The following is a 56,905-nucleotide window of genomic DNA, read 5'->3' as shown; positions in this document are numbered from 1 at the left end:
GGACCAGCACCGTGGCGCGGCCGATGGCGCCGAAGCGCAATTGCTGCTCGACCAGGTCCAGCTGTTTCTGCTGCGCGTCGAGTATTTCGCCGGTGGCCTGCAGCTGGGCGCGCAGCGACGCTTCGCGGATGGCCGCCGTCACGAGGTTGGCCGTCAGGGCCAGGTACGCCGCTTCGAGCTGATATTGCCGATAGTCGACCAGCGCCTGCAAGCCTTCCAGCTGGCGCTTGTTGCCGCCAAATACATCCAGCGCATACGACACATTCACCGAGGCATTGTACAAATTGAGGATGCCGCCCTTGCTTTCCAGGCTGCTGTTTTTTTCGCGGCTGACGCCCAGCCTGGCGCCCACCTCGGGGTACAGCAGGCTGCCGGACAGGGCGCGGTAGTTTTCATCGGCCTGGCGCAGGGCCGCCTGGGCCGACGCCAGGCCGGGACTGCGCGCCAGGGCGTCGCGCACGAGCTGGTCCAGCGCCGGCGACTGGAACAGCGACCACCATTGCGCGGGGATATCCTGGCCCGGCACGAAGCGCTGCGCCTGGCCGGCGGGACCTGGCGCGGCCACGGTTTGCGCCGGCAACGGCGTCGGCGTGTAGCGGTCGCCGCCGGGAGCGGCGGGAGGCCGGAAGTCCGGCCCGACGGCGCAGGCGGCCAGCAGGCATGCCATGAGGATGCCGAGACTGGAGTGCCGGAGGCTGGAGAACATGGTACTGGTCCGTTACGTTGCCGTGACACATTGCCGTTGAAAAATATCGAAAAAGTATCCCGATACCAGGCTGGCGATCCTGCCCACCCATCCTACGATTGTAGAGCACCGGACGTAAAAAGAGCCTTCCGAAGAAGGCTCTTTGACCTGGCACAAGGATTGCGCAGCCGAGGCTGCCTGACTTACTTTTGCAGGCTGACCGACGCCGCTTTCGGCGTGCGGCGTCCCATCAGGAACAGCACGGCCTTCTTCAGCATGCGGTAGACGAAGCGCACCAGCAGCAAGGTCAGCACGCACTCGATCAGGGTCAGGATCAGGGCGAAAGCCACAGGCATGCGCGCGGCGCGGCGGTGGAACTTGGCCACGGCGCCATCGCGGGCGATTTCGATGCTGTCATAGAAGGTCGGCACGACCAGCAGGGTCAGAATCGTCGAGGTGATGGTGCCGCCGATGATGGCGATCGCCAGTGGACGGTAGAACTCGCCACCCTCGCCCAGGCCCAGCGCCACGGGGAACATGCCGGCGATCAGCGCGAACGTCGTCATCAGGATGGGGCGCAGACGCATGCGGCCCGCATACATCAGCGCATCTTCGCGGCCATGGCCTTCTTCCTCGCGCTTGCGCGCCGCGTCGAGCAGCAGGATGGCGTTCTTGGCGACCAGCCCCATCAGCATGATGATGCCGATAAAGCTCATCAGGTTGAGGGTATTGTTCGTGATCACCAGCGCCACCACCACGCCGATCAAACTGAGCGGCAAGGACATCATCACCGCCACCGGCGCGGTAAATGAACCGAACTGCATGACCAGGATCAAATACATCAGGCCGATACCCATCACCAGCGCGATCAGCATTTCCGTGAACAGCTCCTGCTGGTCCTGGCCGGCGCCGCCCAGCGCCAGGCCGTAGCCGGGCGGGAAGTCGATGGAGTTGGCCAGCTTCATGGCGTCGCTCGTCACTTCGCCATTCGAGCGGCCCTGCGCATTGGCCGACACGGTGATCGTGCGCTTGCCATTCTTGTGCTCGATGCCGGACGGGCCCTTGCCCATGGTAATGGTGGCAATCTGGTCGAGCGGCACCATCTGCGAGGTGCCCGTCACGCTGATCGGCAGGCGCTCGATGTTTTCCGATGCCACGCGGTCGTCGGGATGCAGGCGCACGGCCACGTCGCGCGTCTCGCCCGTCGGATCGACCCAGTCACCCACTTCCACGCCGGCAAATGCCACGCGCAACGATTGCGCCGCGTCATTGACGGAAATGCCCATCGAGTTGGCCAGGCCACGGTTGAGCTCGATCTGCAGCTCGTTCTTCGGGTCCTGCTCGGACAGGCCCACGTCGACGGCGCCGGGAATGGCGCGCAGCTTGTCCATGTAGGCATTCGTGATTTCCATGAGCTTGCGCGAATCCGGGCCCGTGAATTCCACCTGGATCGGCTTTTGCGAACCGTTGCTCAAGTCATCCTGCACCACGTATTCGGCGCCCACCAGGCGCGACATCTTCTCGCGCAGCTCGACGGCGATTTCCTTGGCCGAACGCTTGCGGGTGTTGCGCTTGCCGATGTCGACATACACGCGGCCGCCGCCCGCGTTGATGGAGCTGTTGGTATCCTTGGTTTCAGGCAAGGTGCGCGCCAGCACGGCCGCCGCTTCCAGTTTCAAGCGCGAATACTCGATGCTGCTCGACGACGGCGTGCGCACATTGATCATCAGATTGCCCGAATCGGATGCCGGCAGGAAACTCGTGCCGCCATGCGTAGCGTGCAGGACGATGGCGCCCACCAGGCTGCCGAAGGCGATGACGGCCATCCAGCGGCGGTGATGCAGGGCCCAGGCGATCACGCGGCCGTAACGGTCGGCCTGGTGGTCGAACCAGTGATTGAATTTTTCCAGCACGCGGCCGATGCCTTTTTTCGGCGCCGAATGTTCCTCGACGGGGTCGCCCCAGTAGGCCGACAGCATCGGGTCGAGCGTAAACGAGATGCCCAGGCTGACGAGCACCGAGCACGTCACCGTCAAGGCAAACGGACGGAACCATTCGCCGGAGATCCCGGGCATGAAGGCCACGGGAATGAAGACGGCGATAATCGAGAAGGTCGTGGCGGCCACGGCCATGCCGATCTCGGCCGTGCCTTCCAGCGCGGCCGTGCGGCGGTCCTTGCCCATTTGCATGTGGCGCACGATGTTTTCACGCACGACGATGGCGTCATCGATCAGCACGCCGATGGCCAGCGACAGGCCCAGCAGGGTCATGAAGTTCAGGGTAAAGCCGCACAGCCACACGGCGATGAAGGCGGCAATCACGGACGTGGGCAGGCTCAGCGCCGTGATCAGGGTCGAACGCCACGAGTTCAGGAAGGCGTAGACGACAAAAATCGTCAGCACGGCGCCCAGCACCAGCGATTCGATCACATTGTTCAAGCTATGCTGGGCGTTTTCGCCGCCGTCGCGCGTCACTTGCAACAAGGTGCCTTTCGGCAAGGTCTTGTTGATGTCCGCCACCATGTCGCGGATCTTGTTGGCCACGCTGACGGTGGAAGCATCGCGCACGCGGGTGATCGAAATGCCCACGTTGGGCTTGCCGCTGCGCATGCTCAGGCTGTTGACTTCGGCAAAGCCGTCTTCGATGGTGGCCACTTGCGCCAGGCGCACGATTTCCTCGCCGCGGCGCTTGATCACCACCTTCTCGAAGTCGGCTGGTGATTCGATGCGGCCCACGAGGCGGATGCTTTTCTCATCCAGGGTGCCGCGCACCTTGCCCACAGGGGCATTCGTGTTCTGGTTGCGCAGGGCGGTGACGACGTCGCTGACGGAAACATTATATTCACGCAATTTTTCCGCCCGCAGCAGCACGGACAGTTCGCGCTTGAGCGAACCGCCCACGTTGACCAGCGCCACGCCATCGACGGTGCGGAAGCGGTCCGACAGCACGTCCTCGGCCAGGCGCGAAATTTCCGCATGGCTTTGCGAATTCGACGACAGCGCCAGCTGCATGATGGGCTCGGCGGCCGGGTCGATGCGCTGCAGGATAGGCTCGCGCATTTCCGTCGGCAACTTGTAGCGCACGGCGGCAATCGCATTGCGGATATTGTCGGACGCCTCGATCAGATTGGTATTGAAGGAAAACTTCAGGAAGATGCTGGCCGAACCTTCATTCGAGTCGCTGTTGACTTCGGTCACGCCGGAAATGCTCTGCAAGGACTTTTCCAGGCGGTTTACCACTTCGCGCTCGACCGTATCGGGCGATGCGCCAGGGTAGGGAATGCTGACGACGATGAACGGCACTTCGACGTCCGGGTTCTGGTTGACGCGCAGTTTCTTGAGCGCCAGCAAGCCGACGCACATCATGGCCAGGATCAGGACGATGGTGGCGGTGGGCCGCTTGATACTGAAATCGGAAAGGAACATGGCTTAGTTTCCTTTACCGGCAACGGCGGTGCTGCTGCTGGCCACGGCGGCGGCGGGCACGGCCTTGGCGGCCGTCAGCTCCACTTTCTGCCCATCCTTGAAGGTCGAGCCCGGCGTGCGCAGAACGGTATCGCCGCTGGCCAGGCCGCTTTGCACTTCCCACTGGCCCGTGCGCACGTCGCGCGCGCCGATGCGCAAGTTAACTTTATGCAAGGCCTTGTCCTTGACTTTCCACGTGTACGTGACGTCGCCGGCCTTGACCAGGGCCGAGTCGGGGATCATCAGCGCGCTGACGGTTTCCGTCTCGATGCGCCCTTCCGCGTACAGGCCCGCCACGCGCGGCTGTTGCTTGTCATTGAAATCGACCAGCACGGCCACCTGGCGCGTGACGGCGTTGGCGGCAGGATCGACGCGGCGCACCTTGCCCGCGAAATCCTGGCCAGGATAGCCATTGATGCGGAACAGCACGGGCTGACCCACCTTGACGACGCCGATCTTGTCGGCCGACACCAGGCCTTCGAGGCGCATGCTGGTCGGATCGATGACCTTGATCAATTCCTTGCCGATTTGCGCCGTATCGCCATTCGATACCTTGCGCTCGCTCACGATGCCGTCGAACGGGGCGCGCACGAGGGTGCGCTGCAACTGCTGGCGCGCCTGGGCGGCGCGGCTTTTCGCGGCGGACAGATCGCTTTGCGCATTGTTGCGGCGGATTTCCGCGTCTTCCAGCGCCTGCGTCGACGTCATGCCCGAGGCGCGCAGGGTTTTCATGCGCTGGAACATGCGTTCGGATTGCTCCAGCACCTGGCTCGAGGCGCGGCTGGCTTCCTCGGCCGAATTGAGGCTGTCGCGGATGGCCGTTTCGTCCAGGCGCACGAGCACGTCGCCCCGTTTGACGATCTCGCCGTTTTCCTTCAGTACCTGGATCACCACGGCCGACACTTCGGCGCGCAAGTCCGCGTTGCGTTCGGGCTGCACGGAACCGGTGATGACAGGGCCCGACGCCAGCGCATTGCTCTGGATGGTCAGCAAGTCTTCCGGGGACACCAGCAGATTAACGCTAGCGCCCGCCTGTTCCTTGCCATCCTTGCCGCCCTTGCCGGGATCTTTGGACTCTTTGCCGCAGGCGGCCAGGGCAGAAGCGATTGCCAGAACAAACAGGGTTTTGCGCAACATGGGTAATTCTCCGGATAGATAGCGCCACGGCCGTCCCGGCGGCCCGGATAGGACTGCAGGCGATGGCAGGCATATATTTTTATTAAAACCACAAGCGCCAAAGTATCCATGAGCGCATCCGGGCATGTCAATCGGCCGTTTCCTGTAATGCTTTAATCAGTGGATGAAACGTAGTTTTTGCGCCCTGAAACGCAAAACCCCGCCTTCAGGCGGGGTTTGTACGGGAGGAAACGAGTGCTTAGCGGGCAAACACGGTATGGATCAGGAAACCGATGGCCACGCCCGTGCACAGGCCGCCGGCGATTTCCACCAAGGTATGGCCCATGCGCTCGCGCAAGGTCTTGTGTGCGGCGCTGGCCGATTCCCCCGCCAGGCGGTTGATGGCGGCCGCCTGCTTGCCCACGTGCTGGCGCAGGCTGTTGGCGTCGATGATGACGATGAAGGCCAAGGTCACGGCCACGCCGAAGGCGGGATGGCCTATGCCTTCGCGCAAGGCGATCAGGGTGGCCATGCTGGACACGACGGCGCTATGGTTGCTGGGAAAGCCGCCATTGCCGACCAGGCCGAACGCCCATTGCCGTGTGCGGACACTGTTGATCAGGAATTTGATCGGTCCGACCAGGATCCAGGTGATCAGGGGCGTGACGAGGTAAGCGATATCCACGGGGTATTCCTTCTTATATGTGTCTGTAAAGTGTGTGAGGGACTGCGGCAGCCGGATGGGCGCGCCGCAATTATCGCAGATCGCCCGCGCCAGCAGAACTGTCTGTCGTCCGTCTATAAAACGCCGCCCCGGACGGCAACTAATATAAAATCATGGCATATACAACAATTGACGTATATCAACACTGAGCGCGGCGCGCACGGCGGCGCGGATAATCAAACGTCTTTCATACTTGCAACGGGGTACTCATGCGGCATTTCAGAATTTCCTTTTTAGTCACCTTTATCCTGATGGCGGTGTCGGGCTGGTGGGGTTACAGCCATGGCGGCATGCCCGGCCTGATCAATGCCCTGTGGATCACGGGCGTGCTGGGCGTCATGGAAGTGTCGCTGTCGTTCGACAATGCCGTGGTGAATGCCTCCGTCTTGCGCCACTGGAATGAATTCTGGCAAAAACTGTTCCTCACGGTCGGTATCCTCGTGGCCGTTTTCGGCATGCGGCTGCTATTCCCGCTCGTCATCGTTTCCGTCGCCACGGGCCTGGGCCTGGTCGACGTGTGGACCATGGCCACCACCACGCCGGACGTGTACGCCAAGCACCTGACGGACAACCATGCGCAAGTGGCGGCCTTCGGCGGCGCCTTTTTGCTGCTGGTGTTCCTCAACTTCCTGTTCGACGACGAGAAGGAATTGCACTGGCTGGGCTGGGCCGAGGAAAAAGTCAACGCGCTGGGCACGGAAAGCCTGGCCGTCCTGATCACCATGGGCGCCGTGGCCGCCTGCGTGGCCATGGGCCCGGCGGAAGCCAAATACAGCGTGCTCGCGTCGGGCATCGTCGGCATCGCCGTCTACATCGGCGTGAACTGGATCAGCGGCTTGCTGGAAGAAGGCGAGCCGGACTTGCAGGATGACGCCGAGGAAGGCGCCGCGCCAGCCAGGAACGGCAATGGCGACCTGGTGAAAACCGTGGCGCGCGGCAGTATCGGCGGCTTCCTGTACCTGGAAGTGCTGGACGCCTCGTTCAGCTTTGACGGCGTGATCGGCGCCTTTGCCATTACCAACGACGTCGTCATCATCATGCTGGGCCTGGCCATCGGCGCCATGTTCGTGCGCTCGATGACGGTGTACCTCGTGCACAAGGGCACGCTGGACGAGTTCGTCTACCTCGAGCACGGCGCCCACTATGCGATCGGCATCCTTGCCTTGATCATGCTGGCGTCCGTCAAGTACCATATTCCGGAGTGGTTCACGGGCCTGTCGGGCGTGGCCTTCATCCTGGTCTCGCTATGGTCGTCCCTGCGCTATCGCAAACGGCACGCGGCACAAGCTTGAAATCGGGGGTTCCGCCCCCAATTGAGAGAGTGATGGCACGAGCGCCTTGCGCTCATCCCATGCAGGCATGATCAAGTTTACTTATTTAAGGAGCACCACATGGCAATCAGTTTGCAAAAAGGCGGCAACGTCAACCTGAGCAAGGAAGCACCGAACCTGAAGAAGATCATCGTCGGCCTCGGCTGGGATCCTCGTTCGACGGACGGCGCCACCTTCGACCTTGACGGCAGCGCTTTCCTCCTGAAAAACGACGGTAAAGTCCGTGGCGACTCTGACTTTATCTTCTACAACAACCTGAAGTCGACCGACGGTTCCGTCGTGCACACGGGCGACAACACCACGGGCGAAGGCGAAGGCGACGATGAGCGCATCGAAATCGACCTGACCCGCGTGCCAGCCGACATCGACCGCATCAGCATCACCGTCACCATCCACGACGCCGACGCGCGCCGCCAGAACTTCGGCATGGTCTCGAAAGCCTTCATCCGCTGCCTGAACGCGGAAGGCGAAAAAGAAATCGCCCGCTACGACCTGTCCGAAGACAGCTCGACGGAAACGGCGATGATCTTTGGCGAAATCTACCGCTACAACGGCGAATGGAAGTTCAAGGCCATCGGCCAGGGCTTCAACGGCGGCCTCGGCCCCCTCGCCCGTTCTTTCGGCGTGAACGCTTAAATTCACACGCGTTAAACCTGCTGCGCCGCGCATGGAGCGTGCGCGCGGCGGTTTTCCAAGGTGAATTGCACTTTTGTCATATCATTACTGCCGCCTGCACAAATCAGGCGGCTTTTTTTTGGAGATTTATCATGCCAGTATTTAGTGTCACGGGCGACGTCGATCCCTTCCTCCACGTCAGCATGAAACAGGGCGAAACCATCTATTGCGAATCGGATGCGATGGTGATGATGGAAACGGCGCTGGATTTGAAGGGCAAGATGACGGGCGGCCTGGGCAGCGCCATCATGCGCCGCTTCGCCAACGGCGAATCGTTCTTCCAGCAGCATATCGAAGCGGTGCGCGGCAGCGGCGACTGCCTGCTCTCGCCCACCCTGCCGGGCGCCATCGAAGTGGTCGACGTGGGCGCGCGCCAGTACCTGCTCAACGACGGCGCCTTTGTCGCCGCCACCTCGGGCACGGAAATGAAGGTGCGCACGCAAAGCATCGGCAACGCCTTGTTCGCCCAGTCGGGCGGCTTCTTCGTCATGGAGACTGCCGGCACGGGGCAAGTGGTGGTGTCGGGCTTCGGCTCCATGTTCCAGCTCGACGTCGAGCCAGGCAAGGATGTCGTGATCGACAATTCCCACGTGGTGTGCTGGGACAACAGCCTGAAATACGAGATTTCCGTGACCACAGGCGGCGGCTCGGGCGGCGGCGGCATCGGCGGCTTCCTCGGCAATATCGTCAACAGCGTGACCAGCGGCGAAGGCATCGTGCTGCGCTTTTCCGGCTCGGGCAAGGTGTTCATCTGCTCGCGCAACCGCGACGCCTTCCTCAAATGGACGGCGTCCGGCAAAGCCGGCTGATTCCCCCTCCTCTATAAGGCCAGGTTAAGTCTGGCCACTTAGAATCCCCGCGCGCGCACCTGCGCGCGGCTTTCCCTATTTCCACCCGGTCCCCGTACATGCAAAGAGTCTGGTTCAACAAAACATTTTCCTCGGTCGGCACGGCGATGCGCCTGATCCGCGAAGCCGATATGGCCGCGACCAGTGGCGCGCCCCGCTATCACATCGTGTGCAGCAATACGAACGCGCATGCGGCGGCCTTCCTGTCGGCCCACGAGTATGCGGTCGAACCGTCGGGCCTGACGGGCCACAACTATGTCGAGTGGTGCCTGGAATTTTGCCGCGACCGGGGTATCACGATTTTCTGGCCCGGCAAGGAAGCTGGCCTGATCGGCAGCGCCAGCGCGCGCTTCGCCGCCATCGGCACGCGCGTGCTCAGCGTGGCCAGCGAAGACACCCTGGCCCTGATGCACGACAAGGCGCGCTTCTGCGAGGGCCTCGACCTGCCCATGGCGCGCCCGGCCGACTACCGCGCCGTGACCACCATTGCACAATACGACGCCGCCTACGCCGAGCTGCGCCCTCGCTACCCCAAGCTGTGCATCAAGCCGTCCGAATCCGTGTATGCCCTGGGCTTTGCCATACTCGATGAAGAGCGCAGCACCGCCCAGCTGCTGCTGGCCGGCGCCGCCTACCAGGTCAATGCGCAAGAGCTGCGCAACGGCCTGGCGCAGATGGAAACGTTCAAGACCCTGCTGCTGATGGAATACCTCGACGGTCACGAATACAGCGCCGACTGCGTCGCCGACCAGGGCCAGCTCATTTGCGCCGTGCCGCGCAAGAAGCTGCATGGGGGCGGCAGCGGACAGCTGATCGAACTGCGCGCCGACCTGCTGGCGGCCTGCGACAAACTGGCGCGCGACTACCGCCTGAATGGCGTCTTCAACATCCAGTTCCGTGAAGGCGCGAACGGCCTGGCACTGCTGGAGATCAACCCGCGCATGTCGGGCGGCATCGGCATGGCTTGCGCGGCCGGTCCCAACCTGCCCTACCTGGCGCTGGCCGGCTTCGACCAGGGCTTTGACAAGCTCACCGTGCCCGCCATGCGCGATGGCATGCGCGTGGGGGAAGCCGCCTGCGCCGTGGAGCTGCCATGAACCTCGTCAAGCAGCAGATGCCCACGGGCGAACTGACCCTGAAAGTGGACGAGGCGCGCTTTCCGCTGGACTGGCTGATCGGCTTTGCCGCGCGCGCCAACGCCAAGCGCGGCTTTTTGTTCCTCTCGAAGGTGCTGGGCAAGCACTGGCCCGTCACGCCGCGCGCCATGCAAACCATCCACGACGACCTGGCCGCGCAGATCCCCCCCAGCCTGCCCGGTCCCGTGGTCTTCATCGCCATGGCGGAAACGGCCGTCGGCCTCGGCCAGGGCGTGTTCGAGGCGTGGCTGCGCGCCAATCCGAATGGCAAGGCGCTGTTCCTACACAGTTCGCGCTACCGCGTAGGCACGGTGCCCTTCTTCGAATTCGAGGAATCGCACAGCCACGCGCCGCGCCAGTTCCTGCACCTGTCGGACGCGGCCAGCGCCCTGTTTTCCACGGCGCGCAGCCTGGTGCTGATCGACGATGAAGCATCGACCGGCAACACCTTCGCCAATCTGGTGCAAGTGTGCCGCGCGCGCTATCCGCAGCTGGAAAAACTGCACCTGGGCGTGATCACCAATTTCATGGGCCAGGCCGCCAACGCGGGCTTGAGTGAGCGTTTCGGCCTGCCCACGACCATCGGCGCGGCGCTGTCCGGCCAGTACGCCTTCCAGGCCGGCGACGCGCCGGCTCCCGTGGCGGCCAGCGCGCAGCGCTTCGAGGCGAATGCGGAACGTGGCGCCAGCCCCGCGTTCGGGCGCATCGGCGTGGGCCGCGCCCTGGCGCCGCCGCAAGGCCTGGCGGTGCAGCTGGCGCAGGAAATCGGCGCCGGCGACTCCGTGCTGGTGCTGGGCACGGGCGAATTCATGCACCCGTCGTTCCTGCTGGCGCGCGAACTCGAAGCGCTGGGCAAGAACGTCGTGGTGCAGTCGACCACGCGCTCGCCGATTTTGTCGTGGGGCTCCGTCGGCCATATCGTCCGCTGCGACGACAATTACGGCGAAGGCATCGCCAACTACCTGTACAACGTGGCGCCTGGCCAGTACCAGCACGTTTTCATCTGCCATGAAACCCCGGCCAGCCCCGCCCTCATGCAACTCGCCGGCCAGTTGAACGGCCGCCTGTTCCACTTTCAGTCAGAGACCAAAATTGAAGAAATTCCTGTTTGTTGATCTGGACGACACACTGTTCCAGACCCCGAAAAAATGCCTTGGCGAGACCGACCTGCAGCCGGCCGCCTATCTGAAAAATGGCGACGCCTGCTCGTTTACGACGGCGCGCCAGCGCGCCTTCTTTGAATTCGCGCAAAGCGGCATGACCCTGATTCCCGCCACGGCGAGAAACGGCGACGCCTTCCGCAGGGTCGACCTGCCGTTTACCAGCTATAGCGTGCTCGATTACGGCGGCATCGTGCTGCAGCCGGGCGGCGCGCTCGACGCTGGCTGGCTGGCCCTGATGCAGGACGACATGCAGACGGCCCTGCCCGGCCTGCGGGACGCCATGCGCATCATCGACGATTTCCAGATCAAAACAGGCATGCCCTCGCGCGCGCGCCTGATCGAAGACTACAACACGCCGTTCTACATCGTCGTCAAGGACCATGAAGCGCGCGGCGAGCGCCTGGCCGACATAGAAGAACAGGTGCTGCAACAGTGGATCGCCACCGAAGGCGCCGACTACTTCATCCACCGCAACGGCAACAACCTGGCCGTGCTGCCCAAGACCCTGAACAAGGCGCGCGCCGTGGCCTACCTGCGCGCGGAACTGGAAGCCGAACACGGCCCCATCGTCAGCTTCGGCATGGGCGACAGCCGTTCGGACGCCCGCTTCATGGCCGCCTGCGACTACGCCATCATCCCCAACGGCACCCAGCTGGCGGCACTCACGGTGGCGGCGCTATGACCGACAGCACGCAGCATTTCAGCGGCAGCTACCGGCAGGAAGACGTCCAATTTCTTCTCACGCCGATGGCGCTCGAACCCATCCTCGACCTGGCCGAAAAAGAGCGGCTGATCCAGTCTGGCCAGCGCCACTACAGCGAAATGCTGTCGCCGGAATCCCTGCCCTCGCCCGCCTACCTGGCCCTGTTCCGGAGCGCGTTCGCGGCCAACCGCCTGCAGATGGCGCGCGACTGCCTGCGCCTGGCGGCCCTGATCGCGGCGCGCCGCACGGGGCCCGTCACGCTGGTGTCGCTGGCGCGCGCCGGCACGCCCGTGGGCGTCATTCTGGGCCATTTGCTGCGCCAGGTGTTCCAGCGCGAGTGCAGCCATTATTCCGTTTCCATCATCCGCGACCGCGGCATCGATGCGAACGCCTTGAAGCACATCCTGGCGCAGGGCCATGCTGCCGAATCCATCGTCTTCGTCGACGGCTGGACGGGCAAGGGCGTGATCTCGCGCGAGCTGCGCCAGACGGTGAACGATTTCAACGCGGCGCATGGCACGGCGATCGACGGCGGCCTGTTCGTGCTGTCCGACCTGGCAGGCACGGCCGCCTGCGCCGCCTCGTCGGGCGACTACCTGATTCCGTCGAGCATCCTGAACGCCACCGTGTCGGGCCTCGTCAGCCGCTCCGTGTTGAATGATGCCATCGGTCCGGACGACTTCCACGGCTGCGTGTACTACGCGCAGTTCGAGCAGCACGACCAGTCGCGCGCCTTCGCCGACGGCCTGGTGGCCGACGCCATGGCGATTGCCGCCAGCAGCGGCATCCCGCTGGCCGAAGCGAGCGATGCGCCAGCCATGGCGGCCCGCTCGCAAGCCTACATGGCCGCGGCGCAGCAGCAATACGGCATCAGCGACATCAACCTGATCAAGCCGGGCATCGGCGAAGCGACGCGCGTGCTGCTGCGCCGCGTGCCCGAACGCCTGATCGTGCGCGACACGAATGCGCCGGACGTGGCACATTTGCTGCTTCTGGCGCAGGAAAAAGCCATACCCGTCACAGTAGAACCGGCGCTGCCTTACCAGGCGGTCGCCCTTATCAGGAGCGCAGTCGATGGATAACAACTCCCTACACCCGCAAAGCGAACATAAAGCGGCGCTGGGCGCCTCCATGTATGTGCCGACCACGCACAAGGACTTGCTGGCGATCGCCAATGGCGACAAATTCAGCCATTTGCGCTCGGTCATCCTTTGCACCGAAGACGCCATCGCCGAACGCGACCTCAGTTACGCGCTGTTCAACCTGTCGCTGGCGCTGCAAAACATGGCCGACGAATCGGACACCTTGCGCTTCGTGCGCGTGCGTAATCTCGAGGTGCTGGCGCGCGTGCTGGCCATGCCGGGCGCCGACAAATTGAGCGGCTTCGTGCTGCCGAAATCCACGCGCCACAACTTCGCCGCGTATTTCGAGCTGGTGCGCCACACGCATCACCTCTTGATGCCGACCCTGGAAACGGCGGAAGTATTCGACGACGAGGAAATGAAGCAGTTCCGCATCATCCTGTCCGCGCCGGAAGTGCGCCGCCGCATCCTGGCCCTGCGCATCGGCGGCAACGATTTATTAGCCCTGCTGGGCTTGCGCCGCCCCACCAGCGGCACGATTTATTCAACGCCGCTGGGCCAGGTCATCGGCCGCCTGGTCACCATCTTCAAGCCGCACGGCTTCCAGCTGACGGCGCCCGTCTTCGAGCACCTGTCGCAGGGCAGCTGGCTGGACGCCGAAGTGGCGCAGGACATGGCGCATGGCATGATCGCCAAGACGGCCATCCACCCCGACCAGGTGCCGCAGATCGAGCGCCACTACCAGGTGGCGCAGTCGGACATCGAACTGGCGCTGCGCATCATCGACCCGGACAGCCCGGCCGTGTTCCGCATGCAGGAATCGATGTGCGAAGTGGCCACGCACAGCAGCTGGGCCCTGCGCATCATCGAGCAGGCGCGCCTGTTCGGCATCCGCCATGCGCCCGACAACGCCGCCGCACACCATTCGAATACCTCATTGACTCAACTCTCAAGCGACGAAGGGATTGCACGACCATGACCAATTTCACACGCGGACAAAAAGGCAAACTGGCAGACCTGGGCTTGAACGGCCCGTTTGCCGTCACGCTCGATATCGTATCGGGTTCGATGGAAGTGGACGTCAGCTGCTTCGGCGTCGATGCGGCCGGCAAGCTGTCGGACGACCGCTACATGGTGTTCTACAACCAGAAAAGCGCGCCGGACAACGCCGTCACGGTAGAGCTGAACGGCCCCCGCTCCGTCTTCCAGGTGGACCTTTCCCGCCTGCCCGCCTCGATCGACAAGCTGGTCTTCACGGCGGCGACGGAACAGGGCAGCATGCGCGCGCTGGGCAACTCCAGCATGGCGCTGGGCCAGGCGGCCACGTTCGCCTTCACGGGCAATGACTTCCAGGATGAAAAAGCCGTCATCATCGGCGAACTGTATCGCCGCGACGGCAGCTGGCGCTTCGGCGCCGTGGGCCAGGGTTTCGCGGGCGGCCTTGCGGCGCTGCTGAAGCACTTCGGCGGCAGCGAGGCGGCGCAATCGGCCCCGGCGCCAGCACCCACGCCGGCGGCCCCGCCGGCGGCGAATAAAATCTCGCTGTCGAAGATTCGCCTGGAAAAACGCGGCGACAAGATCTCGCTCGACAAGCGCGACAGCGGCGGCTACGGCCGCATCCGCGTCAACCTGAACTGGAACCAGAACGCGTCGCAAGGCCAGGCGCCCGCCTCCAAGCTCGACACGGGCTTCCTGGGCAAGCTGTTCAACAAGCCGGCCGGCCGCGCGGGCGGCATCGACCTCGACATCGGCTGCCTGTTCGAGATGAGCAATGGCAGCAAGAGCGCCGTGCAGGCGCTGGGCAACAGCTGGGGCGCCTACGACCGTCCGCCGTACATCCACCTGGAAGGCGACGACCGCACGGGCAGCGTCAGCAGCGGCGAAAACATCTTCATCAACGGCACCCATTTCGACCAGATCAAGCGCGTGCTCGTGTACGCCTTCATCTACGAAGGCGTGCCGAACTGGGCCGCCACGGATGGCGTCGTGACGATCGAGATTCCCGGCCAGCCGACGGTGGAAGTGCGCCTCGACAGCGACAGCCAGCACGCCATGTGCGCCATCGCCATGCTGGAAAACCACGGCGGCAACCTGCAAGTGACAAAATTGGTGGAATACTTCGGCGGCCAAGGTAAAATCACGGCGCACCAGGCCATGGACGAACGCTACAATTTCGGCTTGAACTGGAAAGCCGGACGGAAAGACTAACTCTTTCTCCACCTAAACAATTCACCCCTTAACATGACCCCTACGACCAAAAAAGTCACCTTCGCCTTCGTCATCTTCCTCGTGGCCGGCTTCCTGCTGCTGGCCGCCTATACGTGGATGGCCCTCAGCTTCTCGTACTCGGAAGGCGAACGGGCGGGTTACCTGCAAAAGTTTTCCAAGCGAGGCTGGATCTGCAAGACCTGGGAAGGTGAATTGCTGCTGACGGCGCTGCCGGGCACCATCCCGGAAAAATTCCAGTTCAGCGTGCGCGACGAGGAAGTGGCGAAGCAGCTGACGGCCGCCGCCGGCAAGCGCATCCTCGTCACCTACAGCCAGCACAAGGGCGTGCCCACGCAATGCTTCGGCGAGACGGAATATTTTGCCGATAAAGTGGTGTTGAGCCAGTAATAGAGACAGTAATAGGACCGCAAGTCCAGCAATCCCGCGCCGGCCAGCCATACTCGTGCCGGCGCCCTCCGTCCTCCGCTCCCGCCGCCGGCCCGCTTCAGCAAGCAATGCATGGCGCGCCTCACACATTCTCACTTTCTTATACACTCGCAATTAGTTCTGACTGGAACTTTTCATTGCTGTAGTAAAAATGCACGATGCTTGCGCTAACGCAGCACATCCAGCCAGCCCACCATTAGCGTGTATCACCACTATCGGAAATACCATGCGCATATGCCCCGCCGCCCTGGCCTTGCTGGCCGCCTCGCTCGCCCTGTCCGCCCATGCACAGGATATTTCCGGCATGGCCGGCGCCCTGAAGGTCAACACGACCAATGAGCGTACCTTTGTCGCCGCCATCAGCTACACGCAGCCGGTGGGCGACTACAGCGCCGTCAGCCTGTCGTACATCAACGAGGGACACCCGGAAGACCACCACCGCGACGGCATGGCGGGCCAGGTCTGGCTGCGCACGAAAAAAGTGGAGCAAGGCCTGATGCTGGGCGCCGGCGCGGGCCGCTATTTTTTCTTCGATACGGCCAGGACCGACGACGGCCTGCACAATTTCGACAATGACCATGGCTGGGGTTCCATCGTCAGCCTGCAGGCGCGCTGGCAGTTCGACAACCGCTGGTATGCGCAAGCGCAGCTCAACCGCATCAAGCCGGACGGCAAGGACAACACCACGCACCTGCTGATCGGCGCAGGCTATCGCTACGATGGCGTGCCCGGCGCCAAGCTGCACTTGCAGAACTGGGCCCACGACGATACCTTGACCCTGTCGACGGGCCATACCATCGTCAACAGCTTGCGCTCGGAGTCCTCGCGCCCGTTCACGCTGGAATACCGGCGCGCGGCGGGAAAATACGTGGACTGGACGGTCACCGCCCTCGACGAGGGCGACACGGACCTGGCGCACCGGCGCGGCGTGGCCGCCCAGCTGTGGCTGATCCGCTCGCTCAATGAAAAGGTGGAATTCGGCATGGGCGGCGGCCCCTACCTGGCGTGGGACGGCCGCGACACCCAGGGCCACAGCACGCGCCTGACCGGCTTGCTGTCAGCCGTGGCCCGCTACCACGTCAACCGCCGCTGGGTGGCGCACGTGGCGTGGAACCGGGTGGTGACGGATTACCACCGCGATGCGGATGTCTTGCTGGTGGGGGTGGGCAGGAAGTTTTAAACGTTCCTGCCTAGCGCGAACGCCAGACGGCGCCGGCCGACTCATTCGGCTGCGTCAGGCGCTCGATCACTTCGCGCGTCAAGCTGGCCGAGCTGACCTGTCCGGCTTTCGCGCGGGCGGCGGTCAAGGAGCTGGAAAACGCGCTTTGCGGCTGCTCCAGGCTGGCGCGCAGGGCGGCCAGTTCGCGCTCCTGCTGCTGGGCGCGGGCCGTGTCCCGTTCCAGCAGCAGCTGTTTGGCCTCGGCCATCGCGCGCGTGGTCTCGGCCGCCTTGCGCTGCAGGGCGGCGTGGGCCTGGGCGCTGGCCAGCAAGGCTTGCTGCGCATCGAGTTTTTCGCTGGCTGCCTGCTGCGCGGCCAGTTCCAGCTGCTCGCGCTGGCGCATGGCGTCGAGCGCCTGCTGTTCCACGGCGGCGCGCGCCTCGGCTGCCGCCGTCGCCTGTTTTTCCGCTTCAAGGCGGCCGGCGATGGCTTGCGAGGCACGCTCTTCGGCGCTGCTGGTCTGGCGCTGCTGCACCAGTTTTTGCGCGATCAGGGCCAGCGATTCGCGTTCGGCCGCGACGAAATCGCGTTCGGACGCCAGCAGCGCTTCGGCGGCTTGCGCCTTGTCTTCTTCCACGCGGGCGCGCTCGCTATGCACTTGTCCCAGTTCCACGGCCAGGCGCGCCTGCGCCTGCACGGCTTGGGCGGCAGCGGCTTTTTGCTCGCCTTCGACCAGGGCCTGGTCCATCAGGATGCGGATGGCGTCCGCTTCCTTCTGCGCCGCTTCCTGCAAGGCCAGTTCGGCAGCATGCTGGCGGCGCAGCAGTTCCGCTTGCGCGCCTTCGGCAGCGACGCGTTCCTGCGCCGCGTTGCACGCCAGCGCTTCCGCTGCCAGTTTTTCTTTCAAGGCGACGATGGCGGCTTGTTCGGCGGCCAGGCGCTCCTGCTCCGCCTGCAGCAGCTGCTCGGCCTGCAAGGCTTTTTCCTGCGCCAGTTGCGCTGCCTGTTCCTGCGCGGCTAAAGTTGCTTTTCCGGCATCGACCTCGGCCTGCTCGGCGTCGTTCTGGCTGGCGGCCAGTTCCGCCGCCTGGCGCGCCAGCTCGGCCCGTTCCTGCGCCAGGCTGGCGGCGCGCTGCTGCTCTTCCAGTTCGCGGGCGGCCGCCACGGCGGCCGCCTGCTCGGCCGCTTCGCGTGCCCTGGTTTCTTCGAGAGCCGCCGTTTCCGCTTCCAGCTTGGCATGGCCGGCGATTTCCGCATCCTGTTCCGCGGTGACGCGGGCCAGCGCCACGGCGCGCAGCTGGCGGTCCACCTCGATGCGCGCCTCGGTGGCGGCCAGGATGCGCACGTCGGCGTCGCGGCGTGCCTGCGCGCTGGCTACGGCGACCATTTCCAGGCGCTCGCGGTGGATGGCCGCGTCGCGTAATTCCTTTTCCGTCTGCAGGCGCAAACGCAGGGATTGCGCCGCATGGCGCTCCGATTCCGCCTGCGCCAGCGCGATGGCTTCGCGTTCCTGTTCCAGGTGCGCCAGCGCGCGCGCCTCTTCCAGCGCGCGCACTTCGGCGGCGGCGCGGTTGAAGGCCGATTCCAGCGCGATCTGGTCGGCGCGCTCGCGCTGCACCGTCAAATCCAGCGCTTCGCTTTCCGCTTCGGCCAGCATCTGCGCCGTCTGGCGCGCGCCGTGGGCATGGCGCTCGCGTTCGCGCGCCAGCACGGCGACGCGGGCATCGGCCGAGGCGATGCCCACCATTTCTTCCTTGGCCGCCTGCACGGCGGCGACGCGCTCGACGGCTTGCAGGCGCGCCTGCTCCGTCTGCACCTGCAATTCCTCGGCGGCGCGGGCGGCCTGCTCGGCCAGTTCCGATTGCACGGCCACCTGCTCGCTGGCGCGCAGCCGGCTTTCCTGCTCGGCGCGCGCGCGCTGCTCGGCGGCCAGGCGGATGGCATTGTCGGACTCCACGCGGGCGCGCAGTTCGGCCGTCTCCTGCTTGACGGCTTCCAGGCGGGCCACGCTCGCTTGCGCGGCGGCGCGCATGGTGTCGAGACGTTCGCGGTTGGCGGCAATCGCCTCTTCGGCAGCCTGCGCATTTTGCTGTGCGGCGGCGGCGGCGGCCGCGTCGATGGCGGCGCGGTCCTCGGCCAGCGAGCGCACGCGCGCCTCGGCCAAGGCCCGGCTTTCGGCGGCGCAGGTGGCTTTCGCTTCCGCTTCCACGCGGGCGATCGCCTCGTGGATGGCTTTCAATTCCATTTTCTGACGTTCGGCGGCGGGCGCCTTGGCGTCGGTTTCCGCTGCCGGTTCGGCTTGCGGTTCGGGCATCGCGGCGACGGGAGCGGCAGGGACAGGCACTGGCGCAGGTACGTCAGCCTTGCGCTCCAGGTCCTTGAAATCATGCAGCGAAACGATGCTGTCCTGGTCGAACTCGTCGTCGGCGGAATACGCGACGGTGAGGGAGGCGGCCTGGCGCTGATTTTGCTGTGCTTGCATGATTTCTCGCTTATTCGGGTGAATTCCGTTGCTTATGGGAATTTATTAGCACCATTATCGAGTAAGCACATGCAAATCAGCACTGCAAGAAGAGCGACTTTTACCACGCTTTTCGGGCGTTTAGGTCAAATGGGCCAGAGCGGCGCCTCATCCATCAGGGCAACCTGCTCCCTGAGTTCCAGGATACGGTCCTGCCAGTAGCGCTGCGTGTTAAACCACGGGAAGGCGACGGGGAAGGCGGGGTCGTCCCAGCGACGCGCCAGCCAGGCGGAATAATGGATCAGGCGCAGGGTGCGCAGCGCTTCGACCAGGTACAGCTGGCGCGGGTCGAAATCGCAGAAATCCTCGTAGCCGGCCAGGATGTCGCTCATCTGGCGCACCTGGTCGCCGCGTTCGCCCGACAGCATCATCCACAGATCCTGGATGGCCGGGCCCATGCGGCTATCGTCGAAATCGACGAAATGGGGGCCGGCGTCCGTCCACAGCACGTTGCCGCCATGGCAATCGCCATGCGTGCGCAGCACGGCCACGTCGCCCGCGCGGTCGTAGCAGCGCTTGACGCCGTCGAGCGCCTGCTGCGCCACGCTGGAATAGGCTGCCAGCAGCTCGGGCGGCAGGAAATTACCCTCCAACAAGAACTCACGCGGTTCGACGCCGAACGTCTGGTGGTCGAGCGCCGGGCGTTCCTGGTACGCGGACAGCGCGCCGACGGCGTGGATGCGGCCGATGAAGCGCCCTATCCATTCCAGGGTCGCCGGGTCGTCCAGCTCGGGCGCGCGGCCGCCGTGGCGGGGGAAGACGGCAAAGCGGAAGCCCTGGTACTGGTGCAGGGTGCTGCCGTTGATTTCCAGCGCCGGCACCACCTGGATTTCGCGCTCGACCAGTTCCGAGACGAACGCATGCTCCTCCAGGATGGCCGTGTCGCTCCAGCGCGCGGGACGGTAAAACTTGGCCACCAGGGGCGCGCCGTCTTCGATGCCCACCTGGTAGACGCGGTTTTCATAGCTGTTCAGGGCCAGCAGACGGCCATCGCCGCGCAAGCCCACGCTGCCGAGGGCGTCGAGCACGCAGTCGGGGCTCAGGGCGGAAAAGGGATGGACGGGCCGGTCGTCCTCGTGCGGCTGGTTTTCATTGTGCATAAGCGACATTGTAAGGCGCGCGCGGGCCGCCGGTGCAAACACTTCGGTGATGAAGCGCCGCAAGGCGTATACTGGCGGCTTACATTCAATACAAAGAGCAAGCCATGCAACTCGAACAGCCATTATCAGAAAAAGAATTCGACGAATTAGACCAATTCCTGTTGTCGGAGCGCTGCTCCGAAGACGCGATGACCATGGATATGCTGCACGGCTATCTGACGGCCGTCGCCATCGGCCCGGAACCGATCATGCCGGCCGAGTGGTTGCCGCGCGTGTGGGGCGAAGATGCCGAAGATGCGCCGAAATTCAAGAACAGCAAGGAAGAAGAACGCATCGTCAACCTGATCATGCGCTTCATGAACGAAGTGCTGGTGACGTTTGAAGTGGCGCCGAAAGAGTTCGAAGCCCTGTTCGTCGAGCACGACTACGAAGGCCAGACCCTGATCGACGCCGAAGCCTGGTGCTGGGGCTTCTGGGACGGCATGGAGCTGCGTCCGGGCTCGTGGAACGAGATCTGGGATTCCGAAGTGGCCGAGCTGATGCAGCCGATCTACCTGCTGGGCGCCGACGAAATCAAGGAAGAAGAACTGAAGCTGGTGGAAGATCCGGTCAAGGCGCACAAGCTGGCGCAGGAACTGGAAGCGAACCTGCCGGCCATCCACCGTTTCTGGGTCCCGCGCCGCAAGGCTCCCGTGCAAACCATGAAGCGCGAAGAGCCGAAAGTGGGCCGCAACGACGACTGCCCTTGCGGCAGCGGCAAGAAGTTCAAGAAATGCTGCGGCGCCGAGCCGGCAGCCGAGTAATACCGCAGTAGCATCCATCTGCGCCGGCGTCCTGCCGGCGCAGCGCCGACGTTGGCCCACCGGCTATAATCGCCGCATGAAACTCCCCGACCTGAACCTGCTCGTCGCCCTCGACATCCTGCTCGAGGAAGGCAGCGCCGTGGCCGCGGCGCGGCGCATGAACCTGAGCGCGCCAGCCATGAGCCGCACCCTGGCGCGCATCCGCGACGCCATCGGCGACCCCGTCTTCGTGCGCTCCGGGCGCGGCCTGGCGCCCACCCCGCGCGCGCTGGAATTGCGCGAGCAGGTGCGCGGCGTGGTGGAGCAGGCGCACGCCATCTTCACCTCCGGCCGCGAAGTGGACTTGCGCACCCTGGAACGCACCTTCAGCCTGTGCGCCAACGACGTGTTTGTCGGCGCCTACGGCGGCAAGCTGCGCGACCTGCTGGCCATCCATGCGCCGCACACGGTGCTGCGCTTCGTGCCCGAGGGCGATGGCGCCACGGAAAACGACGCCCTGCACGCGGGCCGTATCGACCTGTACATCAGCGCGCGGCGCGCCTTTGCGCCCGACATCAAGCTGCAGCAGCTGTTTACCAGCGGCTTTGTCGGCATCGCCCGCAGCGACCACCCGCTCTTCGACGGCCCCATCAATCTGGACAGCTTTACCGAATACGAACATATCAGCGTGTCGCGGCGCGGCCTGGCGCGTGGCCCTTTCGACACGGCGCTGGCCGAGCGCGGCTACACGCGCAGAGTGTCCCTGATCAGCCCCAACTTCCAGTCCGCCATCTTCGCCGTGGCCGATTCGCGCCTGCTGCTGCCGCTGATGCCCACGCCCCTGCTGGCCATCGTCGAGCGCCTGGGCTTGAAGCTGCGCACCTTCCAGCTGCCGATCCCCGTCGACAGCGTGGAAGTATTCCAGGCCTGGCACCCGCGCCTCGATCACGACCATGCGCACCGCTGGCTGCGCCGCATGATCAAGGACTTGTGCACGGGGTCAGACCCTTGCGGGTCTGACCCCAGCTGAACCCACCCGCCAGACGCCAAACCCAACGACTAAGAGAGACCGGGGGCCGCCCCCATTCATCATTGCACCAGACGCAATTCAAAGTTCATTAATTATCAATTTTCACAAGATTAACGGCTACCTATACTGCGTGGACTGATTCTCATCCACGGAGTTCCCTGTGTCCGCTGTACTGCTACCCGGCGCCGTCCCGACGGTGCCGCCTCCCCCTTCACCGCCCGCTCCCCCAGTTTTCGGCCTGCGCCTGGCCACGGGCCTGGCCGGCGTGCTGCTGGCCGTGCTGGTGTCCGGCCTGAATGAAAACATCACCAAGGTCGCGCTGGCCGACATCCGCGGCGCTATGGGCATCGCGCGCGACGACGCCAGCTGGCTCGTCGCCCTGTATGCGGCCGCCTCGGTATCGGCCATGGCGTTCGCGCCGTGGTGCTCCGTCACCTTTTCGCTGCGCCGCCTGACGGCCGCCGCCATCATCGTCTGCATGACCGCCGGCGTGCTATGCCCGTTCGCGCCGAACCTGTCCGCGCTGATGGTCCTGCGCGTGGTGCAGGGCGCGGCCGGCGGCGCCCTGCCGCCCATGCTGATGACGGTGGCGCTGCGCTTCCTGCCGCCGAACATCAAGCTGTATGGCCTGGGCGGCTATGCGCTGAGCGCCACTTTCGGTCCCAGCCTGGGCACGCCGCTGGCCGCCTTCTGGACCGAGTACCTGGGCTGGCAATGGGCCTTCTGGCAAGTCGTCCCGGGCAGCATCGCCGCCCTGCTGATGGTGTCGTGGGGCTTGCCGCAAGACCCGCTGCGCCTCGAACGCTTGCGCCAGTTCGACTGGCGCGGCCTGCTGCTTGGCCTGCCCGCCATCTGCATGCTGGTGGTGGGATTGCTGCAGGGCGAGCGCCTGGCGTGGTTCGCGTCGCCGCTGATCTGCGTGCTGCTGGGCGGCGGCCTGTTGCTGCTGGTGCTGTTCTTCATCCACGAATGGTCGCATCCGCTGCCGTTCTTCAAGCTGCAGCTGCTATCGCGGCGCAACCTCAGCCACGCCCTGCTGACCTTGGGCGGCGTGCTCTTCGTGCTGCTGGCCGTGATCCTGATTCCCTCGTCCTACCTGGCGCAGGTGCACGCCTACCGCCCGCTGCAGACGGCGCCCGTGATGCTGATGGTGGCGCTGCCGCAGTTGATCGCCCTGCCGCTGGTGGCCGCCCTGTGCAATCTCCGCGCCGTCGACTGCCGCTGGGTGCTGGCCATCGGCCTGGCCCTGCTGGCCCTGTCCTGCGTGCTCGGCGCGCGCATGTCGCCCGACTGGATACGCACGCATTTCTACCTGCTGCAGGCGGTGCAGATCTTTGCGCAACCGATGGCCGTGATTCCCTTGCTGCTGCTGGCCACGACGGGCCTGGCGCCGCAAGATGGCCCTTTCGCCTCGGCCTGGTTCAACACCATCAAGGGCATGTCGGCCGTCGTCGCCACCGGCGTGCTCGATGCGCTGATCACGCGCCGCAACCATTTTCATTCGACGGTGCTCAGCGAACGCCTGGGCAACCTGCCAGCCAGCGTGGACATGGCGGGAATTGCGCAGCGCATGCATGCGCAAGTCGTCACCCTGACCTCGTCCGACCTGTACCTCATTGTCGCCGCCATCGCGCTGGCCATGATTGTGATCATTCCCATCCTGCCGACGCGCGTCTATCCGCCGCGCGCCGCCTGACTTTTACTTCAAGAAAGAGCTTCACCATGCAAACACCCATACTGCGCTCGCGCGCCTTTCTTCTCGGCCTGGCCCTGCTGGCCTGCGCCCTCGCCTTTTGTGCCTGGCAACTGCTGTTCGCCCGTGGCGACGAACAAGCCACCGACGACGCCTTTGTCAGCGCCGACTACACCGTGCTTTCCCCCAAGGTGGGCGGCATCGTGCGGGAAGTGCTGGTGGAAGACAACCAGACTGTCAAGGCGGGTCAGCTGCTGGCGCGCATCGACGACCGCGATTACCAGGCCGCCGCCGCCTCGGCCCGCGCCGAGGTAGCCGGCGCCGAGGCGCAGCTGGACTATGCCCGCGCCACCTTGCAGCGCCAGCAATCGGTGATCGAACAAGCCAGCACCCTGGTCGACGCCAACCAGGCGGAAGACAAACTGGCGCAGCAGGAACTGGCCCGCTCGACGCACCTGGCCGGCCAGGGCGCGGGCAGCGTGCAAAACGCGCAGCAGGCGCAGTCGCGCTTCGACGTGAGCCGCGCGCGCCTGGCGCAAAACCGCGCCGCCCTCGTCGCCACCCGCAAGCAGACGGACATTTTGCAGGCGCAGCAAGGCGCGACCGAAGCGGCCCTGCTGCGGGCCCGCGCCAGCCTGCAACGGGCCGAACTGGACCTGTCGCATACGCAGCTGCGCGCCCCCATCGACGGCATCGTCGGACGCCGCGCCGTGCGCGTCGGCGCCCTGGTGGCGCCCGGAGCCAGCCTGATGGCCGTGGTGCCCCTGAACCGCAGCTTCGTCGTCGCCAACCTGCAGGAAACCCAGCTGACGCACGTGCGCCAGGGCCAGCGCGCCAGCATCGCCGTCGACGCCTATCCGGACGTGCTCCTGCGCGGCACGGTGCACAGCATCGCCCCCGCCACGGGCGTGACGTTCGCCGCCATCGCGCCGGAAAACGCCACCGGCAACTTCACCAAGGTGGTGCAGCGCATCCCCGTCAGGATCGCGCTCGATCCCGGCCAGGATGGCGACGCCCGCCTGCGCGTGGGCATGTCGGCCGAGGTGCGCATCGATACGGCCATGCGTCGTCAAGAACTGAAGCAGGTGAGCGCGCGATGAAAGCACTGATACTCTTCACGGCCCTGGGCCTGGCCGGCTGCGCCAGCGTCGGCAGCGACTTCCAGCGCCCACTCAACGACCTGGGACAGCAATGGCGCCAGGCGGAGCATGCCCGCTTCGCCGCAAGCGAGGATGGCGCCATCGAGCAGCGCTGGTGGGACAGCTTTGGCGACGCCACCCTGTCGTCGCTGCTGCAGCGCGCCGCCGGCGCCAACCTCGACGTATTGGCGGCGGCCAGCCGTCTCGAGCAAAGCCGTGCCGCGCGCGGCGTGGCCGGCGCCGCGCAAGGCCCGTCGCTGGGTGCGAATGGCAGCTATGGCCGCGCGCGCAACAGCGAGCAAGGGCTGAGCGACCCGTCGCGCCACAACGGCCAGTCCGCCTACAACCTGTGGCAAGGCAACCTCGATGCGGCCTGGGAGCTGGACTTGTGGGGCCGCGTGCGGCGCGAAGTGGAAGCGGCCGACGCGCGGGTCGACGCGGCCGTGGAAACCCAGCGCGGCGTGCTGCTGGCCGTGCTGGCCGAGACGGCGCGCGACTACATCGAGCTGCGCGGCGCGCAGCAGACCCTGGCCATCACGCAGCAGCTGCTCGATATCGCCCGCCATACCTTGGAACTGACGCACATCCGCCTGCGCGAAGGCGCGGCGACGCAGCTCGACGAAGCCGAGGCGGCGGCCCACGTGGCCACCATCGAGGCGCGCCTGCCGCCGCTGCAGCAGCGCGAAGCGCGCCTGGGCAATGCCCTCGCCCTTTTGCTGGCGCTGCCGCCGCAATCCCTGCAGACGGAACTGGCGGCGGGCAAGGACATTCCCGCTGTGGCCATGCAGGTGCAGCTGGGCGTGCCGAGCAGCCTGGCCGAGCGGCGTCCCGACATCCGCCGCGCCGAAGCGCAGCTGCACGCGGCCACGGCCGCCATCGGCGTGGCGCAAGGCGATTTTTATCCGCGCATCACGCTCTCGGGCAGCGTCGGCCTGCAGGCGATGCAGCTGTCCGACATCGGCTGGGACGCCAAGCGCTTCGCCTTCGGCCCCGGCTTCAGCGTGCCCCTGTTCGATGGCGGCCGCCTGCGCGGCAACCTGCAATTGCGCGAGGCGCAGCAGCAGGAAGCGGCCATCGCCTACCGCCAGACGGTGCTGGCCGCCTGGCACGAGGTAGAAGATGCGCTCTCGGGCTACCAGGCCAACGCCCGCCGCCAGGCCAGCCTCGACGCAGCCGTCAAGCAGGGACGGCGCGCGCTGGGCAGCGCGGAACTGCAGTACCGCCAGGGCGGCACGGACCTGATCAACGTGCTGCATGTGCAAAACACCTTATTGAACAACGAAGCGGCGCTGGTCGACAGCCGCGCCACCGCCTCGCTGTCGCTGGTCCAGGTCTACAAGGCGCTGGGCGGCGGCTGGCAAGCCTTCTCAACCCCATCGCAAGGAAGCACGCCATGAAACCGAATCCCGCACATTTTTCCATCCACGACGTCAGCGACTTTCCCATCGTGCGCTTTCGCCCTGAAACGGCCGTCGACGGCTATGCCCCGCTGTGGGAAAACGACATGGACGCCCTGCTGCGCCATGGCGAACCGTTCGTCATGCTGTTCGAAGAGGAACGCGGCGATGAAGCGCACATCGACCGCAGGCGCCGCGGCCTGTGGCTCAAGCATAACAAGGCAGCGCTGGCCGCCCTGTGCCGTGGCCTGGTATCGGTCGAGGAAGATGCGGAACAGCGCGCGCGCCTGCAGGCCATGGCGGCCGGCGCCATGAAGGCCTTCGGCATCCTGCAGGAAGTGGCCGCCACGCGGGAACAGGCCGATGCCCTGATGGTGTGGCTGCTGGGCAGCGGCCAGATGGCGCGGCCGCGCGCGGCGGACGTGTGGTGATGAATTGATTGAGCGAGTGAGTCCGTCAGGCTGCCCTGCGCACGGCGCTTCTCGCGGGAATGACGCACACGTGGCCCTCGCTGCTGGTCGCCGTCGTCAGGGCGATGCCGTACAGCGCGGCCAGGGCGGGCACGGCGCCCGCATCGCTGGCGATATCGGCGACCAGCTGGCCCGAACGCACCAGCAGCAGCCGCTCGAAACCGAGCAAGGCGTGATTGATGTCGTGCAGGATGGCGATGACGGCATGGCCGCGCGCGGCGCAAAACTGCTGCAGGCTGTCGAGCAAATCGAATTGCAGGCCGGGATCGAGCGCCGCCAGCGGTTCGTCGACGAGGATCAAGCCATCCTGTACGTCCCACATCTGCGCGAAGATGCGCGCCAGCTGTACCCGCGCCTGTTCGCCGCCGGACAGGGTGTCGAGGCGCCGCCCCAGCAGATGCGCGGCGTGCGCCAGGGCGGCCGCGTCCTGCACGATACGCCCCAGCTGCGGGTCGGCCAGCCGCGCCACCCGCCCCAGGCCGATCACCAGCTCGCACTGCAGCCCGAAGGCCACGTTCGAGCCTTGCGGCAGGACGGCGCGGCGCAGGGCCAGTTCGGCCAGCGGCCACCGCGCCAGCGGCCGGCTGGCGAATACCACCTGGCCCGCCTGCGGATGCAGTTCGCGCGCCATCAGTTTCAACAGGGTCGACTTGCCCGCGCCGCTGGGGCCGAGGATGGCGACGCGCTCGCCGGGTGCCACCTGCAGATTGAAGGGGCCGAAATACTGCTGGCCCATTTGCGTGGTGGCGAAGGAGAGTTCCAGTATCGGCGTCATGTTCACCTCTAGGCGGTGCCGTGGCGGAAGCGCCGCAACAGCATCAGGAAAAATGGCCCGCCCAGCAAGGCCGTGAAAATGCCGACGGGGACTTCCGCGGGAATGGCGACCGTGCGCGCCAGGGTATCGGCCAACAGCAACAGCAAGCCTCCCATCAGCATCGCCAGCGGCAGTACCTTGCGCTGGTCGGCGCCCAGCCAGGTGCGCACCAGGTGTGGCGCGATCAGGCCGATGAAACCGATGCCGCCGCACCAGGCGACGGCAAACCCGGTCAGCACGGCCACCAGTACGATCACCTGCGTGCGCAGCCGGCCCACGTCGATGCCCACGTGCAGCGCCTGCGCCTCGCCCAGCGCCAGCGCGTTCAATGAGCGCATCAGGAAGCGCGTGGCCCACAGCGCGCCGGCCAGCACCAGCAGCAAGGCCGCCACCTGGCGCCAGCTGCCGGCCGACAGCGAGCCGAGAGTCCAGAAAGTCAGGGTGCGCAGCTGGTCGTCGCTGGCCAGGTAGATGCACAGGCCCATGACGGCCACCGTGATGGCGTTCAGCGCCACGCCCGTCAGCAGCAGGCCGACGATGGAACCGGGCGTGGCCCAGCGGGCGACACGGTCGAGCAGCACGCAGATCAGCATGGCGCCGCCGAACGCGGCGGCGGGCAGCAGCCACACGCGCAGTTCGGGCGCCACGTGCAGGCTGGCCGCGAAAACGATGGTGGCCGCGCCCGCGCAGGCGGCGCCGCTGCTCACGCCCAGCAAGCCCGGATCGGCCAGCGGATTGCGGAACAGCCCTTGCGTCAGGCCGCCGGCCAGCGCCAGCGCGGCGCCGATCAGGGCGGCGAACAGGGCGCGCGGCAAACGGATATGCCACAGCACATACGCGCCGCCGGACAGCGCCTCGTCGCCCGCTTGAAACGGCGCCAGCCAGTCCGCCAGGGTCACCGGCACGGCGCCCGCCTGCACGGCGACGAGCAAGCCGCCAGCCAACGCGGCGGCCAGCAGACCGCCGGCGCCCCAGCGAGGCCAGCGCCAGGGCGCGGCGGAGACCAGGGCCGCCACGTTCATGCGGCCATGGCTTGGGAGAACGCGGCGTCGAGTTCGGCCAGCGCCTGCGGCATGCGCGGGCCAAAGCCCAGCAGCAGCATGGCTTCCTGCGAGACGATGCGGTGCCTGCGCCCGGCCGGCGTCTGCGCCAGTCCTGGCAATTTCAAGATGCCGTCCACGCCGCCCGAGGCTTTCAAGCCCTGGTCGGTGACCAGCACGATGTCCGGCCGCGCGGCGATCACGGCTTCCGGCGTGAGCGGCTTGTAGCCGGCGAATCCGCCCTGCCCGCCCATCACGTTGACGGCGCCCGCATACGCGAGCATGGCGTCGGCGCCCGTCTCGCGCCCGCCCACCATCACCTGGTTCGGGGCATGAGCGAGGATGAACAGCACGCGCACGGGCGCATGCTGCCGCTGGCGCACCTTGCCCAGCGCGCCGTCCCACTGCTGCTGCAAGGCTTGCGCCAGGCGCGCGGCCGGATCGGCGCGGCCCGTGATCCGGCCCACCTGTTTTACCCGGTCCAGCAAGCCTTCGAACCGGTTGTTCGCATTCAGTACCGCCACCGGCACGCCCGCGTCACGCACCTGGCGCAGCACCGCTTGCGGCCCCGCTTCCTCGGTGGCGATCAGCTGCGTGGGGGCCAGCGACAGCACGCCCTCGGCCGACAGGGTGCGCGCATAACCGACCTGCGGCAGTTGCTGCGCCACAGCCGGATACAGCGAGGTGGTATCGACGCCCACCAGTTCGCCCTGCGCCTCGAGCGCATAGACGATTTCCGTCAGGGCGCCGCCCACGCTGACGATGCGCCGCGCTTTCGCCACAGGCTTGCCCGCGTCGGCCACGGCCGCCAGCACCTGCATCGGCGCGGCCAGGGCCAGCGCGCCCGCCCCCATTTTTTTCAGCGCGATGCGGCGCGCCACGCTGGCGGCGATCATGCGGCGCATAGCTCGCCCTCCTGCGCCACCCTGTCGACGATGTGGCGCCATTCGCACAATTCATGCACGCCCGGCTTGCGTTCGCCGAAGAACATGACGATGGTGTCGCCCTTCGCATCGAACAGTTCCACGGAGGTCACCAGGCCATCGACGGTCGGCTTTTTCACCACCCAGGCGCTGGCGATATGGTCTTCGCGCAAATGCAGATTGAAGCGCTGGTCGAGCACATTGATCCACGGCCCCATCACGGCGATCTTGTGCACGGGTCCCGAATGGATCTGGATCATGCCGGCATTGCCGACGAAGGCCATGATGGAGACTTTTTCAAGGGCCGCATCGTTGAGCAGGTCGAGCACGCAGGATTTATCGATCTGCTGCACGAAGCGCGCCTCGGCCAGGCGCAGGCCTTGCAGGCGCGACACCGCATATTTTTTCAGCACGGTGAAAAATTCGTGCGTGTCGCGCAAGTCGGCCCAGGCGGCGCGAAAACCGGCCACGTCGATCTGCGCGTCGGGCAGTTCCGCCGCCGGCGGCGCCGGCGCCGTCACCGCGATGCCGGCCGACTGGTCCGCGTCGGCAAAATGCGTCACCAACGCGTCGTAGGCGGCCAGGTCGCTGTGCGGCTTGAGGAAAATCTTGTGCACGGCATGGCCGGCCGCATCGAAAAACTGCAGGCTGCGCTGCACTTCCTTCTCGCCCGCGTTCACCTCGCGCACGGCAAAGCCATGCGCCCACTGGCGGTAAAACACGCGCAGGTCGATGTCGCCGCCCAGCACCAGGCCCACATGGTTGTTGTGGCTGGCCTTGCGGTAGACGCCCGTCTTTTCATGCACGCACGAGGCGTTGCGCGTCAGCGCCATGACTTCGCCCAGCGGCTCCAGCGCGGCGATGATGGCGGGCCAGTCGGCCTGCAGGCGCACGGCGCCCAGCAAGGCGCCATTGGCCAGCGACAAGCCCGCATGCGCGGCGATCAGCTCGCCTTCGGCTATGCCCAGCTCCTCGGCGATGTCGCGGTGGCGGGCCTTCTTTTCGCGGCGCAGGCGGGAAAAATCGCTGGCGACCAGCTCGGTATTGCAAATGGGGAACGTGCTCGACACGGTGTCTCCTTTCAAGGCGAACACTGGCTGGCACGGGCTGGCTGGTGAGGGGGGAATCTTGCAGTCAATTATAAATGAGAATCATTCGCAATCAAGGCTTATTTGCGTGAAATAAATGGCGCGCAAAAAAAAGCGCCGCGACAGGAAACCCGTCGCGGCGCAAAGGAGACCGATCGGTATTGCCGATCAGTTCGGAAAAAAAAGGTCAGGCACTGGCCTGCACGCCCGGCATGGACGCCGCCTTGGGTGCGGGCCGCTGCGCCAGCAAGACCACGGCGGCCAGCACCATGGCGCCGCCCAGCAATTGCGTGCCGCTGACGGATTCCTTCAGCAAGGTCACGCCGAAGGCCATCGTGATGACGGGTTCAAACGTGGAAATGATGGACGCCTTGGCCGCGCCGATCTGCGCCACGCCGGCAAAGAAGGCGGCAATGGCGATGGCCGTCGAGAACAGGGCGATGGCGCTGACGGCCAGCCAGCCCGTCGCCGTGCCCGGCAAGGACACGCCTTGCCACAAGGCAATCGCGCTGTTCGACAGGCCGGCGGTGCCCAGAATCACCACGCAGGCGGCCAATGGGTGAATATTCTCGCGGCTTTTCGACAGGCTGTTGCCAAACAGGATGTACACGGCGTACACGCCGGCGGCCATCAAGGCCAGGGCGATGCCGATGGGCTGGCCCTGCAGCTTGCCGCCCAGGGTGATGGCCATGCCGGCGATGGCCAGCGCCATCAGCACCAGCATGCGCCGGTCCAGCTTTTCCCAGCCCAGCGCCAGCGCCAGGATGGTGACCAGCACCGGATACACATACAGCAGCATGCCGCACAGGCCGCTGCTGGCATACATCAGGGCATTGAAATAGCCTTGCGACTGGGCCGTGTACATCAGGCCCATCAGCATGTAGCCTGCCAGCAGGCGGCCACGCGGCAAGCGCCAGCCGCCCAGCCACACGAGCGGCAACAACAGCATGGCAGCGATAACGAAACGCAAGGCCAGCATGGTCGACGGGTTGACCCCGGACGCATAGGCCGCCTTGGCAAACACTGCGGAACTGCCGAAACCGGCGGCCGACAGCAACACCAGCGCAACGGCGCGGCGATCAGACATGACTAAACCTCTTAGAGTACACCTGGGCAAACCTGCTGCGCGTCGCGCTTTGCGGCCGGCGATGCTCACCGTACTGAAGTACGGTTGCGCTTCTCAGCCACAAATCACTGCCGCTCGCGACGGTTTTCCCAGGCGTTGTAAATATTAATACCAAGCAAGGCTGGAAGGTGATGCGTGCGTGAAATGCATGCGTGAATCCTATTGCGGGTCACTTCACGCAGTGACGGCATCATATTCGCTTGCGCAAAACGAAACAAACCAATATTCTTCACGGATAGGCCGAATATTACTGAGGCTCAATTCTCTTAAGAACGCCATGTCACGTCCCTTGCCACCGCTCGCCGCCCTGCACGCCTTCGAGGCGGCCGCCCGCCATGAAGGCTTCCAGCGCGCGGGCGAAGAATTGCACGTCTCGGCCGGCGCCATCGGCCATCATGTGAAGCAGCTCGAAGCGTGGCTGGGCATCGTGCTGTTCCAGCGTCTGCCGCGCGGCGTGGTGCTGACCAGCGCCGGTCAGCGCTATGCTGCCTCGCTGGGCCCCATCCTCAACCAGCTGGCCGACGTCTCCGAGCAGGCACGGCGCCAGGGCGACGACAAGGTGGTGACGGTGACGGCCACCAGCTCGCTCGTCTCGCGCTGGCTGATGCCGCGCCTGGGACGCTTGCGCGACCGCTATCCGCAGATCGAACTGCGCGTGCTGGCCTCGATGCACCCGGTCGACCTGGCGCGCGATGGCGTGGACGTGGCCATCCGCCTGGGACCGGGCCGCTATCCGGGCCTGAAAGTCGATTTATTGATGGAGGAATGGTTTTCCGCCGTCTGCAGCCCCGGTTTCCGCGCCAACGCGGCCAGCCTGCGCCAGCCGGCCGACCTGCTGCGCTATCCGCTGCTGCACGACGAGCCGGAAGTACACCTGCCCGGCGAAATCGACTGGGCGCGCTGGCTGCACAGCTGCGGCGTGCATTACAGCGGCAATAGCGGCAACAGCGGCGCGCGCTTTTCGCACACGTATCTGTGCCTGGACGCGGCCGCCAGCGGCCAGGGCGTGGCCATTGCCGCCAGCCCCCTGATCGGCGACGACCTGCGCTCGGGCCGCCTGGTGCGCGTGTTCGAACACGCCGTGCGCGGCCCCCACTGCTATTATCTGCTGCGTTCGCCCCAGGCGGAAACGCGGCCCCTCGTGCACGCGTTTTGCGAATGGCTGATCGCCGAAGCGCGCGCCGACCAGGAAACCGTCTGGCCTACCGTGGAGACAGCATGACGACACACGAACTGGCGCGCAGCGCCGACTATATTGTCCAGCACGAATACGAACAGGCCAGGGTGACGGCCGTCGATGGGCGTCACGCCAGCCTGGGCGAATTCTATGGCGACCCGGCCGTGGCCTTGATCGACTTCAATGAGCAATGGTGCGCCGTGGCGGGCGAGGGATTGGTGCTGTGCCGGCTGGAGCAGCCGTTCGGCCGGTGCGAAGAATATTTCCGCCAGCCAGGCGAAGTGCGCTGGATCACGGCTTTAAGGCAAACGGGAGCGTTTGCGCTGGAGTGGCGGGACGAGGATGAGGTTTGGCACAGCCTCGATTTCGACTTTGAAACGATTGTAACGGAAACTTCGCGACGCCCCGCAAAACCGTAGCGAGCGGAAGGGAGAGGTGGCTAAGAAGCGCAACCGTACGAAGGTACGGTGAGCATCGCAGGCCGCCTATACCGACGCGCAGTAGGTTTTGCGAGGCGTCTTCACATCACAGCTTAATAAAGTGCTCGCGGTAGTACTTCAGCTCTTCGATCGATTCGAGGATATCGGCCAGCGCCGTGTGCTTCTGGTGCTTCTTGAAACCGGTGGCGATTTCCGGCTTCCAGCGCTTGCACAGCTCTTTCAATGTCGATACGTCAACATTGCGATAGTGGAAGAACGCTTCCAGCTTCGGCATGCCGCGCACCATGAAGCGGCGGTCCTGGCCGATGGTGTTGCCGCACATGGGCGACTTGCCGGCAGGCACGTATTTCTTCAGGAACGCGATCAGTTCCGCTTCCGCCTGGGCTTCCGTCACGGTCGACGCCTTGACCTTGTCGATCAGGCCCGAGCGGCCGTGCGTGCCCTTGTTCCAGGCATCCATCTTGTTCAGGGTTTCATCCGACTGGTGAATCACGAACACGGGGCCTTCGGCCAGCAGGTTCAAGTGCATGTCCGTCACCACCACCGCCACCTCGATGATGCGGTCGGTATCGGGCTCCAGGCCCGTCATTTCCATGTCGACCCAGACCAGGTTCATCTCGTTGGGACGTGCCGGCACGGCGGGTGCGGGGGTGGATGCGGTTAAGTCGGTCGCTTGTGACATAATTCTCTCTTGGCCTAATCAAACTAAATAATCAGCCATTTTCTCACAGGCACAGAATGTATTCACTCGCGTTTTCGATTTTGTTTGTATCCGTCCTCGTTTTGACCCTGGCCGTGCGCTTCTGGCTCGCTTCGCGGCAGATCCGCCACGTGCTGGCGCACCGCGCGGCAGTCCCGTCCGAATTCGCGGAAAAAATCCCGCTGGCCGCGCACCAGAAGGCGGCCGACTACACGGTGGCCAAGACCAAGTTCGGCTTGCTGACCTTGCTGGTCAACTATGCCGTGCTGATCGGTTTTACCTTGCTGGGCGGCCTGCAATGGCTGGCGCTGTACCTGCATGAATTGACGGGAGCGGCGGGATCGCCCATGCTGTACCAGCTGGGCCTGATGGTCGCCTTTGCCGCCATTTCCGGCCTGATCGACCTGCCTTTCGAGTACTACCAGCAGTTTGTGCTGGAGCAGCGTTTCGGCTTCAACATGATGAGCAAGAAGCTGTTTTTCACGGATTTGCTCAAGAACATAGGCATCACGGCGGTACTGGGCCTGCCGCTGCTTTGGGTCATTCTTGTCTTGATGGCGAAAAGTGGCGACCTGTGGTGGTTCTATGCCTGGATCGTCTGGAGCGCGTTCTCCTTGCTGATGATGATCATCTATCCGAACTTTATTCAACCGCTGTTCAACAAATTCACGCCGCTGGCCGACGAATCCTTGAAAAGCCGCATCGAAGGCTTGATGCAGCGCGTCGGCTTCGCCTCGAAAGGCCTGTTCGTGATGGATGGCTCGAAGCGCAGCGCCCACGGCAACGCGTACTTTTCGGGCTTTGGCGCCAACAAGCGCATCGTCTTCTTCGACACCCTGCTGTCGCGCCTGGCGCCGCAGGAAATCGAAGCCGTGCTGGCGCATGAACTGGGCCATTTCAAGCTCAAGCACATCGTCAAGCGCATCGCCATGATGTTCGTCATCTCGCTGGGCTTTCTGGCGCTGCTGGGCTTCCTGAAGACGCAGCCATGGTTCTATGCGGGCCTGGGCGTCGACCCTGTCGCCCTGGCCCTGACGGGCCAGCCGACGGATGCGCTGGCCCTGCTGCTGTTCATGCTGGCCTTGCCCGTCTTCACCTTCCTGCTGGGACCGCTGACGTCGCTGAGCTCGCGCAAGCATGAATTCGAGGCCGACGCCTTTGCCGCCACGCATACGCAGGCGGACGACCTGGTCTCTGCCCTCGTCAAAATGTATGAAGACAATGCGTCGACCCTGACGCCCGACCCGCTGCACTCGGCCTTTTACGACAGCCACCCGCCGGCCAGCGTGCGCATCCGCCACCTGAAAGGAGCTACAGCATGAGTACGCCATCCACACTGCAGGAACTGGCCCAACTGTCCTGCGCGCCGCGCCAGCAGGCGTTGGACGACACCGGCGTCGCCACCCTGCACGCGCTGCTGCCGCAATGGACAGTACAAAACGGCAAGCTGTGCCGCGACTTCGGCTTCAAGAATTACTACCAGACCCTGGCGTTCGTGAACGCCCTGGCCTATATGACCCATACGCAAGACCACCATCCGGAGCTCATCATTACTTACAAAACCTGCGCCGTGCGCTACGACACGCACTCGGTCAACCAAGGCGCCGGCGGCCTGTCCGAAAACGACTTCATCTGCGCCGCCAAGGCCAACCTCATTTACCAGAGCAGCCAGGTGGCCCCATGAGCGAAGGCAAGTTGACGGGCGTCATCATCGCCGCCCACGGTCGCCATTACCTGGCCGACGTGGACGGCGCCAAGCTGCAATGCGTGACACGCGGCAAGAAAACCAACGTGGCCGTGGGCGACATCGTGCACCTGACGCGCACCTCGAACGACCAGGCCGTCATTGACCGCATCGAGGAACGCAAGACCCTGCTGTATCGCTCGGACCAGTACAAATCGAAGCTGCTGGCCGCCAACCTGACGCAGCTGTTCATCGTCGTGGCGACGGAACCGGGCTTTGCCGACGACCTGATCTCGCGCTCGCTGGTGGCGGCCGACGCGGCCGGCATCGAGGCGCGCATCATCCTGAATAAAACGGACGTGACCGCTTCGCTGGAGCGCGCCCGCGAACGCCTGCTGCCGTATTCATCGATGGGCTATCCCGTCGATGAAGTGTCGGCGCGCGCCGAGCCGGAGCACGCCGTGGCCACCCTGGCGCCCCTGCTGGCGGGACAGTCGTCGATCCTGATCGGCCAGTCGGGCATGGGCAAGTCGTCGCTGATCAACCTGCTGGTGCCGGACGCGGACATCGCCGTGCGCGAAATCTCGGCCGCACTCGACACGGGCAAACACACGACGACCTTTACGCGCCTGTACAAGCTCGATGAACTGGGCCCGAACAGTTCCATCATCGACTCGCCCGGCTTTCAGGAGTTCGGCCTGTATCACTTGTCCGAAGGCATGCTCGAGCGCGCCTTCCGCGAATTCCAGCCCTACCTGGGCGGCTGCAAGTTCTATAACTGCCGCCACCTGATCGAGCCGCAATGCGCCATCCTGCAAGCCTTGTCTGAAGGCAAGATCGCCAAGATGCGCCATACCCTGTACGGCCAGCTGCTGCACGAGTCGGCGCAGACGCTGTATTAACCATAGGCCGCAGCACCAATAAAGCAATAAGAAAAGCTCGGCCGGAAAAATTTAATTTTGCGGCCGATCTTGCTTTCCGATTTTAATCCCAAAACCGTTCATCCGCCGTGCTAGGCATTTCAGCGCGTAAACCTGCCGTCCGTCGCCTGCCGCTGGCGATGGCCAGGCGCGTTTGCTAACTTGACACCAGTCCCTGCCGGAAACCTGCCAGCGACCACACGATCTAACTGTAACCAATCCCGTCATCCTGATCGAAGGTGAATGTCATGCTGACCAAACGCTTACTCCCCCTCCTCCTCGCTATCTTTGCCCTTGCCGGCGGCACGGCCCAGGCCCAAACCGCGATGGCGCCGCAAGCCGCAGACAGCGTGCACGTCGCCTCCGGCACCTACTATCACGTCACGACACAGGAAGCCTCTGACATCGAACAGCAATACCGTCTGTCAAATGGACAACGGCTGGAAGTCCACCAGCAGGACACCCATTTCTTTGGCCGCCTGATCGACGACAGGGAATTGCATGCAAAGCCCAGCGTGGAAATCTATCCCACCGGGCCGGGCCAGTTTGTCAGCAAAAAGGGCTCGACCTTCGTTTTCAGCAATACGGGCGAGCGCGTGGTGATCGACGACGCCCAGTTCCTGCCCGGCTTGCGCATGCCTGCCGACATGCGCAGCGCCAGCACCGTGGACGGCAGCGCCGCCATCCGCCTCGTTTCACGCTAGACGCCTGCGGCCGGCCGAAGCGCGGCCGGGTGGCCAGGAAAACACCCTGTCGCGGCGCCCCGGCGCGACGCATAATTCTGCCCTGCGGACTGAACAATTCGCCTGAATGCAGCTTACAATGCGATGACACATGGCCTGTGCGGTCGCAGGCTGGCGCCACTGTTTGCGGGGAGAATGCTTGAATGGAAATGTTCGCGCTCGAACATGACGTAGCGCAGTGGGAAAGCGCATTGCCGCCGTTGCGCGGCGCCGGGCGCGTACCGCTGCTGCTGTTGCTAGCCTGGCATTTGCGCCAGCGCAACTGCGCACAGGCTCTGCACCATGCAGCCGAAGCGGCAGCCTTGTTGCCCCAAGCCCAACTGCCGCCTCCCGCCTTGGCCAGCGCCCAAGCGCGTCTGCAACTGGTGCAGGCGGAAGTGGCATGGCTGCAAGGCGCACTCGATACGGCCGAAAGCCTGGCCATGGCGGCGCACGCCATCCTGTACGCGCATGGCGACGGCGCCGGCTGCGCCGACGCCCACTGGCTACTGTCCTCGATCGCCGTCGACCGGGGCGACCATGCCCGCTGCGATGCCGAACTGCTGGCCGCGGCGCAGCAAGCACGTAGCGCCGGCGATGCGATGCGCGCCGGCCTGGCCGACGCGGCCACGGCGCGCTGGGCCGTCCTGCACGACGCGCCGGCCGCCCAGGTCCGATGGGGCGGCCACTTCCAGACCGACGGCGCCAGCGGCAATCCGCCCGCGCCGCTGGCCGCCTGGGTGCACGATTTTCGCGGCTTGCTGGCCCACACTTCGCGCGACCTGGGCACGGCCGCCGGCCACTACATGCAAAGCTATGAGGCGGCCCTGGAAAGCGGCCAGCTGCGCGGCGCGATCACGGCCGCCATCAATATCGGCGACTGTTTCTCCAGCCTCAACGACAACGAATCGGCCCTCGAATGGATGCAGTGCGCGCTGGACCTGGCGCGTCCCACCGGCTGGCCGCGCAGCATCGGCGCCTGCCAGACGCATACGGCCGAGACCATGCGCAAGCTGGGGCGCCTGGCCGACGCCGAAGCACTGCTGCGCGAAGCGCTGCACATCCTGGCCCCCGTAGCGGGCGCGCGCACCTATGCCAACGCCCTGTTCCACCTGGGCGAACTGAGCCTGGACAAGGGCGACTACGACACGGCGCTCGACGCCTTCAGCCGCCTGGCGCAGCGCGCCGAAGCACTGGGACAGGCCGATTTCCGCAGCCTGGCGCAGCGCGGCAGCGCTCACGCGCTGTCTTACCTGGACCGGCCGGACGAGGCGCTGCAGGCGGCCGAGCGGGCATGCCAGCTGGCCACCGCGCAGGGCGACGCCATGCACCAGGTGGCGGCGCTGCGCGTGCTGGCCATGCTGCATGCGCGCCACGACTTGCCGCCGCCCGCAGGCATGCAGGAACGCAATCCCGCCCTGCATTTCCTGCACCGGGCACTGCAGGTGGCCTCCTCCATCGACGGCTATGTGCCGCCGGGCGAACTGCTCGATGCGCTGGCGCGCGAGTACGCGCATGCGGGCGACTACGCGCGCGCCTACGATATCGCCCTCGCGGCGGGCGTGGCGCGCGAAAAAAGCCACACCCAGCAGGCGAGCAACCGCGCCACGGCCATGCAGGTCTACCACCAGACGGAACATGCGCGCTCGGAAGGCTATCACCACCGCGAGCTGGCCGCCTCCGAAGCGCGCCGCGCCGAAGTGCTGCAGCAAACCAGCGATACGCTGGAGCGCCTGTCGGCCATCGGCCAGGAAATCACCACCCACCTCGACGCCAGCGCCGTGTTCCAGGTGCTCGACCGCCACGTGCATGCCTTGCTGCCAGTCAACACCTTCGCCGTCTACATGCTCGATCCGGCGGGCACGGCGCTGCGCCGCGCGCATGGCATGGAAGCGGGCAGGCCCTTGTCCGACAACGCCATTCCACTAAGCAACCCGCGCGCCTACTCCGTGCGCTGCCTGCTGGGCCGGCGCGAGGTGTATATCGACCAGGTGCCGCCCAAGCGCCACGCCTACACCGTGCCCGGCACCCTGCATAACCAGAGCGTACTGTACGTGCCGCTGATGGTGGGCGAGCGCGTGCTGGGCGTGATGACGGTGCAAGCTTGCCATGCCCACGCCTACGGCGAACGCGAACGCCTGATCTTCCGCACCTTGTGCGCGTATGGCGCCATCGCGCTCGACAATGCCAATGCCTACCGGCAACTGCAAGACGCCCAGGCGCAACTGGTATCGCAGGAAAAGCTGGCCGCCCTCGGTTCGCTGATGGCCGGCGTGGCGCATGAACTCAACACCCCGATCGGCAACAGCCTGCTGATCGCCAGCACCATGCTGCAAAAGACGGAAGACGTGGAACGCCTGATGAACGGCCCCGGCCTGCGCCGCTCGGACCTGGCCGCCTACATCGACGATGCGGGCAAGGCATCGGCGCTGGTCATGCGCGGCCTGCACAGCGCGGCCGACCTGGTCAACAGCTTCAAGCAGGTGGCCGTCGACCGCACCACCGAACAACGGCGCCAGTTCGACCTGCAGCAGGTGAGCAATGAAATCATCGCCACGGTCATGAACCGCATCCGCGGCTCGGGCCATCGCATCGAGACGGATATCGCGTTCGGCATCTCACTGGACAGCTATCCGGGCCCGTTCGGCCAGGTGATCACCAATCTGATCAACAACGCCCTGCTGCACGCCTTCGCTCCCGCGCCCAACGACGGCGCCGCCGGCAAGGGCTGCATGCGTTTGTCCGCCACGCCCGATGGCGCGCGCGTGCGGATCGTCTTCGCCGACAATGGCGGCGGTATCGCCGAACAGCATTTGTCGCGCATCTTCGACCCTTTCTTTACCACCAAGCTGGGCCAGGGCGGCAGCGGCCTGGGACTGTCGATCAGCTACAACATCGTCACGGCCCTGCTGGGCGGCACCATCCAGGTGGCCAGCAGCTCCGCCGGCACGCATTTCACGCTGGACTTGCCCCTGGTGGCGCCGCAGATCGATGCGGCCAGCCCGGCCAGCATCTATTGAGCCGGCAAGCCCCAGGCTGGACGCGGGTACTTGTCTACACAAGTACCCGTCCGGCCAGTCTTTCCAATCTAAAAGCAAAACCCTTATAATTGAATGGCTGAAGTCCCTGCCATTGCATGTTTTACAACTTGGCAAACCGCATCGACCCGCGCGACAAACCGGCGCGGGCACCGATCAACACAGCAGCGCGCCGGGCGAGGCAGTCATCAGACGAGATGTTGTACGCTGATGCAACCCGGCGGGAAAGGCACGCCGCCGGCGGCCTGCGCATCTTCAAGTGGTCATTATGTCGACAAAAAAACCGATCAAGCACTACCTCCAGTTCTCCGATTTCACGTTGGAAGAGTATGAATATGTGATCGAACGCGCCCATCTGATCAAGCGCAAGTTCAAGAATTACGAAATCTACCATCCACTGATCGACCGCACCCTGGTGATGGTCTTTGAAAAGAACTCCACCCGCACGCGATTGTCGTTCGAAGCCGGCATGCACCAGCTGGGCGGCGCCGCCATCTACCTGAACACGCGCGACTCTCAGCTGGGCCGCGGCGAGCCGGTGGAAGACGCGGGCCAGGTCATGTCGCGCATGTGCGACATCATCATGGTGCGCACCTTCGGCCAGGAAATCATCGAGCGTTTCGCCGCCAATTCGCGCGTGCCGGTGATCAATGGCCTGACCAATGAACACCACCCGTGCCAGGTCTTTGCCGACATCTTTACCTACATCGAACACCGCGGCTCCATCGCCGGCAAGGTCGTCGCCTGGATCGGCGACGCCAACAACATGCTGTACTCGTGGCTGCAGGCGGCCGAAGTGTTCGGCTTCCACGTCAACGTCTCGACGCCGAAGGGCTACGACATCGACCTGTCGCAAGTCAAGACCGAGCGCTACACCTTCTTCGCCAATCCATCGGACGCCTGCGCAGGCGCGCACCTGGTCAACACGGACGTGTGGACCAGCATGGGCTACGAAGCGGAAAACGCTGCCCGCATCGCCGCCTTCGACGGCTGGATCGTCGATGGCGCGAAGATGGCCCGCGCCGCGCCCGACGCCCTGTTCATGCACTGCCTGCCCGCCCACCGCGGCGAGGAAGTGGCCGCCGAAGTGATCGACGGCCCGCAATCGGTGGTGTGGGACGAGGCGGAAAACCGCCTGCACGTGCAAAAAGCGCTGATCGAATACCTGTTACTCGGTAAAATCCAATAATTCGCCCGGCACTGCATAAAACCTGGCAGCATCGCAACACATACATCGACAACGACAACTGGAAGCAATATGAGCGACATTAAAAAAGTAGTCCTGGCCTATTCGGGCGGACTCGACACCTCCGTCATCCTGAAATGGCTGCAAGATAACTACCAGTGCGAAATCGTCACCTTCACGGCCGACCTGGGCCAGGGCGAAGAACTGGAACCGGCGCGCGCCAAGGCCATCAAATTCGGCATCAAGCCGGAAAACATCCATATCGAGGACGTGCGCGAAGAATTCGTGCGCGATTTCGTCTTCCCGATGTTCCGCGCCAATACCGTCTACGAAGGCGAATACCTGCTGGGCACCTCGATCGCCCGTCCTTTGATCGCCAAGCGCCTGATCGAAATCGCCAACGCCACGGGCGCCGACGCCATCTCGCACGGCGCGACCGGCAAGGGCAACGACCAGGTGCGCTTCGAACTGGGCGCCTACGCGCTGAAACCAGGCGTGAAGATCATCGCCCCATGGCGCGAGTGGGATCTGCTGTCGCGCGAAAAACTGCTGAAGTACGCGGAAGACGCCGGCATCGAAATCGACATGAAGCACAAGAACGGCGGCGCGCCGTACTCGATGGACGCCAACTTGCTGCACATCAGCTTTGAAGGCCGCCACCTGGAAAACCCGAGCGCCGAAGCGGAAGAAACCATGTGGCGCTGGACCGTCAGCCCTGAAAAGGCGCCGGACGAAGCGGAATACCTGGACATCGAATACGAAAAAGGCGATATCGTCGCCATCAACGGCGTGCGCATGTCGCCCGCCACCGTGCTGGCCGAACTGAACAAGGTTGGCGGCAAGCATGGCGTGGGACGCCTGGACCTGGTGGAAAACCGCTACGTCGGCATGAAATCGCGCGGCTGCTATGAAACCCCGGGCGGCACCATCATGCTCAAAGCCCACCGCGCCATCGAATCGATCACCCTGGACCGCGAAGTGGCCCACCTGAAAGATGACCTGATGCCGCGCTACGCGTCGATGATCTACAACGGCTACTGGTGGGCGCCCGAGCGCGTTGCCCTGCAAACCCTGATCGACCACACGCAGGAAACCGTGAACGGCTGGGTACGCATCAAGCTGTACAAGGGCAATGTCATCGTCGTGTCGCGCGACTCGAAGACCGATTCGCTGTTCGACATGAACATCGCCACCTTCGACGAAGACGGCGGCGCCTACAACCAGGCCGACGCCGGCGGCTTCATCAAGCTGAACGCCTTGCGCATGCGCATCGCCGCCATCGCCCGCGAAAAGCGCGGCCAGAAGTAAGCAGGACGGGAGCGGCAGCGCTTCCTTTCCTCCCAGCAAAAGCCGCCCACGGGCGGCTTTTTTACGTCTGGAGCGCACTCGGCCGCGATTTACCCCACCGCACGTTCCGCCACCGCCCCCATTTTGCTGTCCACGTGGCAAAATGCTACAGTGCAATTGTGCTGACCTTCCCGCTTCCGGAGCCCTCCCATGTTCAAAGACCTGAGTATCAAGAATAAACTGTACCTGGGCTTCGGCTCGATTGTGGCCATCATCCTGATCCTGCTGGGCGTTGCCTACAACAGCTTTTCGCGCCTGTCGGAAGCCAATGCATGGGACCGCCATACGATGGAAGTGCTGGTCGAGATCGACAAGATCCACAATTCCATCCTGCAAATCCAGGTGGAAGTGCGCGGCTACATACTGACCGGCAACGACGCCTCGCTGACGCCGGAAACCGATGAAACGGGGGTGTTAAGCCAGCACACGCAAAAAGCCATCGCCATGACAGCCGATAACAAGGTGCAGTCGGAGCGCTTCCGCAAGATCGACCAGCTGACCGCCACCTGGGTCAAGGACTGGATCACGCCCCTGATCGAGAAGCGGCGCGCGCTGGGCAATGTGCCGGGCGCCACGGAAGCGGTGGCGCGCACCATGCCGCCTTCCGGCTATCCCGCCGTGGCCCAGGCGAACAAGCTGCTCGACGAGGTGGCTGCGGAAGAGTCGCGCCTGCTGGCCGAACGCACGGCCACCACGGCAAAATTGCAGGAAACTATGATGTTGACGCTGGCCCTGGGCGGCCTGCTGTGCGTGGTGTTGGCGCTGGGTATTTCCTACCTGCTGGGCCGCTCCATCCTCGGCCCGCTGAACAGCCTGACGGACGCCGTCGGGCGCATCGCCGGCGGCGAGCAAAGCGCGCGCGCCGCCATCATTTCACGCGACGAACTGGGCAAGGTAACGGAAGAGTTCAACCGCATGGCGCAAACCATCCAGGACAACCAGGCCAATGAACTGGCCGCCACCAATACCTTGCGGGCCAAGGTCGATTCGCTGCTGGAAGTGGTGTCCAAGGCAGCCTCGGGCGACCTGACCGGCAAGGTCGGCATCACGGGCAGCGACGCCATCGGCCAGCTGGGCAACGGCCTGGCGAAGATGTTCGAAAACCTGCGCAGCCTGCTCAATAACGTGCAAAAAGCCGGCATCCAGGTCACCACGTCCGCCACGGAAATCGCCGCCTCGGCGCGCCAGCAGGAAGCCACGGGCATCGAACAGGCGCAAACGAGCGTGGAAATTCTCAGCACCACCAAGGAAATCTCGGCCAACACGAGCCAGTTGCTCAAAACCATGGAAGACGCCACCGCCGTGGCCGACTACACGACGAATGCGACGGCCGAAGCGCAAAATAACCTCAAGCGCATGGATTCGACCATGCAGCACATGGTCTCGGCCACCGATTCCATCAACGCCAAGCTGGCGGCCCTGTCGGAAAAAGCCAGCAATATCAATAGCGTGCTGATCACCATCACGAAGGTAGCGGACCAGACCAACATCCTGTCGCTGAACGCCGCCATCGAGGCGGAAAAGGCGGGCGAGGCGGGCCGCGGCTTTTCCGTGGTGGCGACGGAAATCCGCCGCCTGGCCGACCAGACCTCCGTGTCCACCTGGGATATCGAGCAAATGCTCAAGGAAATGCAGTCGGCCGTGTCCGCCAGCGTGATGGGCATGGATAAATTCTCGGAAGAAATTCGCCGCAGCGTGGGCGAAGTGCGGCAAGTCGCCGAGCAGCTGTCGTCCGTGATGGACCAGGTGCAGAAACTCACGCCGCAATTCGACGCCGTGCTGCAAGGCATGCAGTCGCAAGCCATCGGCGCCTCGCAGATTTCCGACACCATGATGCAGCTCAACGACGCCACCCAGCAGACGGTGGAATCGCTGAAAGCCACCAGCGAAGCGGTGCACCAGCTGCAATATGCGGCGGGCGACCTGCAGTCGAGCGTGTCGACCTTCGCCGTCACCATCTGACCCCCATGAAAGTGCTGCTCTTTCACATCGGACGCGACCGCTATGGCCTGCCCCTGGCCGGCATCGTGCGCGTGCTGCCGCTGCTGGAGCTGAAACAGTTGCCGCTCACGCCAGACTACGTGGCCGGCCTGATGGACTTGCACGGCACGCCCGTGCCCGTGATCGACCTGTCGCGCCTGGCTGGGCTGCCGGCCGCCGCCGCGCAGTTCGACACGCGCATCGTCATCGTCGACTACCGCGCACCGGGCGGCGGGAAGACGCACGCGTTGGGCTTGCTGGCCTCGCAGGTGCGCGGCATCGCCGACATCGACCCGCTCCAGCTTGAGGACAGCGGCGTGGCGACGGCGCCCTTCCTGGGCCAGGTGGCCAGCGACGCCGACGGCATCGTGCAGCTGGTCGAACTGGAACATCTGCTGCCGCCGGACGTGCGCGCGCTGCTGTTTCAAGACGCGAGCGCGGCATGACGGCGCAAGCGCTGCTGCGCCGCGCGACCGGCCTGTCCGTCTCCAAATCCGTGGCCGAGCGGGCCGTCAATCAGCGCATGGAGCAAACGGGTTTTACCGATAGCGCAGCCTATCTGCAGGCGCTCACGCCGGCCGAAATGACGCAATTGATCGAACTGGTGGTGGTGCCCGAATCGTGGCTGTTCCGCGATCCGCAGGCGTTCTATGCCACCGTCGAACTGGTGCAGGAACGCTGGGCGCGCGGGCGCGCCACGCGCATCCTGTCGATTCCGTGCGCGGGCGGCGAGGAACCGTATTCGATGGCCATGGCGCTGCGCGACGGCGGCGTGCCGAAACAGGCGTTCAGCATCGACGCGTATGACCTGAGCCCCGGCTGCATCGAGCGGGCGCAGGCCGGCGTGTATGGCCGCAACGCCTTCCGCGCGCAGGACGTGGCCTTCCGCGAACGCTATTTCACGCACGTGGCCGACGACGCCTACCGCATCATCGACGCCTTGCGCGAACAGGTCACCTTCAGGCAGGGCAACCTGCTGCAGTTCGATACCGCCAGCTACAGCAAGCATTACGACGTCATCTTCTGCCGCAACCTGCTGATCTATTTCGACAAACCGACCACGCGCGCGGCCATCCAGAATCTGTCGGCCCTGCTGGCCGACGACGGCATGCTGCTGGCCGGCTATGCGGAAGTGCCCTCGTTCTGCCAGAACGGCTTTGCGCCGCTGCAGTTCCGCCAGGCCTTCGCCCTGAAAAAGGACAGCACGCCGCCGGCCGCCGTCATCCAGGCGGCGCCGCTGCCGGCCCTGCGCACCTTGCGCAGCGTGCCGCCCGCGCCAGGGCGCGCTATCCCTCCCGCCACTTCCATCGCACAGACGGTGCCGCGCACGCGTCCCGTGTCCGTGCCGTCGCCGGCACCAGCCGCGCAGGCCGATTTGCTGGCCGAGGTGCGCCTGCTGGCCGACCGCGGCCAGTTGCGCGAGGCCGGCGACAAATGCCACGCGCACCTGGCGACAGTGCCCGAGGCGGCGGAAGCGTATTTCATGCTGGGCATCATCAACGAACTGGCCGGCAAGATGGACCTGGCCGACGACTACTGGCGCCGCTGCATCTACCTGCAGCCCGACCATTACGAGGCGCTGTGCCATCTGGCCCTGCTGGCCGAACGCAATGGCAACCACACGGCCGCCGCCACCCTGAAGGCGCGCGCGGCACGCATTTACGAGCGCCGCCAGGCGTCCAACTAAGGGGCAAGCATGACAAATCTCATCGCCACCGAGTCCCCCGCCACCATCGACGACTGCTGGAACCATATCGGCGTGGTCGGCGACCAGAGCTGCCCAAAGCTGCCAGCCAACGTGCATTGCCGCAACTGCGACGTGTATGCGGGCGCCGCCCAGCGCAACCTGCAGCGGCCCGTGGACGAACACTACCGGCGCGACTGGGCCAGCCACTTCCGCCAGCTCGATGCGGGCGGCGAAGTGCACGACAGTTCCGCGCTGGTGTTTCGCATCGGCCGCGAATGGCTGGCGCTGCCCACGCGCGTGTTCGACGCCGTGGCGCCGCAGGCCAGGCCGCACGTGCTGCCGCACCGCGGCGGGCGCGGCCTGGCGGGCATCGTCAATATCGGCGGCAAGCTGTATCCGTGCATGTCGCTGGCGCACCTGCTGGGCATTGACGAACAGGGCGCGCCGCCGGCCAAGGGCCGCCACACGTTTGCGCGCCTGCTGCTGATGCGCTGGGAAGAACAGGCCTATGCGCTGCCCGTGGCCGACCTGCACGGCATCGTGCGCTACGCCTCAAGCGCCGTGCAGGCGCCGGCGGCCACCATCAACAAGGGCCTGTCGCGCTTTCTGTCCGGGGTCATCACCGAGGGCGACATGCGCATCGGCTGCCTCGACACGGCGCTGATCGGCTTTCAACTTGCGAGACTATTACGATGAGCCAGGACCAGCACGGCGACCTGAGTGCCTTTTCCATGCTGGACCTGTTCCGCATGGAGGCGGACAGCCAGACCCAGATTCTCACCGACGGCTTGCTGGCCATGGAGCGCCATGCGGGCGACGCGGCCGCCGTCGAGGCAATGATGCGCGCGGCGCATTCGATCAAGGGCGCCGCCGCCATCGTCGGCCTGCAGGTGGTGGTGCAGCTGGCGCACGGCATGGAAGACAGCTTTGTCGCCGCCCAGCATGGGCGACTGAAACTCACGCCGGAGCGGGTCGACGTGCTGCTGTCGGGCGTCGACCTGATCGTGCAGCTGTCGCGCCTGGACGACGCGGGCGCCGAGGCATGGCTGGCCGCCAACGCGGCGCAAATCGACCAGACCCTGAACGCCATCGCCGGCATCGCCGATCTGCCCGAATTGCCGGCCCTGCCCGCGTTGCCTGCATCTGCTCCCGCCCCCTTGCCGCAGGAAGCGCCCAACCCGACCGAATTGCAGGCTCCCGTGGCCAGCGGCCTGGCGGGCGAGGAAGCGGCAGAGGCGGCTGCGCCTGCGCCGCGCGCCGGTGCCGCACCGGCCAAGGCCCAGGCGCAGAATTTCGACAAGCTGCTGTCGCTGGCCAGCGAATCGCGCATCAATGCGCACCAGATGCACCCGTTCGTCGGCGCCCTGCAGCGCTTCAAGCGCAACCAGAGCAGCCTGTTTTCCGCCATCGAGCACCTGCACGAAGCCATTGCCCGTTCCGCCGACCCGGGCCTGATGGAAAAATCCCTGCTGGCGCTGCAAAAGACGCAACCGCTGAAGCAGTTCATGCTCGAGCACATCGCCGACATCGAAACCTATGAACGGCGCTTGCTGGCCGTCTCGCAGGGCATGGTCGACGAAGTGCTGGCCCTGCGCATGCGCCCTTTCCGCGACGGCATCCACGCGTTTCCCCGCATGGTGCGCGACCTGGCGCGCAGTCTGGGCAAGGAAGTGCAGCTGGAGATCGAAGGCGAGGACACCCTGGTCGACCGCGACATCCTGGCGAAGATCGAAAGCCCGCTGAACCACATGCTCAGGAATGCCATCGACCATGGCATGGAAGGCCCGTACGAGCGCATCGACGCGGGCAAGGAAGCGATGGGCACGATACGCATGGAGGCGCGCCACCGCGCCGGCATGCTGAGCATCGAGATCAGCGACGACGGACGCGGCGTCGACCTGGAAAAAATCCGCCAGTCCGTCATCGAGCGCAAGATGGCCAGCCCCGCCATGGCCGCCGCGCTGTCGCCGGGCGAGCTGCTGGAATTCCTGTTCCTGCCCGCCTTCAGCCTGAAGGCGACGGCCAATCAATTGTCCGGACGCGGCGTGGGCCTGGACATCGTGCACGAAACGATACGCCAGCAAAACGGCACGGTGCGTCTGGAATCGGAACCGGGCCGCGGTTTCCGCGCCCTGATCACCCTGCCGTTGACGCAATCGATCGTGCGCGCGCTGGTGGTCGACGTGCAAGGCGAAGCCTATGCCATCCCCATCGTCAAGGTGGAAAGCGTGGTGCGCGTGCCGCAAGCGGCCATCCATACCCTGGAAAACAAGCAGTTCTTCGAACTCAAGGGCGAGCATCTGGGCCTCGTGTCGGCGGCGCAGGTGCTGGAACTGGGCGAAGCGGCCAACCAGGCCGAGGACTTGCCGGTGGTGGTGATCGGGCGCGGCAAGCAAAGCTATGCGCTGGTAGTCGACGCCATCCGCGGCGAGCAAAGCCTGGCCGTGCAGGCCATCGATCCGATCTTCGGCAAGATGCGCGACATTTCCGCCGCCGCCCTGCTCGACGACGGCGAGCCGGTGCTGATCCTCGACGTGCCCGACCTGCTGCTGTCGATCGACAAGCTGCTGCACGAAGGCGGCCTGCACCAGCTGGCGCAGGCCGGCCACGCGCAGCAGCGCCGCGCCAAGCGCATCCTCGTCGTCGACGATTCGCTGACGGTGCGCGAGATGGAGCGCAAGCTGCTGCTGGCGCGCGGCTTCGACGTCGATGTGGCCATCGACGGCATCGACGGCTGGAACGTGGTGCGCAGCGGCGAGTACGACCTGGTGATCACCGATGTGGACATGCCGCGCATGGATGGCATCGAGCTGGTTTCGCTGATCAAGAAGGACCTGCACCTGCACAAGCTGCCGGTGATGATCGTCTCGTACAAGGACCGCCCGGAAGACCGCGCGCGCGGCCTGTCCGCCGGCGCCGATTATTATCTGACCAAAGGCAGCTTCCACGACGAGACCTTGCTCGACGCGGTGGCCGACCTGATAGGAGATGCCCGCTTATGAGCTGTCATTCATGAAAATTGCCATTGCCAACGATGTCGCCATGGCCGCCGAGGCCCTGCGCCGGGTGGTCGCCAGTACGCAGGAACACCAGGTGCTGTGGATCGCCCGCACGGGGCTCGAGGCCGTGCGCATGTGCGAGGGCAACCGCCCCGACCTGATCCTGATGGATCTGAACATGCCGGAGATGGATGGCGTGGAAGCGACGCGCCTGATCATGGAGCAGAGCCCGTGCGCCATCCTCGTCGTCACGGGGCGGCCGCAGGACAATGTCAACCAGGTCTTCCGCGCGCTGGGCGCGGGCGCGCTCGACGTCACGGCCACGCCCGTGCTGCAGGGGGAAGTGGGCGGCGACAGCGAACTGCTGGCCAAGATCAAGACCATCGGCAAGCTGATACGCCACAGCGCCGAAGCGCCGCCGCCGCGCCCGGCGAACGGCAATGGCGGTGAACGGGGCGACGGCCAGGTATCGACCCTGGTGGCCATCGGCGCCTCGACGGGCGGCCCCTCGGCCGTGGCCAAGGTGCTGGCCGGCTGGACGGCGCCGCCCGGCTGCGCCATCGTGGTGGTGCAGCATATCGATGAAACCTTCGCCTCGCACTTCGCCAAATGGCTCGACGACCAGCTGAGCATGCCCGTGCGCGTGATCGGCGAAGGCGATGAACTGGTGTCCGGCACGGTACTGATCGCCAAGACCAATGACCACTTGCTGCTAGATCAAAATTATCGTTTGGGTTACGATGCAGCACCGCGCGACTATGTTTATCGCCCGTCCGTCGATGTCTTCTTCAACTGCGTGGCGCAGCACTGGCGCGGCGACGCCATCGGCGTATTGCTCACAGGCATGGGGCGCGATGGCGGCGACGGCTTGCTGGCCATGCGCCGCGCAGGCAAGACGACGATTGCGCAAGACCAGGCCAGCAGTGCCGTGTATGGCATGCCGCGCGCTGCGGCCGAACTCGATGCGGCGCAGCAAATCCTGCCATTGGATAGAATAGGCGCCAGCCTGCGCAGCCGCCTGGGCGCCAAACTCAACAATGGGTGGGAGCCCTCCCCTAACATCTGAAAAGAATGCAATGCCAGAATTCTCCTCCAGCTTCACCCAGCATGAGCCCGCATTGACCGAATTCAAGGTCAGCGTGCTGCTGGTGGACGACCAGTTGATCATTGCCGAGGCAGTCCGCCGCATGCTCAACGACCAGCAGGATATCGAATTTCATTATGTGACCGACGCCACGCAGGCGCTGGACACGGCGCTGCGTTTACAACCGACCGTCATCCTGCAAGACCTGGTGATGCCGGGCATCGACGGCTTCGCCTTGATCCAGCAGTACCGCGAAAATGAGGCGCTCGCGCACGTGCCCGTGATCGTGATGTCGGCCAAGGACGATCCGAAGCTCAAAGCCCACAGCTTTGCCGTCGGCGCCAACGATTATGTGGTGAAACTGCCGGACCGCCTCGAGTTGCTGGCGCGCATACGCTACCATTCCAACGCACACATCAGCCGCCTGCAGCGCGACCAGGCTTTTCGTTTCCTGCGTGAAAGCCAAAAGAACCTGGCCGACGCGAATATTGAATTGCAGAAACTGGCCGCCCTCGATGGCTTGACGGGCATCGCCAACCGCCGCCGTTTCGATGAAACCTTGCATTTTGAATGGCAGCGGGGCCAGCGCGACAAAGCACCGCTGAGCCTGCTGTTCTGCGATATCGACCATTTCAAAAGCTATAACGACCATTTCGGCCATCTGGCGGGCGACCTGTGCCTGAAAAAAGTCGCCGCCGTGCTGACGGAACATTTGAAACGCCCGGCCGATCTGGCCGCCCGCTATGGGGGCGAAGAGTTCGCCCTGATCCTGCCGGAAACGGAAGCGGCCGGCGCGCTGCTGATCGCCCAAGCATGCCGGCGCCACCTGGAAGGCTTGCAGATCGAAAACCCGGCGACAGGCAAGGGCATTGTCACCATCTCGATCGGCGTGGCCACCGTCGAGCCTTCGCCCGACTCGACGGTCGAGCAACTGATCAACCGCGCCGACCAGGCCCTGTATGCGGCCAAGCGCGGCGGACGCAACAGCGTGCTGAGCGCCGATGACCTCCAGAACTGATTTTTAACAGCAAGGAAAGTGAAACATGAACACACAACTGGACAATGTCAGCGTCGTCAAGAAGTCGAATATCTACTTTGACGGCAAATGCGTCTCGCACAACGTCGTCCTCGCCGATGGCACGAAGAAAAGCGTGGGCGTGATTTTCCCGTCATCGTTGCGTTTCAACACGGGCGCGCCGGAAACGATGGAAATCGTCGCCGGCCTGTGCAAGGTGCGCCTGGCCGACGCGACGGACTGGAACAGCTATGGCGCGGGCACGGAATTCAAAATCCCGGGCAATAGCTATTTTGATATTGAAACGCTGGAGACGCTCGATTACGTCTGCCATTTTGCTTAATTAAACAAACACAGGCTCGGGCGACAGGCGTACGCCATATTTCGCCTCTACATCATCCTGTATCGCTTCCGCCAGCCGGGTAATGTCCGCGCCACGAGCGCCGCCATTATTCACCAGAACCAGCGCCTGCTTGGGATACACTCCCGCGGGCCCCAGGTTTTTCCCCTTCCAGCCGCACTGATCGATCAGCCAGCCGGCCGCCAGCTTTTCCGTGCCATCGGGCTGCGCATGGTGCACCAACGCGGGGAAACGTTCCAGCAAGGCAAGACATTGCTCGCGTGACACCACAGGATTCTTGAAGAAGCTGCCCGCATTGCCTATGACGGCCGGGTCCGGCAATTTTCTCCGGCGGATCGCCATCACCGTGTCGGCCACCTGCTGCGGCGTCGGTTCGGCAAGATGGCGCTCGGCCACCGCCTGCGCCAGTTCCGCATAGCGCAGGTTCGGCTGCCACTCGGCGGGCAAGGCAAACGTCACTTCCAGCACGATCAGGTCGCGCCCGTCCACTTGCTTGAAGATGCTGTCGCGGTAAGCGAAGCGGCAGGCATCGCGGTCCATGTCGAAGACGATGCCGCTGGCGCTGTGCATGACGCTTACCTTATGCAGATAATCCTTGATTTCCACGCCATACGCGCCGATATTCTGGATAGGCGCCGCGCCCACCGTGCCGGGGATCAGGGACAGGTTTTCCAGTCCGCCCACGCCTTGCGCCAGGGTCCACTGCACGAAGTCGTGCCAGTTTTCGCCGGCCGCGGCCGTGACGAGTATCGTCTCGAAGTCCGCCTGCGCCAGGCGCATGCCGCGCGTGGCCATGTGCAGCACGGCGCCGGAAAAATCGCCCGTCAGCACGATGTTGCTGCCGCCGCCCAATATCAGGCGCGGCATGGCGGACAGGGCGGGGTCTTGCAGCGCGGCCTGCAGCTGAGCCTGCGAAGTGATGCGTACGTAGGCGGCAGCATGGGCCGCGATGCCGAAGGTATTCAGGCGCTGGAGGTTGTAATTGTGTTCGATGGTGAGCTCTGGATGCATGAGATAGGGAAATTTTGCTCGATTATAGAGCGAAAGCGACAAAAAACCACCTCAGGACAAGGGCGACTTGCTCGTTGTCCGTTAAAATGTCGCATCTTTAACAGGGCCGTCCCATGGCGTAGAATCAGCCGCCAAGGCCCAGTGCGCCGAGCGCGCGCTCGCTTTAACAAGAAAAGGAACAGACCATGCCGTCATTTGATGTAGTCTCCGAAGCCGATATGATCGAAGTCAAGAATGCCGTCGAGCAATCCAACAAGGAAATCACGACCCGCTTCGACTTCAAGGGCAGCGATGCCCGCGTCGAACACAAGGAAAACGAATTGACCGCATTCGCGGATTCGGAATTCCAACTCAGCCAGGTGCGCGACGTGCTGACCAATAAATTGACCAAACGCAAGGTCGATGTGCGCTTCCTCGATGAAGGCGACATCAAGAAGATCGGCGGCGACAAGGTCAAGCAGATCATCAAGATCAAGAATGGCATCGAATCGGATGATGCCAAGAAAATCGTGCGCGTCATCAAGGACAGCAAGATGAAAGTGCAAGCGAGCATCCAGGGTGAAGCCGTGCGCGTCACGGGCGCCAAGCGCGACGACCTGCAAGCGGCCATGGCCATGCTGCGCAAGGACGTGCCCGACATGCCGCTGGAATTTAACAATTTCCGCGATTAATTTCGATGAGGCGCACGCTCCGGCCTGCGCTTGCACCGGCATGGCGGCAAGCTGCCTCGGAGCACCTGCCCGCTTGGGGTAGAATTGAAGCTGCGCACAGCTACATGCGCCCGCGCGCCTGACCGGCAGCGGGCTTGACCGTACATCTGGCTCAGTGATAACCACGGTAGTCTAAGGATAGCAATGAAACGTGTTGATGATTTCCGCCTGCGATTTGGCAAAAAAGAATATGTGCCCATCATGATAGGCGGAATGGGTGTGGATATTTCCACGTCGGAGCTGGCCCTGGAAGCGGCACGGCTGAACGGTATCGGGCATATCTCCGATGCCATGGTGGAAGACGTGTCGGATCGCCGTTTCGACACCACCTTCGTCAAAGACAAGACGAAACTGTACAAATTCAACATCAATAACAGCGACAAGGCCGTGGTGCAGTTCGATCTGGGCCGCCTGGCGGAAGCGCAGCGCCTGCATATCGGCCGCACCATGGAAGCGAAAAAAGGCGATGGTTTGATCTTCGTCAATTGCATGGAAAAGCTGACCATGAACGGCCCGCGCGAAACCTTGCGCGTGCGCCTGAATGCGGCATTGGACGCCGGCATCGACGGCATCACGCTGTCCGCCGGTTTGCACTTCGGCTCGTTCGCCTTGATGGCCGACCATCCGCGTTTCCGTGACGCCAAGCTGGGCATCATCGTCTCGTCCGTGCGCGCCCTGCAGATTTTCCTGCGCAAGAACGCCAAGCTGGACCGTTTGCCCGACTTCATCATCGTCGAAGGACCCTTGGCCGGCGGCCACCTGGGTTTCGGCATGGACTGGGCCAATTACGACCTGCACACGATCACGGCTGAACTGCTGGCCTACCTGAAAGCGGAACAGCTGGACATCCCGCTGATCGCCGCGGGCGGCATTTTCACGGGCAGCGATGCCGTTTCCTTCCTGGAAGCGGGCGCGGCTGGCGTGCAAGTGGCGACGCGCTTTACCGTCACCCAGGAATGCGGCTTGCCAAACAAGGTCAAGCAGGAATACTACAAGGCCTCGGAAGAAGACATCATCGTCAACGGCGTCTCGCCGACCGGTTACCCGATGCGCATGCTGAAGAACACGCCCGCCATCGGCGCCGGCATCCGTCCAGGCTGCGAATCGTATGGCTACCTGCTCGACGCGACGGGCAACTGCGCGTACATCAACTCGTACAACCGCGAAGTGGCGGCCCATCCGGAACAAAAAACCGTCGTCGTGATGGACAAGACTTGCCTGTGCACGCATATGCGCAACTTCAACTGCTGGACCTGCGGCCATTACACGTACCGCCTGAAGGACACCACGCATAAGCTCGACAACGGCGAATACCAGATCCTGACGGCCGAACACGTCTTCAAGGATTACCAGTTCAGCGTCGACAACCAGATCGCCCTGCCGGAAAAAGAAATCCTGGTAGCAGGCTGAATCTTGCCAGCCTGACATAAAAATGGCGCAGCCTGCGAAGGCTGCGCCATTTTTTTATGCGGGAAGCATCTGCCGCAAGGCCCGTTCAATCACGTCAAACTTGGGCCGCCGCAATACTTCTTCCTGCAGGCAAGCATCCAGCAAGGTCTGCAGGCCGGGCAAGGGTGTCGCACAATGCGCGATCAACTCGCCCAGCAGCACGCCAAAGGCGCGCGCCTCTATACCCTGCAGCAAGTCCCCTTGCTGCGAACCGGGCGCAAACATGGACGCCGCCCCAAAGTCGCCCAGCAGGCAGGCGCCGGCGTCCGCATGCAGGATGTTATGTGCATACAGGTCGCCGTGCACGATCCCGCGCGCATGCAGCTGACATACGGCCGAGGCGATGCCCTGGGCGATGGCCAGCGCTTGCGGCGCCTCAAAGCGCACGCCCTCGGCATACACATCGCGCGTACACGATTCCAGGCTCGGCGGCCCTGCCAGGTTGCGATAGGCCGCGTCGATCAGCGGCATGACCAGTCCCAGCGCCCCTTGCGGATGCGCATCGAGCGTCCCCAGGATGGGAATCAGGCCCGTATGGGCGCCAGCGTCGACACAGGCGGCCATTTCGCTGCGCGGCAAGCCGTCGCTGGTCATCGCCCCCTTGAACACTTTGACGGCAACATCCTCAACACCATCCAGGCGCGCGCGGTAAATCACGCCGGAGGCACCCTCGCCCAGTTGCTGCGCCAGTTCCAGGCGCTGCCATGCCACTCCCGCCGCAGCTGTATCAGCCAGGGCCGCCAGCTCACGCGCTTCCGTGCAGGGATTGCCCGCATACGCGAGCCAGCTCAGGCGTGGCAGGGCAAACAGGCAGTCAGGCAGCGCCATATAACGGTTGGCGGCAATGCGCACCAGTTCCAGGCGGCGGCAATTCGCCAAAGTGGCCGGCAAACTGTCCAGGCAATTTCCCGCCAGCATGAGCTTCTGCAATTGCCCGCACTTGCCGAGTTCATCGGGCAAGACTTCGATGGCATTGTCGGTCAGCGTCAGCCAGCGTAGTGCTGACGGCAAGGCTGCGGCCGGCACGTGGCGGATCCGGTTCGCCTTGAAACCGATCATTTCCAGCGCAGGACAGGAACCGAGCACGGCCGGCAAGGTGGTGAACAGATTATCCGAGCAAAAAATGATGCGCAACTTGTGCAGACGCGGCAAATCGTCGGGCAAGGTGGACAGTGCATTACCGGACAAATCGAGGATTTCCAGGCTGTCGGCCAGGTCGAAGATTTCGCGGGGAAATGCCGTCAAGCCGCAGGACAGCTTCAGGCGGCGCAGGCCGGCCAGTTGGCCAGTGCGTAATTGTTCCAGCGTATGCATAGCAGACAAGATATCCCTTTCAAAAACCCGGCAATCGCTGGTGTAGTTAAAACCAGCGGACGTAAAAAAACCCCAACCGGATCACCGGAAGGGGTTTTTTCGAATAACAAGCCTGACGATAACCTACTTTCACACTGGTTGCAGCACTATCATCGGCGCAAAGTTGTTTCACGGTCCTGTTCGGGATGGGAAGGGGTGGGACCAACTTGCTATGGTC

Annotated in this window: 50 protein-coding genes and 1 rRNA gene (1 of these 51 cut by a window edge); 36 read left to right on the top strand and 15 right to left on the bottom strand. The window is 64.4% G+C overall.

Features of this window, described 5'->3' with window-relative positions:
- The 4 genes from ACQ4W4_RS25315 to ACQ4W4_RS25300 all read right to left on the bottom strand — a co-directional run.
- Nucleotides 1-706, bottom strand: the start of a protein-coding gene (locus ACQ4W4_RS25315) for an efflux transporter outer membrane subunit (RefSeq protein WP_436544297.1). 773 nt of this gene lie to the left of the window's left edge; the window shows 706 of its 1,479 coding nt (coding positions 1-706); the start codon lies at nt 704-706; the stop codon falls past the left edge of the window.
- A gap of 182 nt (nt 707-888) precedes the next feature.
- The gene (locus ACQ4W4_RS25310) at nt 889-4,110 is read right to left on the bottom strand and encodes an efflux RND transporter permease subunit (RefSeq protein ID WP_436544296.1); all 3,222 of its coding nucleotides are present in this window, start codon (nt 4,108-4,110) and stop codon (nt 889-891) included.
- 3 nt (nt 4,111-4,113) lie between these two features.
- Nucleotides 4,114-5,286 carry an efflux RND transporter periplasmic adaptor subunit gene (locus tag ACQ4W4_RS25305; RefSeq protein WP_436544295.1) on the bottom strand — a complete coding sequence of 391 codons (1,173 nt, stop codon included), beginning with the start codon at nt 5,284-5,286 and terminating at the stop codon, nt 4,114-4,116.
- Nucleotides 5,287-5,524: 238 nt separating this feature from the next.
- Entirely contained in the window at nt 5,525-5,950 is a 426-nt protein-coding gene (locus ACQ4W4_RS25300; protein ID WP_436544294.1) for a divergent PAP2 family protein, read from the bottom strand.
- 248 nt (nt 5,951-6,198) lie between these two features.
- On the opposite strand from ACQ4W4_RS25300, the gene ACQ4W4_RS25295 reads away from it, so the two are divergent.
- The 11 genes from ACQ4W4_RS25295 (at nt 6,199) to ACQ4W4_RS25245 (ending at nt 16,762) form a co-directional block, all read left to right on the top strand.
- Nucleotides 6,199-7,281: a DUF475 domain-containing protein gene (locus tag ACQ4W4_RS25295; protein ID WP_436544293.1), complete on the top strand. Its 1,083-nt coding sequence runs from the start codon at nt 6,199-6,201 to the stop codon at nt 7,279-7,281.
- Nucleotides 7,282-7,380: 99 nt separating this feature from the next.
- Nucleotides 7,381-7,956 carry a TerD family protein gene (locus tag ACQ4W4_RS25290; RefSeq protein WP_070290657.1) on the top strand — a complete coding sequence of 192 codons (576 nt, stop codon included), beginning with the start codon at nt 7,381-7,383 and terminating at the stop codon, nt 7,954-7,956.
- 131 nt (nt 7,957-8,087) lie between these two features.
- The gene (locus ACQ4W4_RS25285) at nt 8,088-8,804 is read left to right on the top strand and encodes a TIGR00266 family protein (RefSeq protein WP_070224704.1); all 717 of its coding nucleotides are present in this window, start codon (nt 8,088-8,090) and stop codon (nt 8,802-8,804) included.
- Nucleotides 8,805-8,902: 98 nt separating this feature from the next.
- On the top strand, nt 8,903-9,940 hold the full coding sequence (locus tag ACQ4W4_RS25280) for an ATP-grasp domain-containing protein (RefSeq protein WP_436544292.1): 1,038 nt from the start codon (nt 8,903-8,905) through the stop codon (nt 9,938-9,940).
- A complete protein-coding gene (locus ACQ4W4_RS25275; protein WP_436544291.1) occupies nt 9,937-11,094 on the top strand; it encodes a phosphoribosyltransferase domain-containing protein in 1,158 nt (385 codons plus the stop codon). Before ACQ4W4_RS25280 ends, ACQ4W4_RS25275 begins: the two co-directional genes overlap by 4 nt.
- Nucleotides 11,072-11,824 (top strand): HAD family hydrolase, encoded by a 753-nt coding sequence (locus tag ACQ4W4_RS25270; protein ID WP_436544290.1) that lies wholly within the window; start codon nt 11,072-11,074, stop codon nt 11,822-11,824. Before ACQ4W4_RS25275 ends, ACQ4W4_RS25270 begins: the two co-directional genes overlap by 23 nt.
- Nucleotides 11,821-12,927: a cysteine protease StiP family protein gene (locus tag ACQ4W4_RS25265; protein ID WP_436544289.1), complete on the top strand. Its 1,107-nt coding sequence runs from the start codon at nt 11,821-11,823 to the stop codon at nt 12,925-12,927. Before ACQ4W4_RS25270 ends, ACQ4W4_RS25265 begins: the two co-directional genes overlap by 4 nt.
- Nucleotides 12,920-13,906, top strand: coding sequence for an HpcH/HpaI aldolase/citrate lyase family protein (locus tag ACQ4W4_RS25260; RefSeq protein WP_436544288.1), 987 nt, complete (start codon nt 12,920-12,922; stop codon nt 13,904-13,906). The genes ACQ4W4_RS25265 and ACQ4W4_RS25260 overlap by 8 nt, the downstream gene beginning before the upstream one ends.
- Nucleotides 13,903-15,135: a TerD family protein gene (locus ACQ4W4_RS25255; protein ID WP_436544287.1), complete on the top strand. Its 1,233-nt coding sequence runs from the start codon at nt 13,903-13,905 to the stop codon at nt 15,133-15,135. Before ACQ4W4_RS25260 ends, ACQ4W4_RS25255 begins: the two co-directional genes overlap by 4 nt.
- Before the next feature lie 33 nt (nt 15,136-15,168).
- Nucleotides 15,169-15,543: a DUF8785 domain-containing protein gene (locus tag ACQ4W4_RS25250; RefSeq protein ID WP_071078763.1), complete on the top strand. Its 375-nt coding sequence runs from the start codon at nt 15,169-15,171 to the stop codon at nt 15,541-15,543.
- 265 nt (nt 15,544-15,808) lie between these two features.
- Nucleotides 15,809-16,762 (top strand): hypothetical protein, encoded by a 954-nt coding sequence (locus ACQ4W4_RS25245; RefSeq protein WP_436544286.1) that lies wholly within the window; start codon nt 15,809-15,811, stop codon nt 16,760-16,762.
- A gap of 10 nt (nt 16,763-16,772) precedes the next feature.
- Here the strand turns inward: ACQ4W4_RS25245 and ACQ4W4_RS25240 are convergent, their stop codons facing one another.
- The gene (locus tag ACQ4W4_RS25240; protein ID WP_436544285.1) at nt 16,773-19,223 is read right to left on the bottom strand and encodes a coiled-coil domain-containing protein; all 2,451 of its coding nucleotides are present in this window, start codon (nt 19,221-19,223) and stop codon (nt 16,773-16,775) included.
- Nucleotides 19,224-19,348: 125 nt separating this feature from the next.
- Nucleotides 19,349-20,362, bottom strand: coding sequence for a serine/threonine protein kinase (locus tag ACQ4W4_RS25235; RefSeq protein WP_436544284.1), 1,014 nt, complete (start codon nt 20,360-20,362; stop codon nt 19,349-19,351).
- Nucleotides 20,363-20,466: 104 nt separating this feature from the next.
- Between ACQ4W4_RS25235 and ACQ4W4_RS25230 the strand changes: the two genes are divergently transcribed.
- The 6 genes from ACQ4W4_RS25230 to ACQ4W4_RS25205 all read left to right on the top strand — a co-directional run bounded on the left by ACQ4W4_RS25230 (nt 20,467) and on the right by ACQ4W4_RS25205 (nt 26,834).
- On the top strand, nt 20,467-21,165 hold the full coding sequence (locus tag ACQ4W4_RS25230) for a UPF0149 family protein (protein ID WP_034785080.1): 699 nt from the start codon (nt 20,467-20,469) through the stop codon (nt 21,163-21,165).
- Between the two features lie 76 nt (nt 21,166-21,241).
- Nucleotides 21,242-22,174: a LysR family transcriptional regulator gene (locus ACQ4W4_RS25225; RefSeq protein WP_436544283.1), complete on the top strand. Its 933-nt coding sequence runs from the start codon at nt 21,242-21,244 to the stop codon at nt 22,172-22,174.
- 160 nt (nt 22,175-22,334) lie between these two features.
- The gene (locus ACQ4W4_RS25220; RefSeq protein ID WP_436544282.1) at nt 22,335-23,870 is read left to right on the top strand and encodes an MFS transporter; all 1,536 of its coding nucleotides are present in this window, start codon (nt 22,335-22,337) and stop codon (nt 23,868-23,870) included.
- A 26-nt stretch (nt 23,871-23,896) separates the two neighbouring features.
- Complete coding sequence (locus tag ACQ4W4_RS25215) at nt 23,897-24,967, top strand: HlyD family secretion protein (protein ID WP_436544281.1); 1,071 nt, start codon at nt 23,897-23,899, stop codon at nt 24,965-24,967.
- On the top strand, nt 24,964-26,403 hold the full coding sequence (locus ACQ4W4_RS25210; protein WP_436544280.1) for an efflux transporter outer membrane subunit: 1,440 nt from the start codon (nt 24,964-24,966) through the stop codon (nt 26,401-26,403). Before ACQ4W4_RS25215 ends, ACQ4W4_RS25210 begins: the two co-directional genes overlap by 4 nt.
- Nucleotides 26,400-26,834 (top strand): hypothetical protein, encoded by a 435-nt coding sequence (locus tag ACQ4W4_RS25205; protein ID WP_436544279.1) that lies wholly within the window; start codon nt 26,400-26,402, stop codon nt 26,832-26,834. The genes ACQ4W4_RS25210 and ACQ4W4_RS25205 overlap by 4 nt, the downstream gene beginning before the upstream one ends.
- Before the next feature lie 25 nt (nt 26,835-26,859).
- Here ACQ4W4_RS25205 and ACQ4W4_RS25200 read toward each other — a convergent pair whose 3' ends face one another.
- The 5 genes from ACQ4W4_RS25200 to ACQ4W4_RS25180 form a co-directional block, all read right to left on the bottom strand.
- On the bottom strand, nt 26,860-27,648 hold the full coding sequence (locus tag ACQ4W4_RS25200) for an ATP-binding cassette domain-containing protein (RefSeq protein ID WP_436544278.1): 789 nt from the start codon (nt 27,646-27,648) through the stop codon (nt 26,860-26,862).
- An 8-nt stretch (nt 27,649-27,656) separates the two neighbouring features.
- The gene (locus tag ACQ4W4_RS25195; protein WP_436544277.1) at nt 27,657-28,709 is read right to left on the bottom strand and encodes a FecCD family ABC transporter permease; all 1,053 of its coding nucleotides are present in this window, start codon (nt 28,707-28,709) and stop codon (nt 27,657-27,659) included.
- Nucleotides 28,706-29,632 (bottom strand): heme/hemin ABC transporter substrate-binding protein, encoded by a 927-nt coding sequence (locus ACQ4W4_RS25190; protein ID WP_436544276.1) that lies wholly within the window; start codon nt 29,630-29,632, stop codon nt 28,706-28,708. Before ACQ4W4_RS25190 ends, ACQ4W4_RS25195 begins: the two co-directional genes overlap by 4 nt.
- A complete protein-coding gene (locus ACQ4W4_RS25185; RefSeq protein ID WP_436544275.1) occupies nt 29,620-30,720 on the bottom strand; it encodes a hemin-degrading factor in 1,101 nt (366 codons plus the stop codon). Before ACQ4W4_RS25185 ends, ACQ4W4_RS25190 begins: the two co-directional genes overlap by 13 nt.
- Before the next feature lie 205 nt (nt 30,721-30,925).
- The gene (locus ACQ4W4_RS25180) at nt 30,926-31,825 is read right to left on the bottom strand and encodes a DMT family transporter (RefSeq protein WP_436544274.1); all 900 of its coding nucleotides are present in this window, start codon (nt 31,823-31,825) and stop codon (nt 30,926-30,928) included.
- 316 nt (nt 31,826-32,141) lie between these two features.
- On the opposite strand from ACQ4W4_RS25180, the gene gcvA reads away from it, so the two are divergent.
- Both gcvA and ACQ4W4_RS25170 read left to right on the top strand, forming a co-directional pair.
- Nucleotides 32,142-33,086, top strand: coding sequence for a transcriptional regulator GcvA (gcvA, locus tag ACQ4W4_RS25175; RefSeq protein WP_436544273.1), 945 nt, complete (start codon nt 32,142-32,144; stop codon nt 33,084-33,086).
- Nucleotides 33,083-33,460: a hypothetical protein gene (locus ACQ4W4_RS25170; protein ID WP_436544272.1), complete on the top strand. Its 378-nt coding sequence runs from the start codon at nt 33,083-33,085 to the stop codon at nt 33,458-33,460. Before gcvA ends, ACQ4W4_RS25170 begins: the two co-directional genes overlap by 4 nt.
- Nucleotides 33,461-33,566: 106 nt before the next feature.
- Here the strand turns inward: ACQ4W4_RS25170 and orn are convergent, their stop codons facing one another.
- Nucleotides 33,567-34,163, bottom strand: a complete 597-nt coding sequence (gene orn, locus ACQ4W4_RS25165) for an oligoribonuclease (protein WP_170846480.1) — start codon at nt 34,161-34,163, stop codon at nt 33,567-33,569.
- 56 nt (nt 34,164-34,219) lie between these two features.
- On the opposite strand from orn, the gene ACQ4W4_RS25160 reads away from it, so the two are divergent.
- The 15 genes from ACQ4W4_RS25160 (at nt 34,220) to ppnP (ending at nt 52,186) form a co-directional block, all read left to right on the top strand.
- Complete coding sequence (locus ACQ4W4_RS25160; RefSeq protein WP_436544271.1) at nt 34,220-35,503, top strand: M48 family metallopeptidase; 1,284 nt, start codon at nt 34,220-34,222, stop codon at nt 35,501-35,503.
- Entirely contained in the window at nt 35,500-35,865 is a 366-nt protein-coding gene (locus tag ACQ4W4_RS25155; RefSeq protein ID WP_436544270.1) for a 4a-hydroxytetrahydrobiopterin dehydratase, read from the top strand. Before ACQ4W4_RS25160 ends, ACQ4W4_RS25155 begins: the two co-directional genes overlap by 4 nt.
- Nucleotides 35,862-36,767 (top strand): ribosome small subunit-dependent GTPase A, encoded by a 906-nt coding sequence (gene rsgA, locus ACQ4W4_RS25150; protein WP_436544269.1) that lies wholly within the window; start codon nt 35,862-35,864, stop codon nt 36,765-36,767. The genes ACQ4W4_RS25155 and rsgA overlap by 4 nt, the downstream gene beginning before the upstream one ends.
- 266 nt (nt 36,768-37,033) lie before the next feature.
- A complete protein-coding gene (locus ACQ4W4_RS25145) occupies nt 37,034-37,489 on the top strand; it encodes a hypothetical protein (protein ID WP_436544268.1) in 456 nt (151 codons plus the stop codon).
- Between the two features lie 188 nt (nt 37,490-37,677).
- Nucleotides 37,678-40,527, top strand: coding sequence for an ATP-binding protein (locus ACQ4W4_RS25140; protein ID WP_436544267.1), 2,850 nt, complete (start codon nt 37,678-37,680; stop codon nt 40,525-40,527).
- A gap of 286 nt (nt 40,528-40,813) precedes the next feature.
- Nucleotides 40,814-41,734, top strand: a complete 921-nt coding sequence (gene argF / locus ACQ4W4_RS25135; protein ID WP_092804135.1) for an ornithine carbamoyltransferase — start codon at nt 40,814-40,816, stop codon at nt 41,732-41,734.
- A gap of 69 nt (nt 41,735-41,803) precedes the next feature.
- Complete coding sequence (locus ACQ4W4_RS25130; protein ID WP_034759383.1) at nt 41,804-43,039, top strand: argininosuccinate synthase; 1,236 nt, start codon at nt 41,804-41,806, stop codon at nt 43,037-43,039.
- Between the two features lie 189 nt (nt 43,040-43,228).
- Entirely contained in the window at nt 43,229-45,040 is a 1,812-nt protein-coding gene (locus ACQ4W4_RS25125) for a methyl-accepting chemotaxis protein (RefSeq protein WP_436544266.1), read from the top strand.
- Between the two features lie 5 nt (nt 45,041-45,045).
- On the top strand, nt 45,046-45,504 hold the full coding sequence (locus ACQ4W4_RS25120) for a chemotaxis protein CheW (RefSeq protein ID WP_436544265.1): 459 nt from the start codon (nt 45,046-45,048) through the stop codon (nt 45,502-45,504).
- Nucleotides 45,501-46,745 (top strand): CheR family methyltransferase, encoded by a 1,245-nt coding sequence (locus tag ACQ4W4_RS25115; protein ID WP_436544264.1) that lies wholly within the window; start codon nt 45,501-45,503, stop codon nt 46,743-46,745. Before ACQ4W4_RS25120 ends, ACQ4W4_RS25115 begins: the two co-directional genes overlap by 4 nt.
- Before the next feature lie 9 nt (nt 46,746-46,754).
- Nucleotides 46,755-47,441 (top strand): chemotaxis protein CheW, encoded by a 687-nt coding sequence (locus ACQ4W4_RS25110; protein ID WP_436544263.1) that lies wholly within the window; start codon nt 46,755-46,757, stop codon nt 47,439-47,441.
- Nucleotides 47,438-49,747, top strand: coding sequence for a hybrid sensor histidine kinase/response regulator (locus tag ACQ4W4_RS25105; RefSeq protein ID WP_436544262.1), 2,310 nt, complete (start codon nt 47,438-47,440; stop codon nt 49,745-49,747). Before ACQ4W4_RS25110 ends, ACQ4W4_RS25105 begins: the two co-directional genes overlap by 4 nt.
- Nucleotides 49,748-49,757: 10 nt before the next feature.
- On the top strand, nt 49,758-50,810 hold the full coding sequence (gene cheB, locus ACQ4W4_RS25100; RefSeq protein ID WP_436544261.1) for a chemotaxis-specific protein-glutamate methyltransferase CheB: 1,053 nt from the start codon (nt 49,758-49,760) through the stop codon (nt 50,808-50,810).
- A 10-nt stretch (nt 50,811-50,820) separates the two neighbouring features.
- Nucleotides 50,821-51,846, top strand: coding sequence for a diguanylate cyclase (locus ACQ4W4_RS25095; RefSeq protein WP_436544260.1), 1,026 nt, complete (start codon nt 50,821-50,823; stop codon nt 51,844-51,846).
- A gap of 25 nt (nt 51,847-51,871) precedes the next feature.
- A complete protein-coding gene (gene ppnP, locus ACQ4W4_RS25090) occupies nt 51,872-52,186 on the top strand; it encodes a pyrimidine/purine nucleoside phosphorylase (RefSeq protein ID WP_436544259.1) in 315 nt (104 codons plus the stop codon).
- On the opposite strand, the gene murB is transcribed toward ppnP, so the two are convergent.
- Complete coding sequence (murB, locus tag ACQ4W4_RS25085) at nt 52,187-53,215, bottom strand: UDP-N-acetylmuramate dehydrogenase (protein ID WP_436544258.1); 1,029 nt, start codon at nt 53,213-53,215, stop codon at nt 52,187-52,189.
- A 185-nt stretch (nt 53,216-53,400) separates the two neighbouring features.
- Between murB and ACQ4W4_RS25080 the strand changes: the two genes are divergently transcribed.
- Complete coding sequence (locus ACQ4W4_RS25080; protein ID WP_034759416.1) at nt 53,401-53,886, top strand: YajQ family cyclic di-GMP-binding protein; 486 nt, start codon at nt 53,401-53,403, stop codon at nt 53,884-53,886.
- Between the two features lie 183 nt (nt 53,887-54,069).
- On the top strand, nt 54,070-55,335 hold the full coding sequence (locus ACQ4W4_RS25075) for a nitronate monooxygenase (RefSeq protein WP_436544257.1): 1,266 nt from the start codon (nt 54,070-54,072) through the stop codon (nt 55,333-55,335).
- A gap of 54 nt (nt 55,336-55,389) precedes the next feature.
- Here ACQ4W4_RS25075 and ACQ4W4_RS25070 read toward each other — a convergent pair whose 3' ends face one another.
- Both ACQ4W4_RS25070 and rrf read right to left on the bottom strand, forming a co-directional pair.
- Nucleotides 55,390-56,688, bottom strand: coding sequence for a leucine-rich repeat-containing protein kinase family protein (locus ACQ4W4_RS25070; RefSeq protein WP_436544332.1), 1,299 nt, complete (start codon nt 56,686-56,688; stop codon nt 55,390-55,392).
- 110 nt (nt 56,689-56,798) lie between these two features.
- Nucleotides 56,799-56,905, bottom strand: a 5S ribosomal RNA gene (gene rrf / locus ACQ4W4_RS25065); the annotation flags it as partial.

Source organism: Janthinobacterium glycogeni (assembly GCF_051380725.1).
Lineage (GTDB): Bacteria > Pseudomonadota > Gammaproteobacteria > Burkholderiales > Burkholderiaceae_D > Janthinobacterium.
The sequence above is the reverse complement of the archived record's forward strand: the minus strand, read 5'-3'. Positions and strand labels throughout refer to the sequence as shown.

What these genes read in the sequence shown, in the direction of transcription:
- ACQ4W4_RS25260 (WP_436544288.1), top strand. Translation starts at nt 12,920, where the DNA reads ATGGATAACAACTCCCTACACCCGCAAAGCGAACATAAAGCGGCGCTG.
- ACQ4W4_RS25130 (WP_034759383.1), top strand. Translation starts at nt 41,804, where the DNA reads ATGAGCGACATTAAAAAAGTAGTCCTGGCCTATTCGGGCGGACTCGAC.
- ACQ4W4_RS25190 (WP_436544276.1), bottom strand. Translation starts at nt 29,632, where the DNA reads ATGCGCCGCATGATCGCCGCCAGCGTGGCGCGCCGCATCGCGCTGAAA.
- ACQ4W4_RS25240 (WP_436544285.1), bottom strand. Translation starts at nt 19,223, where the DNA reads ATGCAAGCACAGCAAAATCAGCGCCAGGCCGCCTCCCTCACCGTCGCG.
- ACQ4W4_RS25180 (WP_436544274.1), bottom strand. Translation starts at nt 31,825, where the DNA reads ATGTCTGATCGCCGCGCCGTTGCGCTGGTGTTGCTGTCGGCCGCCGGT.
- ACQ4W4_RS25295 (WP_436544293.1), top strand. Translation starts at nt 6,199, where the DNA reads ATGCGGCATTTCAGAATTTCCTTTTTAGTCACCTTTATCCTGATGGCG.
- ACQ4W4_RS25195 (WP_436544277.1), bottom strand. Translation starts at nt 28,709, where the DNA reads ATGAACGTGGCGGCCCTGGTCTCCGCCGCGCCCTGGCGCTGGCCTCGC.
- argF (WP_092804135.1), top strand. Translation starts at nt 40,814, where the DNA reads ATGTCGACAAAAAAACCGATCAAGCACTACCTCCAGTTCTCCGATTTC.
- ACQ4W4_RS25200 (WP_436544278.1), bottom strand. Translation starts at nt 27,648, where the DNA reads ATGACGCCGATACTGGAACTCTCCTTCGCCACCACGCAAATGGGCCAG.
- ACQ4W4_RS25235 (WP_436544284.1), bottom strand. Translation starts at nt 20,362, where the DNA reads ATGCACAATGAAAACCAGCCGCACGAGGACGACCGGCCCGTCCATCCC.
- ACQ4W4_RS25115 (WP_436544264.1), top strand. Translation starts at nt 45,501, where the DNA reads ATGACGGCGCAAGCGCTGCTGCGCCGCGCGACCGGCCTGTCCGTCTCC.
- ACQ4W4_RS25095 (WP_436544260.1), top strand. Translation starts at nt 50,821, where the DNA reads ATGCCAGAATTCTCCTCCAGCTTCACCCAGCATGAGCCCGCATTGACC.
- gcvA (WP_436544273.1), top strand. Translation starts at nt 32,142, where the DNA reads ATGTCACGTCCCTTGCCACCGCTCGCCGCCCTGCACGCCTTCGAGGCG.
- ACQ4W4_RS25210 (WP_436544280.1), top strand. Translation starts at nt 24,964, where the DNA reads ATGAAAGCACTGATACTCTTCACGGCCCTGGGCCTGGCCGGCTGCGCC.
- ACQ4W4_RS25245 (WP_436544286.1), top strand. Translation starts at nt 15,809, where the DNA reads ATGCGCATATGCCCCGCCGCCCTGGCCTTGCTGGCCGCCTCGCTCGCC.
- ACQ4W4_RS25205 (WP_436544279.1), top strand. Translation starts at nt 26,400, where the DNA reads ATGAAACCGAATCCCGCACATTTTTCCATCCACGACGTCAGCGACTTT.
- ACQ4W4_RS25160 (WP_436544271.1), top strand. Translation starts at nt 34,220, where the DNA reads ATGTATTCACTCGCGTTTTCGATTTTGTTTGTATCCGTCCTCGTTTTG.
- ACQ4W4_RS25285 (WP_070224704.1), top strand. Translation starts at nt 8,088, where the DNA reads ATGCCAGTATTTAGTGTCACGGGCGACGTCGATCCCTTCCTCCACGTC.
- ACQ4W4_RS25120 (WP_436544265.1), top strand. Translation starts at nt 45,046, where the DNA reads ATGAAAGTGCTGCTCTTTCACATCGGACGCGACCGCTATGGCCTGCCC.
- cheB (WP_436544261.1), top strand. Translation starts at nt 49,758, where the DNA reads ATGAAAATTGCCATTGCCAACGATGTCGCCATGGCCGCCGAGGCCCTG.
- ACQ4W4_RS25140 (WP_436544267.1), top strand. Translation starts at nt 37,678, where the DNA reads ATGTTCGCGCTCGAACATGACGTAGCGCAGTGGGAAAGCGCATTGCCG.
- ACQ4W4_RS25145 (WP_436544268.1), top strand. Translation starts at nt 37,034, where the DNA reads ATGCTGACCAAACGCTTACTCCCCCTCCTCCTCGCTATCTTTGCCCTT.
- ACQ4W4_RS25225 (WP_436544283.1), top strand. Translation starts at nt 21,242, where the DNA reads ATGAAACTCCCCGACCTGAACCTGCTCGTCGCCCTCGACATCCTGCTC.
- ACQ4W4_RS25125 (WP_436544266.1), top strand. Translation starts at nt 43,229, where the DNA reads ATGTTCAAAGACCTGAGTATCAAGAATAAACTGTACCTGGGCTTCGGC.
- rsgA (WP_436544269.1), top strand. Translation starts at nt 35,862, where the DNA reads ATGAGCGAAGGCAAGTTGACGGGCGTCATCATCGCCGCCCACGGTCGC.
- ACQ4W4_RS25070 (WP_436544332.1), bottom strand. Translation starts at nt 56,688, where the DNA reads ATGCATACGCTGGAACAATTACGCACTGGCCAACTGGCCGGCCTGCGC.
- ACQ4W4_RS25230 (WP_034785080.1), top strand. Translation starts at nt 20,467, where the DNA reads ATGCAACTCGAACAGCCATTATCAGAAAAAGAATTCGACGAATTAGAC.
- ACQ4W4_RS25110 (WP_436544263.1), top strand. Translation starts at nt 46,755, where the DNA reads ATGACAAATCTCATCGCCACCGAGTCCCCCGCCACCATCGACGACTGC.
- ACQ4W4_RS25280 (WP_436544292.1), top strand. Translation starts at nt 8,903, where the DNA reads ATGCAAAGAGTCTGGTTCAACAAAACATTTTCCTCGGTCGGCACGGCG.
- ACQ4W4_RS25305 (WP_436544295.1), bottom strand. Translation starts at nt 5,286, where the DNA reads ATGTTGCGCAAAACCCTGTTTGTTCTGGCAATCGCTTCTGCCCTGGCC.
- ACQ4W4_RS25290 (WP_070290657.1), top strand. Translation starts at nt 7,381, where the DNA reads ATGGCAATCAGTTTGCAAAAAGGCGGCAACGTCAACCTGAGCAAGGAA.
- ACQ4W4_RS25275 (WP_436544291.1), top strand. Translation starts at nt 9,937, where the DNA reads ATGAACCTCGTCAAGCAGCAGATGCCCACGGGCGAACTGACCCTGAAA.
- ACQ4W4_RS25170 (WP_436544272.1), top strand. Translation starts at nt 33,083, where the DNA reads ATGACGACACACGAACTGGCGCGCAGCGCCGACTATATTGTCCAGCAC.
- ACQ4W4_RS25265 (WP_436544289.1), top strand. Translation starts at nt 11,821, where the DNA reads ATGACCGACAGCACGCAGCATTTCAGCGGCAGCTACCGGCAGGAAGAC.
- ACQ4W4_RS25310 (WP_436544296.1), bottom strand. Translation starts at nt 4,110, where the DNA reads ATGTTCCTTTCCGATTTCAGTATCAAGCGGCCCACCGCCACCATCGTC.
- ppnP (WP_436544259.1), top strand. Translation starts at nt 51,872, where the DNA reads ATGAACACACAACTGGACAATGTCAGCGTCGTCAAGAAGTCGAATATC.
- ACQ4W4_RS25215 (WP_436544281.1), top strand. Translation starts at nt 23,897, where the DNA reads ATGCAAACACCCATACTGCGCTCGCGCGCCTTTCTTCTCGGCCTGGCC.
- murB (WP_436544258.1), bottom strand. Translation starts at nt 53,215, where the DNA reads ATGCATCCAGAGCTCACCATCGAACACAATTACAACCTCCAGCGCCTG.
- ACQ4W4_RS25105 (WP_436544262.1), top strand. Translation starts at nt 47,438, where the DNA reads ATGAGCCAGGACCAGCACGGCGACCTGAGTGCCTTTTCCATGCTGGAC.
- ACQ4W4_RS25250 (WP_071078763.1), top strand. Translation starts at nt 15,169, where the DNA reads ATGACCCCTACGACCAAAAAAGTCACCTTCGCCTTCGTCATCTTCCTC.
- ACQ4W4_RS25155 (WP_436544270.1), top strand. Translation starts at nt 35,500, where the DNA reads ATGAGTACGCCATCCACACTGCAGGAACTGGCCCAACTGTCCTGCGCG.
- ACQ4W4_RS25255 (WP_436544287.1), top strand. Translation starts at nt 13,903, where the DNA reads ATGACCAATTTCACACGCGGACAAAAAGGCAAACTGGCAGACCTGGGC.
- orn (WP_170846480.1), bottom strand. Translation starts at nt 34,163, where the DNA reads ATGTCACAAGCGACCGACTTAACCGCATCCACCCCCGCACCCGCCGTG.
- ACQ4W4_RS25080 (WP_034759416.1), top strand. Translation starts at nt 53,401, where the DNA reads ATGCCGTCATTTGATGTAGTCTCCGAAGCCGATATGATCGAAGTCAAG.
- ACQ4W4_RS25075 (WP_436544257.1), top strand. Translation starts at nt 54,070, where the DNA reads ATGAAACGTGTTGATGATTTCCGCCTGCGATTTGGCAAAAAAGAATAT.